Genomic DNA, 56,651 nt, shown 5'->3' with positions numbered 1-56,651 from the left:
TACCTCCAGCCTGATCACCCGCCTGAAGTAACGCGCGGATATGCTCCAGCAAACGGTCCGTGCGCTGCTCTGGGTCATTGGTGCCATTTCGCTGGCGCTGGGAGTCATCGGCATCTTCCTGCCGGTGATGCCGACGGCCCCGTTCGTGCTGCTGGCCGCCGCCTGCTGGGCCAAGGCCTCGCCGCGCCTGCACCGCATGCTGCTGGAGCACAGGCATACCGGGCCGATCCTCCGCGCCTGGGAAGAACGCGGCGCCATTCCGCGACTTGGCAAGTGGTTCGGCACCCTGGGCATGGCGGTGTCCTGCATTGGCGTGTCGATCACGCTGGCAAGCACGCCCCACTGGTATCTCGCGGCGATCATGACCGTGGTGTGCATCGTGATTGCGGTGTGGATGTGGAGCCGGCCGGACGCCTGAGGCGGCATGCAGCGGCTACGCACATCGGCCAGCCAGTCAGGCTTCGCCGATAATAGAACGCTTGTCGCCCCTGCGCGACCCCATCTGCTGCAATCCACCATGAGCTCCACCCCCATCACCCGCTTCCTCACCGGCATCACTACTACCGGCACGCCACACTTGGGCAACTACGTCGGCGCGATTCGCCCGGCCGTGCAGTCCAGCCTGCGTGCCGATGTGAAAAGCTACTATTTCCTGGCCGACTACCATTCGCTCATCAAGTGCGACGACCCGGCCCGCATCCAGCGCTCCACGCTGGAAATCGCCGCCACCTGGCTGGCCGCCGGCCTCGATCCGGAGCGCGTCACCTTCTACCGCCAGAGCGACATCCCCGAGATTCCCGAGCTGACCTGGCTGCTCACCTGCGTGACCGGCAAGGGCCTGCTGAACCGCGCCCATGCGTACAAGGCCTCGGTCGACAAGAACCTGGAAGCGGGTCAGGAGCCGGACGATGGCGTGACCGCCGGCCTGTTCATGTATCCGGTGCTGATGGCGGCGGACATTCTGATGTTCAAGGCGCAGAAGGTGCCGGTGGGGCGCGACCAGATCCAGCACATCGAGATGGCGCGCGACATGGCCAGCAGCTTCAACCACCTGTACGGCAAGGATTTGCTGGTGCTGCCCGAAGCGCAGGTGGACGAGCAGGTGGCGCTGCTGCCCGGCCTGGACGGCCGCAAGATGAGCAAAAGCTACGACAACACCATCCCGCTGTTCGTGCCCCAGGCCGAGATGAAAAAGCGCATCCTGTCCATCGTGACCGACTCGCGCGCGCCGGGCGAGCCCAAGGACACGGAAGGCTCTGCCCTGTTCCAGATCTACCAGGCCTTTGCCACGCCGGAAGAAACCGCCAGCTTTGCCCGGGCCTTTGCCGAGGGTATCGCCTGGGGCGAAGCCAAGCAGCAGCTGTTCGAGCGCATCGACCGCGAGATTGCGCCCATGCGCGCGCGCTATGCCGAGCTGATGGCGAATCCGGCCGAGGTGGAGCGCATCCTGCTGGCCGGTGCCGAGAAGGCGCGTGCCGAGGCGGCGCCATATACGCGCGAATTGCGTGCGGCGGTGGGCCTGCGCAGCCTGGCTGGCTCCGAGCATCAAACGAGCGCAGCCGGCACTGGCTCCTCAAGTGGCGAGGCCACTGCCTCTGCCACCGCCAAGCCCCCCGTTTTCAAGCAATACCGCGAAAAGGACGGCCGCTTCTACTTCAAGATGACTGCCGCCAACGGCGAGCTCTTGCTGCAGAGCAAGGGTTACGACAACCCGCGCGACGCCGCCGCCGCCATCGCCGCGCTCAAGGCGCAGGGCCCCGCGGCGCTGGACGCCATGCGCCCGCAACTGGAAGACCACCCTTCCAGCATGCTGGACGCCATCCGCAATGCGCTGGATGTGCTGCTGACGCTGCAGGAATAAACCGCGTCGGTACACAATGCAGAAGGGCATGTCCGCGCAGGCGGTACATGCCCTTTTTGTTCATGCGGCTGCCTCGGCAAGCCTGGCTGCCCGGCGCAGGCCGGGCCATGCACTCAGTACAGCTGCCCGCTACGCCGCTTCTCCGCAAAGTCGCGCGTCTCGGCCACGACCACGCCCGTCAGCATCAGCAGCGCAATCAGGTTCGGAATCGCCATCAGGCCGTTGAACACGTCCGAAGCGGCCCAGACCAGATCCAGACTGACCACCGTACCCAGGAACACCGACGCCACGTAGATCAGGCGGTAGATCAGCACGAAACCATCGCCCAGCAGGTAGGCTGCGCACTTTTCGCCGTAGTAGCACCAGCCCAGGATGGTGGAGTAGGCAAAGAACACCAGGCCGAAGGTCACGATCCAGCCGCCCGCGCCCGGCAGCAGTTGCGCAAAGGTGTGGGTAGTCAGTGCGGCGCCGGTTTCACCGTTGGTGTACAAACCGCCCATCACCAGCACGATGCCGGTGATGCTGCAGACCACGATGGTGTCGAGGAAGGTGCCGGTCATGGAAACCAGGCCCTGGCGCACCGGGTGGTCGGTCTTGGCAGCAGCCGCGGCAATCGGGGCCGAGCCCATGCCTGCCTCGTTGGAGAACACACCGCGTGCCACACCGTAGCGGATTACCGTGCCGAGCGCACCGCCGGCAACCGCCTGACCGGTGAAGGCGTCGGTGAAGATCAGCTCCAGCACCGGGCCGAGCAGCTCCAGGTTGCTGAAGATCACCACCAGACCGCCCAGCACATAGCCGATGGCCATGACCGGCACGATGGCGGAAGAGACGCGCGAGATGCTCTTGATGCCGCCCAGGATCACCAGGGCCGTGAATACCGTCAGCACCACGCCGGTGATCCAGGAGTCGATCTGGAAGCTGGCCTGGATGGATTGCGCCACCGAGTTGGACTGCACCGAGCTGCCGATGCCGAAGGAGGCCAGCGTGCCGAACAGCGCGAACAGCAGCGCCATCCACTTCATGTTCAGGCCGCGCTCGATGTAGTACATGGGGCCGCCGGATTTCTCGCCGCGGCTGTTGGTGGTGCGGTACTTGACCGCCAGCACGCCTTCGGCGTACTTGGTGGCCATGCCGAAGATGGCGGTGATCCACATCCAGAACACGGCACCGGGGCCGCCCGCCACCACGGCAGTGGCCACGCCGGCGATGTTGCCGGTACCGATGGTGGCCGAGAGCGCCGTCATCAGGGCGCCGAAATGGGATACGTCGCCGTCGTGGTCGCTGCCGTCGGCCTTCTTGCCATGCGGCGTGAAGGCCTGCTTGAGCGCAAACACCAGCATCGAGAATTGCAGGAAGCGCAGGCGCAGCGTAAGGTAAACGCCGGTACCGACCAGAAGGGCCAGCATGGGAACACCCCACACCCATCCTCCCACCATGTCAAAGAACTGCTTGAGTGTCTCCATCCGTTTTGTCTCCGAACTTGCAAAAGGAAAAAATCATAGCAGTCGGAGGTGATTCAAACGGTCGTGCAAAAAATCTCAAAAAAGGGGCAGCCTAGGCTGCCCCAAATCGCGCTCTCGCTGTGGTCAATCGCTGGCCTTGCCTCTCATACAAAGCCCATGCCGCGGTTTTCGCGCACTTCGGGCTTGATGCGATGCTCGGCCTCCAGTTGTTCGATGAACTCTTCCGGAAAAAGTTCCTCGCCCAGGATGTCGATCTGCCGGCGCACCGCGGCGAAGTCGCCGGGGCAGAGCTGGTCCAGCCGCGCCAGGCGCTGGCGCAGCTCGGGAGTGAGCCGTTCGGCATCGCCTTGCAGCGCCTCGGTCACGAACATGCGCTCGCGCTGCTCGCCGGTGAGCGGCTTGAAGCGAATCTTGAAACTGAAGCGGCGCAGCGCAGCCTGGTCCAGCCGGTCCATCAGGTTGGTGGTGCAGATGAAGATGCCCTGGAAGCGCTCCATGCCCTGCAGCATCTCATTCACCTCGGTGATTTCGTAGTTGCGCTGCGCACCGCGCCGGTCCATCAGGAAGCTGTCGGCCTCGTCCAGCAGCAGCACGGCCTCGTCGCGTTCGGCATCGGCAAACATGCGCGCCATGTTCTGCTCGGTGTCGCCCACGTACTTGCTGACCAGATCGCTGGCCTGCTTCACCATGAGCGGCTTGCCAAGCTGGCCGGCGATGTACTCGGCCAAGGCGGTCTTGCCGGTGCCCGGGGTGCCGTAAAAGCACAGCGTACCGTGGCCGCGCGCGTGCAGCGCCTCGACCACGCGGGCAATGGGATAACGCGTTTCCACGTTGAGCATGTCCAGGTCGTACTGCGTTACGCTGCGGCGCTGGCGCGTGCCCTGCGGGCGGTGGCCCAGCGCCAGATCGGCATGCTGCAATTGGCGTTCCATCCATCCTTCGACTTCGCCGGCTTCTTCGGCCTGCACCAGATGGGCAAAGCGCAGCGCGTTGGCAATCTGAGCCGGTGTGAGATTCTCGCGCGCGGTCAGGCGGCTGACGAAGGCATCGCTCACCGGCACCTCGGCCAGCAGCTTGCGCACCAGCCGCTCGCGCGCGCCGGGCGGTGGGCTGGACAATTCCAGATGGTAGGTAAAGCGGCGCCGGAAAGCCGGATCGATCTGCTCGATGCGGTTCGTCACCCACAGCACCGGCACCGGGTTGTTCTCGAGGATCTGGTTCACCCAAGCCTTGCCGTTGACCGAGCCGCCACCATGCGCCAGTTGCTCCTGGCGCGCCAGCAGATCGGCAGTCTGGCCCTTCACCGGCGGAAACACATCTTCCACTTCATCAAACAGCAGCGCGGCGCGTGGCGACTCCTTGAGGAAGGCCTGGGCGATCTGCAGCGAACGGTAGCGATCACGCCCGCTCAGGGCGTTGCCGTCGCGGTCGGCATATTCCACCTCGAAGCAGTCCAGCCCGGCGGACTGCACCGCCACCTTGGCCAGCTCGGTCTTGCCGGTGCCGGGCGGGCCGTAGAGCAGGATGTTGATGCCGGCCTCACGCCGCTCGCGCGCGGCCTGCAGCAGCCGCGTCACGGCCTGCAGGTCCTGCGCGACGTGGGCGAAGTCCTCGGCCTGCAGCGTGGTCGGTACCGCCAGCCGCGTGAATTCGGCCATCAGTTCCTGCTCGCTGCGGTATTCGCGCATCAGCATCGAGGGCAACTGGTCGCTCACCTTCATCAGGTCGGACAGGTCGGTGATGGCGTGCTCGCCCACCAGGTTGTCGACCATGCCGATACGCTCCAGCCGCGAGCCGCGGCCCAGGGCATCGGCCACCTCACGGGCGCTGACACCAGCCACGTCGGCCATCATGGCGTAGGCCTCGGCCGCGCTGTTGACCTTGAATTCGACCAGCAGCCCGCGCAGTTCACGCTGATAACGCGCCAGGGCGCCGTAGAGCAGCAGTGCGCGCTCGGCCGGATTGAGCTGCAGCAGCGTGCCCAGGCTGTCGATGTTCTTCTGCATCTCCACCGGACTCTTGCGCAGGCGCTGCTGCACCCAGTCGCCGGTGGTGGCCAGCAGGGTGAGCATGTCCTTGGCAGAATCCTTGACGAATTCGTCCAGGTAATAGAACAGAGAGCCTTCCTCGTAGGCACCGCGCCAGACGCCATGCCGCTCCAGAAATTCGGAAGGGCTCAGCTGCTCGTGGCCGGTCCAGAAGCCGTTGTCACGGCAGCGCAGCGCCAGAAAGCCGCGCAGCTTGAGCAGCACATGCTCGGGCCAGACCAGATGCCGGCCGGCCAGCGCCATCAGCGCATTGACATCACGGCGCCAGTTGAAGCGGCTGCCATGGCGCCCCGTGAGCGTGAGCACGAACTGCGTGCACAGCAAATCCATGGCGGGCGCCTGTTCCAGCCCCGGAGACAGGTGGACCCGCAATTGCCCGGAAATGTCTGCCATGTGGCCCCTCCCACACGTCGTGCCAGAGCGAGGCGGCCCCATGCCGCCTCAACGCCGATTGGACCACTTCTGCATGAAAACGTTGCGAGCTGTGCGCTTGTCGCAGTGAAATAATCCCGCTTTCCGTCCATCCGGTGGCTTTGACCCTGGCATGCACGCCACGGGCAAGACGCCTTGCATCAACGCTTGCTGCTGCGCCCCAGCCGCTTGGCGTTGCTCACGGCACGGCTGTGCACCGGAAACAGGCCCTTGCCCATCACATCCAGCATGCTGCGCTGCATCTGGCTATTGAGCGCCTTGTTGTTCCAGGGCTGCCACCACATCATGGGGTTCATGAACATCTTCATCCACATTTGCTGCTGCGCCTGCATGGCCTGCAGCCCCATGGCCTGCCAAGATTCATAGAAGGCGGCGACCTTTTCCGCGCCCATCATGGTGAACTCCTTGCGGTCGGCCCTGGAAGGATTCAGGCCCGCCGTGGCCATGCGCGAGACGCGATGGGCGATAACCTGCGGGGCAGCAAAGGAAAGTTCGGCGGTCTTGCGTGCGAGCTGGCTCGCCTTGTGGTTGTTGGAGGTCATCGGGGGAGTCGGTGAAAAAGCGCGTCAAGGCACGAAACTGCATAAAAAACATGCAACCTTGCGATGCATCCTACACGGAAGTGCCGAAAACAGTGTGAACAGCTGTTATTACATCTATAAAAGTCATGAATCCTGCACGGATAAGCCATTTAATCCGGAGCAAAGGATGTAATACAGTATGTGTCATGCCACACAGTGGCTTTTTGTCTGCACAACGCACAAGGAAACGACCCATGCAAACTGTCCGCACCCAGGTTCACCAGCTGCAGGTGGCCACCCCCCTGTTCGACTTCATCAACAGCCAGGTTCTGCCCGACGTCGGCGTGAACCAGGAGGCTTTCTGGCAGGGCTTCAGCCAGATCGTCACCGACCTGGCCCCGAAGAACGCCGCCCTGCTGGCCGAGCGCGACCGCCTGCAGGCCGAGTTGGACACCTGGCACAAGGCCAACCCCGGCCCGGTGACGGACATGGCGGCCTACCGCAAGTTCCTGGAGCAGATCGGCTATCTGGTGCCGGTGCCCGCCGGCGCCAAGGCCACCACCACCAATGTCGATGACGAACTGGCCACGCAGGCCGGCCCGCAGCTGGTGGTGCCGATCCTCAATGCCCGCTACGCCCTCAACGCCGCCAACGCGCGCTGGGGCAGCCTGTACGACGCCCTGTACGGCACCGACGCCATCCCCGAAACCGATGGTGCCGAAAAAGGCAAGGGCTACAACCCCAAGCGCGGCGAAAAGGTCATCGCCTTCGCACGCGATTTCCTCGACCAGGCCGCGCCGCTGGAAGGCTATTCGCACAAGGATGCCGTCGTCTATTACGTGAAGGACGGCGAACTGCTGGTGAACGTGGTGGGCGGCCAGATCGCCAAACTGAAGAACCCGGCCCAGTTCGTTGGCTACCAGGGCGACGTGCGCGGCCCGTCCAGCATCCTGCTGGAAAACAACGGCCTGCACATCGACATCCAGATCGACCGCAGCAAGCCGATCGGCCAGGCTGACGTGGCCGGCGTGGCCGACGTGGTGGTGGAAGCCGCACTGTCCACCATCCTGGACCTGGAAGACTCCGTGGCCGCCGTCGATGCCGAGGACAAGATCCTGGGCTACAGCAACTGGCTGGGCATTCTGCGCGGCACGCTGACCGAGAGCTTCGAAAAAGGCGGCAAGATGATGACGCGCGGCCTGAACCCGGACCGCATCTACACCGCCCCCAATGGCAACGGCGAAGTGCGCCTGCACGGCCGCTCGCTGATGTTCGTGCGCAACGTGGGCCACCTGATGACCAACCCGGCCATCCTGTGGGGCGCCGAAGGCAAGGAAATCCCCGAAGGGATCATGGATGCGGTCATCACCACCGCCATTTCCATGCACGACCTGCAGGGCAAGGGCCAGAACGGTGTGCGCAACTCGCGCAAGGGCAGCGTCTACATCGTCAAGCCCAAGATGCACGGCCCGGCCGAAGTGGCTTTTGCCAACGAGCTGTTCGGCCGCGTGGAGCAACTGCTCGGTTTGCCCGACAGCACCGTCAAGCTCGGCATCATGGATGAGGAGCGCCGTACCAGCGTCAACCTGCAGGCCTGCATCGATGCGGCCAAGAGCCGCATCGCCTTCATCAACACCGGCTTCCTGGACCGCACCGGCGACGAGATGCACACCGCCATGCAGGCCGGCCCGATGATCCGCAAGGGCGACATGAAATCGAGCGCCTGGATTCAGGCCTACGAGAAGAACAACGTGCTGGTCGGCCTGGCCTGCGGCCTGCGCGGCAAGGCACAGATCGGCAAGGGCATGTGGGCCATGCCCGACCTGATGGCCGAGATGCTCAAGCAGAAGATCGCCCATCCCAAGGCCGGCGCCAACACCGCCTGGGTGCCCAGCCCCACTGGCGCCACGCTGCATGCGCTGCACTACCACCAGGTCAAGGTGTCCGACATCCAGCAGGAACTGGAAAAGACCGACGTGGCCGCCGAGCGCGACAACCTGCTCACCGGCCTGCTGACGGTGCCGGTGTCCAGCAACCCGAACTGGAGCGATGAAGAGATCCAGCAGGAACTGGACAACAACTGCCAGGGCATTCTGGGCTATGTGGTGCGCTGGGTGGACCAGGGCGTGGGCTGCTCCAAGGTGCCGGACATCAACCACATCGGCCTGATGGAAGACCGCGCCACGCTGCGCATCTCCAGCCAGCACATGGCCAACTGGCTGCTGCACGGCATCGTCGCCGAAGGCCGCGTGCGTGCCACCTTCGAACGCATGGCCGCGCTGGTGGATCAGCAAAACAGCGGCGATCCGCTGTACCAGCCGATGCACGGCAATGCGGCTACCAGCTATGGCTACCGGGCTGCGCTGGATCTGGTGTTCAAGGGGGTGGAGCAGCCGAGTGGCTACACCGAGCCGCTGCTGCACGCCTGGCGCCAGAAGGCCAAGGCCGGCGCCTGATCGCCGGGTGATGCGTGCCTGACAGGGGCCGGCGCTTGCCGGCCCTTTTTCGTGGGCACATCGGCGTAAGATAGGCGCACTTTCCCTGCCCTTCTGCGCGACTCCCATGCCAAATTCCTTCGCCCCTCCCCGCTACAGCACCCCCGTCATCGCCATGCACTGGCTCACCGTCCTGCTGGTGATCGCCGTCTACTGCCTGATGGAGTTCAAGGGCATCTACCCCAAGGACAGCCCGGAGCGCGAGGCGATGAAAATGTGGCATTTCACGCTGGGCATGACGGTATTCGCCCTGACCTGGCTGCGCCTGCTGCTGCGCGCCCGCAGCAAGACGCCGCCCATCACGCCGCCGATTCCGCAATGGCAACGCACCCTGAGCATGCTCACGCACGGCCTGCTGCTGGCCATGCTGATGTTCCTGCCGCTCACCGGCTGGATGATGGTGAACGCTTTCGGCAACAACGTGCCCTTCTGGGGCATGGAACTGCCCCCGCTGGCCGTGGCCGACCGCGCGGCCGGTCTGCGCATGAAGGAGCTGCACGAAACCATTGCCTCACTGGGTTACCTGCTTATCGGCCTGCATGCCATCGCAGCGTTGTACCATCACCATGTGATGAAGGATGACACGCTGCAACGCATGCGGCCACGCTGAGCCGGCGGGTGTGGCCGCTTGCAGTGGCCGCATCGCCACGGTGCTGTATCCGCTTGTATGCAGCCGAGGCATCCCGAAACACCTGCTTGCGGTCTTCATGGACACTTAAGGTAGCAGGAATATAAAGGAGATGTGCAAGCAATCCGCTTTTTCCTTTCCCTCACAAGGAGTGCATCATGAAAAAATCCGTGCGTATCCTGTCTGCCCTCGGTGCTGCTGCCCTGCTCGCCGGCATGAGCCTGCCCGCTTCGGCCCAGACGCGCGCCTCGTTCGCCACCTTCGACCGTGACGGCAACGGCGTGATCACGCAGCAGGAACTCGACCGCGTACGCGCGCAGCGCCCCGGCATGGGCCGCAATGCGCTGAGCTTCGCGCAGATGGATGCCAACAAGGACGGCGTCATCAGCCGCAATGAGTTTGCCAATGCCCATCAGAACCGTATGCGCCCGGGCCAGCGCAAGGGTGCCATGCAGGGCCAGGGGCAAGGCCGTGGCATGGGCCGCGGCATGAACCGTCCGGACTTTGCCGATTTCGACACCAACCGCGATGGCGCCATCAGCCAGGAAGAGCTGAACCAGTACCGTTCCGACAAGTTGCAGCAGCGCTCCCAGGAAGGCCGCCTGATGCGCAACGCGGCGCAGGCCCAGTCCTTTGCCGACATGGACACCAACAAGGACGGCAAGATCGACGCCACCGAGTTCTCCAACCACCAGATGCAGCAGCCGCGTGGCCGCAACCGTTGATCGCTGATCAGCAGGCATGAACAAGGCGCCCGAGGGCGCCTTGTTGTCTTGCAGGGGGAGATTTCAGTGCGCAGGCCGCAGCGGCTGCAGGCGCACCAGCAGGCCCTGCAGGGCGTGCCGCACCGTCGCGGCACGAATGGCCGCCCGGTCACCCGGAAACACGCGCATCTCGGCCACCCCCAGATTGCCCAGCTGCCAGCCGAACCAGACCAGGCCCACCGGCTTCTCGACCGAACCGCCTCCCGGCCCGGCCACGCCCGTCACCGCCAGCGCAACCTGCGCCCCGGAGCGCGCACAGGCCCCCAGCGCCATGGCCCGCGCTACCGGCTCGCTCACCGCGCCGTGCTGCGCTATCAGTTCCGCCGGCACGTCCAGCAGCTCGGTCTTGGCCAAATTGGAATAGCTCACCATGCCGCGCTCGAACCACTGGCTCGATCCTGCCAGCGAGGTGCAGGCAGCGGCGATCAGGCCGCCGGTGCAACTCTCGGCCGTGGCCATCATCCAGCCCCGGCTGCCCAGGCAATCCGCCAGGCGGCGGCAGATGGCAAAGGTATCCTCCTCCAGAAACAGCAGGCCGGCGTCACTCCCGCCCTGCGGAACCGGGTGCAGGGGATTGCGCTCCATGGACATGAAGGAGAGGCCGCTTACATGCGTGCGTTCGGCACCGCTGCGGTCTCGCGCTCCCAGCGCGACTTGCAGGTGACACAGTGCTGCGTCTGCGGCTCGATCTGCAGGCGCGCAAACGGGATGTCGCAGCCGCACTCGTCGCACTCGCCGTAGGTGCCGTTATCGATGCGCTCCAGCGCCGCATTTACGCGCGCCAAGTCGACCGCACCCATGTCGCTCAGGGCCAGATCCACTTCGCGGTCGGAGCTGTGCTGGCGCTCGACGCTGCCGCGCGTTTCGATGATGTCACGGGCATGGTCCACACGGCTCTGACCGTCGCGCACCTCGTGAATACGACCTTCGATCTCGGCCTTGCGCTGTTCGAGCAGGGATTTGAGTTCAGCCAGTTGTGCGGCAGAGAGGTGCTTGCCCATGTTGTTCTCCTGATACGGGATACTCCTGACCCAAGTGTACGGCGAAACATCCCTGTCACAAAGGGCGTGCCGCAGAGCCCGCTCAGGCGGTGATGATGCCCCCGCCCAGGCAGACTTCGCCGTCATACAGCACAGCACTCTGCCCCGGCGTGACCGCCCATTGCGGCTCGGGGAAATCCAGCTGCAGCGAACCATCAGCCAGCAGCGAAGGCGTGCACGGCGCATCGGCCTGGCGGTAGCGCGTCTTGGCCGCAAATCCGCTGGCGGACTGTGCCGCCGCTGGCGGCTTGCCGGCGCACCAGCTCAGATCCACCGCCTTGAGCGTCTGCGACAGCAGCCAGGGATGGTCATGCCCCTGCACCGCATACAGCGTGTTGGTTGCCATGTCCTTCTTCGCCACGAACCATGGCGCATGGTCGCCGCCGCCGCGCGGAGCGCCCTTGGCCTTGACGCCACCGATGCCCAGCCCCTGCCGCTGCCCCAGCGTGTAGAAGCTCAGCCCCATGTGCTCGCCGATGGTGCGACCCTTCTCGTCCTTGATCGGACCCGGCTGGCTTTGCAGGTAGCGGTTGAGAAACTCGCGGAACGGCCGCTCGCCAATGAAACAGATGCCGGTCGAGTCCTTCTTCTTCGCGTTCGGCAGGCCGATTTCCTCGGCAATGCGGCGCACCTCGGTCTTGTGCAGTTCACCGACCGGGAACAACGTCTTCTGCAACTGGGTCTGATTCAGCCGGTGCAGGAAATAGCTCTGGTCCTTGGAGGGATCAAGCCCCTTGAGCAGCTGCACCTCGTCCGTGTCGAGCCGCCGCACGCGCGCATAGTGGCCGGTGGCGATCTTCTCGGCGCCCAGACGCATGGCGTGGTCGAGAAAGGCCTTGAACTTGATCTCGGCATTGCACAGCACATCCGGATTGGGCGTGCGGCCGGCCTGATACTCGCGCAGGAACTCGGCAAACACGCGGTCCTTGTATTCGGCCGCGAAGTTGACGTGTTCGATCTCGATGCCGATCACGTCGGCCACGCTGGCGGCATCGACGAAATCGATGTTGGACGAGCAGTACTCCGAGTCGTCGTCATCCTCCCAGTTCTTCATGAAGATGCCGACCACCTCGTGCCCCTGTTTTTTCAGCAGGTAGGCGCTGACGGCAGAATCCACGCCGCCGCTCAGGCCCACCACGATGCGGTGTTTGGTCATCCTGCAATTATCGCCGGCCGCCGCCCGGCGGGGATGACCTGGCCTGTATTCCCCCGCCGTCGCCGGTGCGGCTTGGGCATGCACTGTGGCGTTTGCCGCAACAGCCGGCGCCAACTTCTACGCCCATGTTGCATGAGTCCGCCCGATCACGCCAATGCTTGACCCACAACAAGCGAAGGAAAAGCCTTCTTTGCTAGCCTCGACGGGTTACCACTTTGTCCAGCCGGATCGCTTCATGTCTCCCACTGCAGTTCCTCTTCCCACCTTCCCCTCCCTCGCCGAGGCCAGCGCGCTGGTCGAACAGTTGCGCGAGAAGGCCACCGCTTCCGGCCTGAAACTGTGGTCGCTGGCCGGCAAGACGCTGATTCCGGTCGTGCAGGGCGGCATGGGCGTGGGCATCTCTGCCGGCGGCCTGGCCGGCACCGTGGCACGCATGGGCGCCGTCGGCACCATCTCGTCCGTGGACCTGCGCCGCCTGCACCCCGACCTGATGGAAAAGACCCGTCCGCTGGAAAAATCGCGTGACGTGGCCCATGCCAAGGGCGTGATCGACGCCGCCAACAACGAGGCGCTGCGCCGCGAGATCGCCCGCGCGCGCGACATCTCGCAGGGCCTGGGCCTGATCGCGGTGAACGTGATGAAGGCCATCAGCGCCTATGCGCAGAACGTGCGCACCGCGCTCGAGGCCGGCATCGATGCCGTGGTGGTGGGCGCCGGCCTGCCGCTGGACCTGCCCGAACTGGCCAAGGACCATCCCAAGGCGGCGCTGATCCCGATCCTGAGCGACGCGCGCGGCGTGCAGCTGATCGTGAAGAAATGGGAGAAGAAGGGCCGTCTGCCCGATGCCATCGTGATCGAGCACCCGCGCCTGGCCGGCGGCCACCTGGGCGCTGCCAAGATCATGGATCTGAACGACCCGCGTTTCGAGTTCGAGAACGTGCTGCCGGCCGTGCGCGAGTTCCTGCGCAGTGCGGGCTACGAGCGCCACATTCCGCTGATTGCCGCCGGCGGCGTCAGCCGCCACGAGGACATCCTGCGCCTGCAAGGGCTGGGGGCCGACGCGGTGCAGATGGGCACGGCTTTCGCAGTGACGCAAGAGAGCGATGCCGCGCCCGCCTTCAAGCAGGTATTGGCCAATGCCAAACCCGAGGATGTCGTCGAGTTCACCAGCGTGGCCGGGCTGCCGGCACGCGGTGTGCGCACGCCCTGGCTCGACAAATACCTGCGCATCGAGCCCAAGCTACAGGCCGTGGCACACGAGAAGCGCTGCAACATGGCGTTCGACTGCCTGCAGCACTGCGGCCTGCGTGACGGCAAGAGCGATATCGGCCAGTTCTGCATCGACAAGCATCTGGCCCACGCGCAGGAAGGCGACACGCAGAAGGGCCTGTTCTTCCGCGGCGCCGGCAAGCTGCCCTTCGGCTCGGAAATCCGTCCCGTTCAGGATCTGCTGCAATGGCTGCTTGGCGGCCGTGGTGCCGCCGCCCATCCGTAAAAATACCAATTCCGGCCGCAAGCCCGGTGCAGACTGGGTTTGCGGCTTTTTGTCAGTTTGCTGAAAGCCCCCTGCAAGAAATCCGGCTGGCAAAACCGCTAAACTGGCTGCCGGACGACCTGCCCACTTTGCCGCAAGGGACTCGCACAAAAGCCCGCCAGAGGCCCCATAATCCCCTCCCTTGCGCGCTGGCGCCTGCCGCGTCGCTCCCCCGATTTTTTCTGCACTCCCACCCTGAATACCGTCCATGGACATCGCTGAACGCACTCCTTCCGCCACCACCATGCAACTGCCCGAACAACTCATCTCCCTCGACGTCCTGATCGAAAAGTACTGCAAGGAAGGCGAAAACAGCGCCGATGCGATCTACGCCCGCGTGGCGCGCGCCCTGGCCGGCGCCGAAAAGCCCGAGTTGCGCGCGGAGTGGGAACAGAAGTTCCTGACCAACCTCAAGGCCGGCGCCATTGGCGCAGGCCGCATCATGAGCGCCGCCGGCACCGAGATCCAGGCCACGCTGATCAACTGCTTTGTGCAGCCCGTGGGCGACTGCATCCAGGGCGTGGATGACGAGGGCTTCCCCGGCATCTACGAGGCGCTGCGCGAAGCGGCCGAAACCATGCGCCGCGGTGGCGGCGTGGGCTACGACTTCTCCCGCATCCGTCCCAAGGGCGCCGAGGTGAAGGGCACGCATTCCATCGCCAGCGGCCCGTGCAGCTACATCAACGTGTTCGACCAGAGCTGCTCCACGGTCGAATCCGCCGGTGCCCGCCGCGGTGCGCAGATGGGCGTGCTGCGCATCGACCATCCGGACGTGCTCGAATTCATCACCGCCAAGCGCACTCCCGGCCGCTGGAACAATTTCAACGTGTCCGTCGGCGTGAGCGATGCCTTCATGCAGGCCGTGCAGGACGACAAGGACTGGGAACTGGTGCACAAGGCCCGTCCCGGCAAGAAAGTGCTCGACAAGGGCGGCTACCAGCGCGACGACGGCAAGTGGGTCTACCGCAAGGTGCCGGCGCGCCAGCTGTGGGACACCATCATGCAGTCGGCCTACGATTTTGCCGAGCCGGGCATTCTGTTCCTGGACCAGATCGGCCGCGACAACAACCTGAACTACTGCGAAACCATCGCCGCCACCAACCCCTGCGGCGAGCAACCCCTGCCCAGCTATGGCTGCTGCGACCTGGGCCCGATCATCCTGACGCGCTTCGTGCGCAACCCGTTCGGCGTGGACGGCACGCCCGAGTTCGACTTCGAGGCCTTTGAGCAGTCCGTGGCGGTGCAGGTGCGCGCGCTCGACAACGTGCTGGACGTGACCTGGTGGCCGCTGCCGCAGCAGCATGCCGAATCGCAATCCAAGCGCCGCATCGGCGTGGGCTTTACCGGCCTGGGCAACACCCTGTCCATGCTGTGCCTGCGCTACGACCGCGACGAAGGCCGCCAGATGGCCGCGCAGATCGGCGAGCGCATGCGCAACGCCGCCTACCGTGCCTCGGTCGAGCTGGCCAAGGAAAAAGGCGCCTTCCCCAAATTCGATGCCAAGGCCTACCTGGGCAACGGCACCTTTGCCAGCCGCCTGCCGGCCGACATCAAGGCCGAGATCAAGAAATACGGCATCCGCAACAGCCACCTGCTCTCCATCGCCCCCACCGGCACCGTGAGCCTGGCCTTTGCCGACAACGCTTCCAACGGCATCGAGCCAGCCTTCTCCTGGAGCTACAAGCGCAAGAAGCGCGAGGCCGACGGCACCACCAGCGAATACACGGTGGAAGACCACGCTGCCCGCGTGTACCACACGCTCAAGGGCGCCGATGCGCCGCTGCCCGAGTACTTCGTCTCCGCGCTGGAAATGAGCGCAGCCGACCACGTCGGCATGATGCAGGCGGTGCAGCCCTACATCGACACCTCCATCTCCAAGACGGTCAACATCCCCGAAGACTATCCCTACGACGACTTCAAGGACCTGTACCGCCAGGCCTGGACGGCCGGCCTGAAGGGCCTGGCCACCTACCGTCCCAACAACATCCTGGGTGCCGTGCTGGAAGCCACGCCCAAGGCGGAAGAGAAGAAGCCCGAGCCCGTGGGGGAAGCTGCTCCGGTCACCTTTGACCCGATGCGCACCGTGATCGAGAGCCGTCCCAAGGGCAGCCTCAACGCGGTGGCCGAGAAGATCGAATACTGGACGCAGGAAGGCAAGAAGCGCCTGTACCTGATCGTCTCCTTCATGCCGGTGGCCACGCCCGACGGCCGCACCATCGAGCGCGCCATCGAATTCTTCATGCCGGTGGGCCAGAGCGGCGAATCGCAGCAGTGGATCACCGCCACCATGCGCTCCCTGTCGCTGGCTGCTCGCGGCGGCTTCCTGGACCGTGCGCTGGAAGACCTGCGCAAGGTCAGCTGGGACCGCGGCCCGGTGCGCCTGGGCACCTACGAGAAGGCAGACGGCACGCTGGTGCCCATGTGGCACGACAGCGAAGTGGCTGCCATCGCCTACGCGCTGCAGAACCTGATCGGCGAACGCAGCCAGATGGAACTGCCGCTGAAGGACCTGGACGCACCCTCGCCCAACCACACGCCGGTGGGCGTGCAGCAGTCGCTGCCGGTGATGGCCGGCAAGAAGTGCCCCGAGTGCGGTGCGCATGCCATGATCCGCAAGGATGGTTGCGACTATTGCACGCAGTGCGGTTACGTGGGGAGCTGCGGCTAAGCCAGCCCTGTCATGCCCACCCGCACCGAACTGCTGAGCGAACAGTACCTTCGGCGAGAGGGGCATGACCCGAAGCGCTTCCGCTATTTCTGGCCGGATGGCCGGCGCTACACCAGCAAGGCCGGTATCGCCCGTATCGCGAAGCTGGCGGTACCGCCTGCCTATGAGGACGTTTTTGTCTCGCCGGATGCTGACGCCGAGTTGCAGGCCTTCGGCCGCGATGCCGCCGGCCGCCTGCAATACCGCTATCACCCCGACTTTGTCCAGGCCGGCGCATTGCGCAAATGGCAGCGCATGGTGCGCTTCGCCGAGGTGCTTGATACGCTCAAGCAGGCCACCACCAGGGATCTGCGCCTGAGCGGCCTGCCCCCGCGCAAGGTACTGGCGCTGATGACGCGGCTGCTGCATGTGGCACGTTTCCGCGTCGGCAACGACACCTATGCCCGCCGGCACAAGACCTACGGACTGAGCACGCTGCGGCAGCGCCATGTGGCGATCGAGGGCAGCACCGTCATCTTCCATTTCAAGGGCAAGCACGGCATCGAGCAGCACCGTGCCACCACCGACCGAACCCTGGCCGGCAACATCGCCCGCCTGCTGGAACTGCCCGGTCCGTGGCTGTTCCAGAGCGTGGACGACAACGGAGCCCGGCGGCGCATGCGTGCGGCAGAACTGAACACCTACCTGCGCGAGATGATCGGCCCCTTCACGGCCAAGGATTTCCGCACCTGGGGCGGCACCCTGCTGGCGGCCGAGTTCCTGGCGCAACAGGGCGTGGCCGAGGATGAACGGACGGCGCGCAAGGTGCTGGTGGAATGCGTGCGCCAGGTTGCGGCCGACCTTGGCAATACCCCTGCCGTCACGCGCAGCAGCTACATCTGTCCGCTGATTTTCGATCGCTACCTCGAAGGCAAGGTGCTGGACGACTACGAGCCACGCGAAGGCCGCGGCGACACGGCACTGGAGAATCTGAGCCGCTCGGAGGCTGCGCTGCAACGCATGCTCACCAGTGAACGCAGCCTGCGGGCGCGGCGCTCCCGCCGCCCCGCCTGACTCCGGCGCACCGCTGCAACAGCGTGCCTTGTCGGCACAGCCATCAGGGTGTTGACCCCAGCTCCGCGAGTCAATAAGATGATAATAATTCTCATTATTAGAATCAATCGATCATGCCAGGGCCGCCGGCGTTTCATGCCTTCTTCCGAGCCGATTCCAGGAGTATCTCCATGCACCAAATTCCTTGCATCCCCGTCCCGCCGCAGAACGAGTTTTGCGTGCTGCTGCGCCACTGCGCCGGTGTGCAGGCACGCTGCAGCGAACACATCGCGGCGCAGCAGGCGCACATCGCCCGGTTGCAGGCCGATGGCATGCGCCTGCGGGCGGCGGTCATTGTGCGCGACACCACGATCCAGGGCCTGCAGCAGGAGCTGGCGCAACTCCGGGCCGCCCACCCCGGTCTGCCTCGCCGCAGGATGCTGGTCGCCCAGATCGATGCGCTGCTGCAGCGCGTGCAAGGTCTCATGCGGGAAAAGCTGCGTTGGCAGCATGCGCAGCAGCGTCAGCAGGCACTCCCGCCCGGACCGGCAACGGAGCCCGCGTTGCCGCAGATAGATGCCGCCGCACTTTCGGGCAGCGACAGCGATGCCCTCTCCAGCCATCTTTCCGAAGCGGATCTGGTGATCTGCCAGGCTGGCTGCGTCAGTCACAACGACTACTGGCGCTTGCATAACCATTGCCGGCGCACCGGCAAGCAGTGCATCCTGATCGACCAACCCGATGCCTTGCGCATCGTGCGCGTGCAGGCCCTTTGCGATGACGCCCCCGCCGATGTTGCTACGCCAGAATCAGCACCAGTCGATCCAGCCGTCCAGAAGGAATTGTCGCTGTTTCCTGGTGCCACCGATTGACCCGCAGAATCGTTTTGCCGGTTGTGCTGCACAATAGGCCAAGGATGCGCAAGCGATGGCCGCCCTCGTGCAGTGCATTGCCCATTCACCTCCCTACCGTTGCGCCCATGATCATCGAAAGCCTCCTCGACACCGACCTCTACAAGTTCACCATGATGCAGGCGGTGCTGCACCAGTTTCCGGGCGCCCAGGTCGAATACAAGTTCAAGTGCCGCACCCCGGGCGTGCAACTGGTGCCCTACATGGAGGAGATCCGCGAGGAAATTCGCCACCTTTGCTCGCTGCGCTTTACCGAGGACGAGCTGGCCTACATGGCGAGCCTGCGCTTCATCAAGAGCGATTTCGTCGATTTCCTCGGCCTGTTCCAGCTCAACGAGAAGGCCGTCACCATCACCCCGCTCGACAAGGGCGAGCTCGACATCCGCATCCGCGGCCCCTGGCTGCATACCATTCTGTTCGAGATCCCGATCCTCTCCATCGTGGCCGAGGTCTACTTCCGCAACACCGCGCCCCAGGTGGACTATGACGAAGGCCGGCGCCGCCTCGATGCCAAGATCGCGCTGATGCAGCAACCCGGCCTGGAAGACCTGCGCATTGCCGACTATGGCTCGCGCCGCCGTTTTTCGCGCGACTGGCACCACGAGGTGCTCACCCTCCTCAAACAACGCCTCGGCACGGAACCGGGCAGCCAGTTCACCGGCACCAGCAACGTCATGTATGCGCACCAGCTCGGCCTCAAGCCCATGGGTACCATGGCGCACGAGTACCTGCAGGCCTGCCAGGCACTCGGCCCGCGCCTGCGCGACACGCAGGTGTTCGCCTTCGAGAAATGGGCGCAGGAATACCGCGGCGATCTTGGCATCGCGCTGTCGGACGTGTACGGCATGAATGCCTTCCTGCGCGATTTCGACATGTACTTCTGCAAGCTGTTCGACGGCGCCCGCCACGACAGCGGCGACCCGTTCAGTTGGAGCGAGCGCATGATCGCGCATTACACCGCCAACCGCTGCGATCCGCGCACCAAGCTGCTGATCTTCAGCGACGGCCTGACCGTGCCGCGCAGCATCGAGATTTTCCAGCGCTTCCACGGCCGCATCCAGACCGCCTTCGGCATCGGCACCAACCTGACCAACGACCTCGGCCCCGAGCCGCTGTCCATCGTGCTGAAGATGATCGAGTGCAACGGCCAGCCGGTGGCCAAGATTTCCGACTCGCCAGGCAAGACCATGGTGGAAGACGAAGGCTATCTGAAGTATCTGCGCAAGGTGTTCGAGATTCCGGAGCCGGAACAGGCACCATAAACCCGACATTTGCCCCCTAAAATCCAGGCTGGGTTAACCCCAGCTCAACCATTTTGCAGGAGGCATGAGGTGTCCGGTTTTCAGAAAGTCAGTCAATTCATCCAGAAGACGTTTGCACTCTGGGTGCTGCTCGCAGCGGCTGCTGCATTCATGTGGCCGGCAGGCTTCAAGTGGATCGTGCCATGGATCACCTGGCTGCTCGGCATCGTCATGTTCGGCATGGGGATCACGCTGTCCACAGCGGATTTCCGGGAGGTGGCCCGCCATCCCAAGGCCGTGCTGATCGGCGTGGTCGCGCAGTTCTTGGTGATGCCTGGGCTGGCCTACCTGCTGTCCAAGGGCCTCAACCTGCCGCCGGAAATCGCCATCGGCGTGATTCTGGTGGGCAGCTGCCCTGGCGGTACTGCGTCCAACGTGATGACCTACCTGGCCCGCGGCAACACGGCGCTGTCCGTAGCATGCACGGCCGCATCCACGCTGCTGGCTCCCCTGCTTACCCCGGCGATCTTCTATCTGCTGGCGCGTGAGTGGATCGACATCGACGCAGGCAGCATGTTCATCTCCGTGCTGAAGGTCGTTCTGTTCCCGATTGCACTTGGCCTGATCGCCCAGGCTCTGCTGGGCGCACGCGTCAAGGCAGTGGCAGAGTTCACGCCGCTGGTATCGGTGTTCGCCATCGTCGCCATCGTGGCAGCCGTGGTCGCTGCCAGTCAGGCCCGCATCGCCGAAACCGGCCTGCTCATCTTCACCGTGGTGATGCTGCACAACGGCCTCGGTTACCTGATCGGCTACTGGGGGGCTCGCCTGCTCGGCCTGAGCCATGCGGACAACAAGGCCATCGCCATCGAAGTCGGCATGCAGAACTCCGGCCTGGGGGCCGCGCTGGCCGCCGTTCATTTCAAGGCCAACCCGGTGGCGGCCGTCCCCAGCGCCATCTTCAGCTTCTGGCACAACATTTCCGGGCCATTGCTGGCGACCTACTGGGCACGCAAGGAAGAACGCCGCGCCCAGGGCTGATCGGGGGCGCGTCCCATGTTCCGGGACAGGTTGCCTATCAGACTGGACCGACAAGCCCCGCAGTCTTTGCCCGACACCCAGGGAAGGCAGGCAGCGGCACACTGACTCCATAGACAAGACCCTCTCCGCGCCGCGCACATCGGGTGTGCGGCAGCGGACCGGTCACAGTACAAGGAGCAGCGCCATGCCCGTCCAGGAACCCCTCAAGGAAACCCCCATCGCCCAACCCTCGCAGGATCCCAATCCCCTGCATCAGGAAGGCATGACACCCGGTGAGGCAAGCAAGGAGGCCGGCAGCGTCGCCATGGGCGGCGGCATGGTGGCCGGCGCCGCAGGGGGCGCCGTGGTCGGCACCGCGATCGGCGGGCCGGTCGGCACCTTTGTCGGCGCCACCGTCGGTGCCGTGCTGGGCGCGCTGGGCGGCTATGCGGCCGTTGAGGCCACCGATCCCGAGAACACCTACTGGGGCGAAAACTACCGCACCCAGCCCGGTTACGTGGCCGACTATACCTATGACGACTACGCCCCCGCCTACCGCCTGGGTTACCAGGGTCGCGAACGCTACGCCGGCCGCAGCTGGGACGACAGCGAGACTGAACTGGAACGCGACTGGCAGGAACTCAAAGGCGATTCGCGCCTGAGCTGGGAGCAGGCCAAGAGCGCCGGTCGCGCCGCCTGGGACCGCGTGGAACGTGCCTTGCCGGGTGATGCCGACGGCGACGGCCGCTGAGAGCCGGGAGCAGCCATGCAAAGCGACACCCAGCCCAGTTCGCCGCTGCCCTCCGGGGACAGCCTGGAAAAGGACGACCGCGATGTCGACGTCTCCCGCGAAGCCAAGGATCAGGCCAAGCTGCCGCACGAACGCGACCAGTCGCCGGATGCACTGGAGCCCAACGATGACCCGGTAGACCGTGAAAAGGCAGACGACGCTGTCGACGACCGCCGCCAGGGACGCAAGGACACCAGCCTGAAACCGGTGGTCGACCGCATCACCGAACGTCAGGAACGGGATTCCGACCTGAATTGATGCCCCCGCCAAACGCCCCGCACTTTACTGTGGGGCGTTTGCGTCGCCAGCCACGAAAAAGACCTGCTGCAAGCACATCCGCTGCCATTTCGCTAGCATTTGCCCATGCCAAGTCTTTCCCCGTTCAGCTGGTTCGAACGCCGCCTTCCCCCCTACCCCGCCGCAGAGCCCGTGCTTCCCCCCACGGGCTTTCTGCCTTTTGTCTGGCGCATGACGGCCGGTGCGCGCGGCTATCTGGCCGGCATGGCCGTCCTGTCGGCCCTGATCGCCGCCTACGAAGTGTTCCTGTTCGCCACGCTCGGCCGCGTGGTGGACCGGCTGAGCGAGGTGCGCCCGGCCGAGCTGCTCGCCACCCACGGCACCGCGCTGGGCTGGCTCGCCGGCATCATGCTGGCTTCCATCGCGCTGGTCGCGCTGCAGACCATCGTCAAGCACCAGGCGCTGGCCATCAACTTCCCGATGCGCATGCGCTGGACTTTCCATCGCCTGATGTTGGGCCAGAGCATGGCCTTCTATGCCGAGGAATTTGCCGGCCGCATCACCACCAAGATCATGCAGACCGCGCTCGCCGTGCGCGACGCACTGTTCACTACCACCGACGTGGTGATCGGCATGGGCACCTACATGCTCACCATCCTGCTGCTCACCGCCGGCTTTGACCTGCGCCTGATGCTGCCCTTCCTGCTGTGGGCCATCGCCTATGCGCTGGCCTGCTGGTATTTCGTGCCGCGCCTGGGCATGGTCAGCAAGGCACAGGCCAACGCCCGCGCCGCCATGACCGGCCGCATCACGGACGCCTACACCAATATCGCCACCGTCAAGCTGTTCTCGCACACGCAGCGCGAGGCCGGCTTTGCACGCGCCGCCATGGACGAGTTCCGCGCCACCGGCTATGCGCAGATGCGCCTGGTAAGCCTGTTCGAGATCGCCAACCAGGTGCTGATGGTGGCCCTGATCCTGGCAGCCGGCGGACTCTCGCTGTGGCTGTGGATGCAGGGCCAGGTCGGCATCGGCGCGGTGGCGGCCGTGAGCGCCATGGCGCTGCGCCTGAACGGCATGAGCCACTGGGTGATGTGGGAAATGACCAGCCTGTTCGAGAGTGTGGGCACCATCCAGGACGGCATCAACACCTTGTCGCGCCCGCGCGCCGTGGTGGATGCGCCGGATGCGCAACGGCTGGAAGTGACGCGCGGCGAAGTACGTTTCGAGGATGTGCGCTTTGCCTACCGCAGCGATGCCGCCCCGGTGATCGAGCAGCTCAATCTCACCATCCGCCCCGGCGAGAAAGTCGGCCTGATTGGCCGATCGGGCGCCGGCAAATCGACCCTGGTGAACCTGCTGCTGCGCTTCCAGGATGTGCAGGCAGGCCGCATCCTGATCGACGGCCAGGACGTGCGCAGTGTGACGCAGGACAGCCTGCGCCAGCATATCGGCATGGTCACGCAGGACACCTCGCTGCTGCACCGCGCCATGCGCGACAACATCCTCTACGGCCGCCCGGATGCCAGCGATGCCGAGATGATCGCCGCCGCCGAACGCGCCGAAGCGCACGACTTTATCCTGCAACTGTCCGACCGCGAAGGCCGCACCGGCTACGAGGCGCAGGTGGGCGAGCGCGGCGTGAAACTGTCCGGCGGCCAGCGCCAGCGCGTGGCCATTGCCCGCGTCATGCTCAAGGACGCCCCGATCCTGGTGCTGGACGAAGCCACCAGCGCGCTCGACTCGGAAGTGGAGGCCGCCATCCAGCGCAGCCTGCACACGCTGATGGAAGGCAAGACGGTGATCGCAATTGCGCACCGCCTGTCCACCATCGCCGCGCTGGACCGCCTGATCGTGCTCGACAAGGGCCAGATCGTGGAACAGGGCACGCACCAGCAGCTGCTGGCGCGCGGCGGCCTGTATGCGCGCCTGTGGCAGCACCAGAGCGGCGGTTTTCTGGGCGAGCAGGACAACGAGATCCCGGAGGAAGAACTGGCGATTCCGGGAACCGCCTGAGCTCCCTCCCGATTCAGGAGGCCGAGGCCGCCGCCGGACGCAGCGGCACGGGCGGCGCCACCGCCCGGCGCGGCGCCAGCGCCTGCTCGAACTGGCGCGTGGCTGCCGGCCAGTTGAACTGCTCGGCATGGCGGCGCACGGCGTCGCGCGGCTTGTCCAGCGCCGCCAGGCAGGCGGCGCGCAGATCGGCGCTGAGCACGCCGCCATCCGACTCCATGCCAACCACGTCGATCGGCCCCGGCACCGGATAGGCCGCCACCGGCGTGCCGCAGGCCATGGATTCGACCATCACCAGCCCGAAGGTATCGGTCACGCTGGGAAACACCATCACGTCGGCCGAGCGGTAGATCGTGGCCAGATCCTCGCCGCTGAGCACGCCGAACCAGCGCGCCTCGGGAAAGCGCGCCTTCAATCTGTCTTCGGCCGGACCGGTGCCGGCCACCCACTTCTCGCCGGGCAGGTCCAGTTCGAGGAACTTGTGCACCTGCTTCTCCACCGCCAGCCGGCCCACATACAGGAATACCGGCACCTCGGGCGTGCGCGGCAGCCTCTCGCCCTCGGGCCTGAACGCCTCCAGATTCACGCCGCGCGACCACAGGCGCGCCTGGTTGAAGCCGCGCGCCTTCAGATCCTCCACAATCGCCGGCGTCGGCGCCAGCGTGGCGCGGCCGGCATTGTGGAAACGGCGCAGCGCCGCATAGCTGATGCGCGTCGGCAGCTTGAAGCGCGCATGCACATACTCCGGAAAACGGCTGTGATAGGCCGTGGTGAACGGCCAGCCATGCCGCAGCGCCACGCCGCGCGCCAGCCAGCCAAGCGGTCCTTCGGTGGCGATGTGCAGGCAGTCCGGATCGATGTCGACGATGCGCCGCTCCACCTTCTGCCGCGTCGTCAGCGCCAGCGAAATCTCCGGATAGGTCGGACACGGCATGGAGCGGAAATCCAGCGGCGAAAGAATGGCCACCTCGTGGCCCATCTCCTGCAGATGGCGTGTGGTCATCTTCAGCGTGCGCACCACGCCGTTCACCTGCGGCTCCCAGGCATCGGTAACGATCAGAATTTTCATGGAGGAGACAGTCCTTGTAGTACGGCAGACAGCGCCCCTGCGCCCGCATCCATGACGATTCAAGTGCATTTTCGTGGCTTGCTGATGACGGATTGTTGTCATTCCTGTCATATGCGGGTTTCGCGCCGTCCTGCCAGCAACACGCTCGGCCTTGCCGCGTCAGCGATTGCCCCTACCTTCCGGCATGCAAACAGATGACATAAATATGACATCCGACACAGCCACAATATGAGGCAAGATGGCCTATTTCACGGCCTGTTCCCCGCCTCATCCTGGAGCGCCATGTCATCTCCCGCCTCATCTCCCCGCAGCAGCGCCGCGCAACGCCGCAAGGACATCGAAACCGCCCGCCAGCAGATGCTGGAGCTGCGCGAGGAGATGGTCGCCATTCCCGATTCGCTGCAGTCACTGCTCGACGCCGCCCATCCCAACTTCCGCGAGAGTGCGCGCAACCTGGTGCACTATCTGCACATGCGCCAGCAGGATCTGCGCCCCTTGCAAATGCGTCTGTCGGCCCTGGGCCTGTCCTCGCTGGGCCGCGCCGAATCGCACGTGCTGGCCACCATCGACGCCGTTCTGGAAGTCCTGCACGAGCTCGGCGGTCAACGCTGGGAACCGGGCGAGCACCTGCCCACGGTCTATGACTTTGCCCACGGCCAGCACCTGCTCGAACAGCACGCCAACGCCCTGCTCGGCCCGGCCGAACCGGGCCGCCACGTGCGCATCATGGTCACCATGCCGAGCGAGGCGGCCGACGATCCGCGCCTGATCCACGACCTGCTGGCGCAGGGCATGGACTGCATGCGCATCAACTGCGCGCACGATGATGCCGCCACCTGGGCGCGCATGATCAAGCACCTGCGCCGTGCCGAACGCGCGCTGGGCAATACCTGCAAGGTGGTGATGGACCTGGGCGGCCCCAAGCTGCGCACCGGCCCGCTGGAGCCGGGCCCGGCCGTGCTGCGCCTGCGCGCCCGCCGCGATGCCCTCGGCCAGCCCTGCCAGCCGGCACGCATCTGGCTGCATGCCGAAGACGCTGCGCCGGCAGCGCCGCCCGAAGACGCCGACGGCTGCGTGCCGGTGCCAGCCGTCTGGCTGGGCTCGCTGCGCTCCGGCGACCGCATCCGCCTGACCGATGCGCGCGGCAAGCGCCGCAGCATGGAGGTGGTGCAGACCGGCAAGACCGGCTGCTGGGCCGAGGCGGAACGCACCCTCTACGTGGCGCCTGGCACCCTGCTGCGCCGCATTCCGGCCACCGGCAAGAGCACGCCCGACGGCCCTCCGCACGATGCCGCCGTGGGCGCCCTGCCAGCCACGCCAAGCGCCCTGCTGCTGCGTGCCGGCGACCTGCTGCGCGTCACGCGCGACCAGCAGCCCGGCCAACCCGCCACGCTGGATGCAAATGGCAAGGTGCTCTCCCCGGCCAGCATCGGCTGCACCCTGCCCGAAGTCTTCGACGATGTGCGCGCCGGCGAACCGATCTGGTTCGACGATGGCAAGATCGGCGGCGTGGTCGAGCAGATGGAGAGCGACCACGCCCTGGTACGCATCACGCGCGCCGGCCTGGATGGCGAAAAGCTGCGCGCCGACAAGGGCATCAACCTGCCCGACAGCGACCTGCATATCCCGGCCCTCACAGCGCAGGATTTGATCGATCTGGAGTTCATCGCCGCCAATGCCGACGTGGTGGAGCTCTCGTTTGCCAACACCGCCGACGATGTGGAACAGCTCGAAGCCGAGCTGCGCCGCCTGGGCCGGCCGGACCTGGCCATCGTGCTCAAGATCGAGACGCGGCGCGGTTTCGAGAACCTGCCGCAGATGCTGCTCAGCGCCATGCAGGGCCCCTGCTGCGGCATCATGATCGCACGCGGCGACCTGGCGGTCGAAAGCGGTTTCGAACGCCTGGCCGAACTGCAGGAAGAAATCCTGTGGATCTGCGAAGCGGCGCATGTGCCGGTGATCTGGGCCACGCAGGTGCTGGAAAGCCTGGCCAAGGAAGGCCTGCCCTCACGCGCCGAAGTCACCGATGCCGCCATGGGCCACCGTGCCGAATGCGTGATGCTGAACAAGGGCCCGCACGTGCTCGAAGCCGTGCGCGTGCTGGACGACATCCTGTGCCGCATGCGCTCGCACCAGACCAAGAAACGCACCCTGCTGCGCGAACTGCGACTGGCACATGGCCTCTACGACATTGCGCCATCCGAAGGCAAGCAGGGCAAGCACGGCAAGAAGTCGGGCAAGCACAAGAAGCACTGAGCGGGCAAGGCGGCCCCGGGCCGTCGTGCTCCCGCTCGCGCGACAGCACTGTGCTGCCCTGGAGCGCAAGCGGCACCGGTACGGCAGCCGCCGCGCCTCAAGCGCCTGCGGGCAGCATCCACTGCACCGTCGCAGCGGCAAGCACCATGCCGACCAGTGCCGTACTGACGCGCAGACCATAGCGCGGACCGCCACTGACAAAGCCCAGCACCGACTTGGCCAGTCCGCTGGTCGTCAGGATGCCGATCAGGCCCCACTGGGCGTAGCTGGTCGGCATGCTGCCGGAGGTGTTCATCTGCGCGATACTCACCGCCGCGGCCTGCAGTTCCGTCAAAGCTGCCAGCATGGCGGCCGCAATCGCCGCCGTGTCGCCAAAGGTATGGCGCACCCAGGCCGCAACCAGGGACACGCCGCCGATGATGGCGGCAATCAGCACCGCATGCGAGAGCTTGAAGGCGTTGTGGCCTCCTTCGTCCTCCACCTCGGCCTGGCCGCTGGCACTGCGCAGTCCGAAGGCTGCATTCACCACCAGCACCAGTACCGCTGCCCCCATGGGCCAGGCCAGCGAGAGCAGCAGTTCGGGAGATGCCGCCCATACCACGGCGAGCAGTAGCAGCAGCGAGGCCAGGTTCGCCAGGATGGCTGCCGAGCTGGCCGCCATCAGCACCTTGGAATCGGCCTTGACGCGTGCGCCGAAGCTGGCCGTCGCCGCAGTGGACGAGGCAAAGCCGGCAAAGAAACCCGCCACGGCCAGCCCCCAGCGCGCTCCCACCATGCGCAGAGCCACGTGGCCCAGCATGCCGGTGCCCATCACCAGCACGACGATTTTCCAGATCGTGCGCGGACGCAGCACGCCCCAGGGATCGAGCGCCTCGGTGGGCAGCAGCGGCATCACCACCAGCGCCGCGGCCAGCAGCAGCAGGCCATCCTTGATTTCCTGCTCGGTGATGATATTGCGGCTCAGGTTCTTGAGCTGGCGCTTGGCCTGCAGCAGCGCTGCCGCCGTCACGCCCAGCGCGGTTGCCAGCACCTGGTCGGTATAGGCCAGGCCGGCCAGCGACACGTTCACCAGCAGGGCCACCTCACCCGTCAGGCCCAAATCATCCGGATCGTTGCGCATGTAGCCGGCCACGGCCAGCGCCCCCACGGCCAGCACTGCCGCAATATAGGCCCCCATGCCCAGCTGCATGCTCACCACGCCCACGATGGCCACCAGCGCATGGGTGCGCAAGCCCGCCATGGGCTCCGCGCTGAGGCGCTCGCGAATGGCGCCGATGAGCAGGCCGATACCCAGTGCCGTCATGACACCCTTGGTGCTGTCCCAATCCATCGCGCATTCCTTTCTGTTCTTCTGCAACTCCGAGTGTAGACCCGGGCACCTGCCTGCGCACAGGGCCTCGGGCGCACAAGTCTGAGCCAGGGCAGCAAACCGGCCGCTTCGTGGCGCGGCGTCGCGCTGTCAGGCCTGCGTGGTGCGCATGAAGAACAGCACGCTCATCACCACACCGGTACCGATCACGATGGCGCGCACCCAGGCCAGCGGCAGGCGCCGCGCCATGCCGGCCCCGGCAAAACCGCCCACGGTGGCCGCCACCATCATCGGCAGCGCATGCTGCCAGACAATCGCGCCAGCCCAGGCAAACGCCGCCACCGACACGATCGACAGCACCAGCGAATCGAGGTTCTTGAGCGCGTTAACGGTATGCAGACGCGTTTCGCCCACCAGCAGGTACATGGCCATCAGCAGAATGCCCAGCCCGCCATTGAAATAGCCGCCATAAACGGCCACCAGCAACAGCGCGGGCAGGCGCCAGCGCTGGCCGGCACTGCCCTCGGCATGGTGCGTTCCCACCCAGCGCCCGATGCGCGGACCAAGAGCAAACAGTACGGTGGCAAACAGCAGCAGCCAGGGCACGATGCCGGCAAACACCTTCGCCGGCGTCACCAGCAGCAACAGCGCCCCCGCCACACCGCCAATTGCCGACACCAGGGCATCGTTACGCAGCGTGCGGCGCGGCAGCTCACCCAGCTCCTGCCGGAAGCCCAAGGTGCTGCCCAGATAGCCGGGCGCCACCACGATGGCGCTGGTGGCGTTGGCCGGGATCGGTGGAATGCCGGCCCAGACCAGCGCCGGGAAGGTCAGGAAGCTGCCGCCACCGGCAATGGCATTGAGCACGCCGGCGCCAAAGGCGGCCAGCAGCAGCACGCCCAGGGTAGTCAGATCAATGCCGCCCAGCATGCCGCGTCAGCGCGTCTCGAACGCGGCCGGATCGAACACGCTCTCGTGCGCGTAGATGGTGTCCAGCGGGAAACGGTGGCCATCGAGATAGTCTTCGAGCGAGCGCAGCACCATGGGGCTGCGATGGCGTGACGTGCTGGCCCGGATTTCCTCGGGGGTGAGCCACAGGGTGCGCTCGATCGGGGTGTCCAGCACGCGATCGGGGTGGAAATCGCCCAGTGTGCCGCAGAAGGTGAAGCGCAGAAAGGTCAAATCGCGGTCGCGGCCACGGACCGGATCATGGCCCTGGTAGCGCGACAGGTAGACGCCGACCAGCGAGGTGGGCGTGAAGTCGTGCGCGGTTTCTTCCAGCACCTCGCGCACCACGGCCTGTGTCAGCGATTCACCGCAGTCCAGGTGGCCCGCTGCATTGTTCAGCACCAGGCCGCGCGTCTGGCGCTCTTCCACCAGCAGGAATTTGCCGTCGCGCTCCAGCACGGCGGCCACGGTGACTCGGGGGGTCCAGCGGGTTTCCATGGTCGGCTTGTCAAGATGGTTGACCGACAGCGAACCCCATGCCCGCTGCCGTGGATAACCATTCATTATCACTGGAATTGCCGCAGCTTGCCCCATGGCAGCGCGGCAATTGTCACGCCTTGAGGTACTCCGCCCGGCCACCCAGCCAGCGCTGCAGATGGCGTTCGGCCAACGCGGGATGCTGGCGCAGCATGCGCGGCGCCCAGTGGCGCGCCCAGTCCAGCAGCAGCGCATCCTGCTCCAGATCGGCAAAGCGCAGCAGCGGAGCGCCGCTCTGGCGCGCGCCCAGCAGTTCGCCGGGGCCACGGATTTCGAGGTCGCGCCGCGCAATCTCGAAGCCGTCGTTGGTCTCTGCCATGGCACGCAGCCGTTCGCGTGCCGTCTCGCTGACGCGGCCGGATTCGTTGGTGGCGTAGAGCAGCACGCATACGCTGGCCGCGGCACCGCGCCCGACGCGCCCGCGCAGCTGGTGCAGCTGGCTCAGGCCGAAGCGCTCGGCATGCTCGATCACCATCAGGCTGGCATTGGGCACATCCACTCCCACTTCGATCACGGTGGTGCTCACCAGTACGCCGGTGGCGCCACTCGAAAAGGCTTCCATGATGGCCTTCTTCTCCGCCGTGGGCAGGCGCGAGTGCAGCAAGGCCACCTGCACGCCAGGCAACGCCTGCTGCAGGTCTTCCCAGGTATGGGTGGCGTTCTGCAGGTCCAGCGCCTCGCTTTCCTCGATCAGCGGACAGACCCAGTACACCTGCCTGCCTTCGGCCAGCTGCTGGCCAATGCGCGCGATCACCTCGTCGCGACGCTGCTGGCTGATCAGTTTGGTCAGCACCGGTGTGCGGCCCGGCGGCAGCTCGTCGATGGTGCTCACATGCAGGTCGGCGTAATAGCTCATCGCCAGCGTGCGCGGAATGGGGGTGGCGCTCATCATCAGCAGATGGGGTTCCTGAACCACGGGATGCCCGGAAGATGCAGCCCCTGAGGAAGCATCGCCCGCGCTTACTGGCACGGCCGCACCCTGCATCTTCTGCCGCAAGGCCAGCCGCTGCTGCACGCCGAAGCGATGCTGCTCGTCGATGATGGCCAGCGCCAGCTTGTGAAACTGCACCTTGTCCTGGATCACCGCATGCGTGCCCACCACCAGCTGCGCCTCGCCACTGGCGATGCGCGCCAGCATCTCGCGCCGCTCCTTCGTCTTCTGGCTGCCCGTCAGCCAGGCCACGCCAACGTCGAGCGGCGTCAGCCAGTCCAGCAGCTTGCGGAAATGCTGCTCGGCCAGGATTTCGGTCGGCGCCATCAGCACGCATTGCCAACCCGCATCGATGCAGATCGCCGCCGCCAGCGCTGCCACCACCGTCTTGCCCGAACCGACATCGCCCTGCAGCAGGCGGTGCATGGGCAGGCCGCGCTGCAGATCGCGCGCGATCTCCTCGCCCACGCGGCGCTGCGCTTCGGTCAGGCTGAACGGCAAGGCCGCCAGCAGCTTCTCGTGCAGGCCACCGCGGCGCAGCGGCAGGGCCGGTGCCTGCAGGCGCTCGCGCTCCAGATGCGCCTGCGCCTGCGACAACTGCTGCGCCAGCAACTCCTCCGCCTTCAGCCGCAGCCAGGCCGGATGGCTGCGGTCCTCCAGCGCTGCCACGGACACATCGGGCGTCGGATGGTGCAGATAACGCAGCGCCGGCCCCAGCGCCCAGGGCGGCTGGTGCAACTGCCGCCCCAGGTCCTGCAGGGCTTCGGCCGGCACTGTCTCGCCGAGCAACCCCGCCGCCTGCGCGCGCTCCAGCCCGCCCTGCACGGCACGTCGCAAGTAGGCTTGCGGCAGATTGCCGGACGAGGGATAGACCGGCGTGAGCACGTCCGGCAGCTCGCCCCCGGCCGCGCGGAACGAGGGGTGCAGCATGGTGCAGCCCATGAAACCCGGCTTGACCTCGCCGCGCAGCAGCACGCGCTGCCCGTCGGCCAGGGCCTTCTGCTGGTTCGGATAGAAATTGAAGAAGCGCGCCGTGCACACGTCCGTGCCATCGTCCACCGTCACGATCAGCTGCCGCCTTGGCCGGAACGTCACCTCGCACGAGGTCACCACGCCTTCGATCTGCACCACCTCGCCCGGCCGCGCGTCGCGCAGACGCGTGATGCGCGTCTCGTCCTCGTAGCGCAGCGGCACGTGCAAGGCAAAATCCATCGGCCCCACCAGACCCAGCTTGCGCAGGGCCTTCTGCATGGCAGACAGCGGCTTGGGAGCCGAAACGGGCGCAGGGGACTCGGACATGGGACAATTCTGCCTGTTTTTCCCTGTCCGCCCCGCCATGCCCAGCGCTCCTTCCCGCTTCACCCTCAGCGATTTCGATTTTCACCTGCCGCCCGAACTGATCGCCCAGCACCCCGCTGCCGAGCGCACCGGCTCGCGTCTGCTCGACGGCACCGGCCCGGCCCCGCAGGACCGCCAGTTCCGCGAGCTGCCCGCCCTGCTGCGCGCCGGTGACCTGATGGTGTTCAACGACACGCAGGTGGTGAAAGCCCGCCTGTTCGGCCACAAACCCAGCGGCGGCCGGCTGGAACTGCTGGTCGAGCGCGTGCTGCACGAGCCGGACCTGCCCCATACCGTGGCCGCCCACATGAAGGTGAGCAAGAAGCCGCAGCCCGGCACCGTGTTGCAGATGGACGGCGGCTTTACCGCCACCCTGCTCGGCCGCTGGCCCAACGCAGACGGCCCGATCTTCCGCTTCCAGTTCAGCGAAGATCCCTACACCCTGATGGCGCAGCACGGCCATGTGCCGCTGCCACCCTACATCACCCACGCCGACAGTGCCGAGGACGAGCGCCGCTACCAGACCGTGTTCGCCCGCAGTCCCGGCGCCGTCGCCGCCCCGACCGCCGCGCTGCACTTCGACGAAGCCATGCTCGCCACGCTCGACGCAGCCGGCGTGCAGCGCGCCAGCGTCACCCTGCACGTGGGTGCCGGCACCTTCCAGCCGGTCAAGACCGAGAACATCGCCGAGCACGTGATGCACTTCGAGCGCTACGAGGTGCCGCAGGCCACGGCCGATGCCATCGCTGCCTGCCGCGCCCGCGGCGGCCGCGTGCTGGCCGTGGGCACCACCAGCGTGCGCGCCCTGGAAAGCTGGGCCACCTGCGGCCAAGCCCAGGGCGATACCGACATCTTCATCACCCCCGGCTACCAGTTCCGTACCGTGGACATGCTGCTTACCAATTTCCACCTGCCCAAGAGCACGCTGATGATGCTGGTCAGCGCCTTTGCCGGCTACGGGCAGATCATGGCGCTCTACCAGCATGCGATTGCACAGCGCTACCGTTTCTTCAGCTATGGTGACGCCATGCTGCTGCAGCGCAAGGCAGACGCTGCCTGAGCCCGCCTTGCCTGACTTAATCCTGACTGTTTTGCACGGGATCTTGTTGCATCGCAGCAACTCGGATCATCCTCACGAAGCACATCCAAGTTACGGTATTTCTTCACAGTTTTACAAGCTCCGGCGAACATTGCCTACACCAGGCGCTTCAGCTTGATGCACAATGGATGCGTTCACAAGAAGGATTCTGCAATGTTCTCTCTGCTTGGCCGCCTCGCCGTGTCGCTGGTATTTCTGATGGGTTTCAGCGTGTTCGCCGCCTGGGCCTGGGACCGTTCCGACAAGGCGCAAACCGGTGCTGACGTGCGTGGCACGCAGCAGGCGGTGCAATCCATCGCCACCGAAGGCACACAGCAGCAGTAAGTCCCGCCAGCGCCGGCACGCTGGCCGCAGTTGCCCCCACGCCACCCCTTCGCGGGTGGCTTTGTCGTTTCTGCGCGTACGCCGGCAGCGCGCGCCTACAATTCCACGCATGCTGCAATTCGATCTCCTCTCCACCCATGGCCCCGAAGGCAAGGCGCGCCGCGGCCGCATGACCCTCAACCACGGCGTGGTCGAAACCCCCATCTTCATGCCCGTCGGCACCTATGGCACCGTCAAGGGCGTGATGCCGCGCAGCCTGCACGACATGGGCGCGCAGATCATCCTGGGCAACACCTTCCACCTCTGGATGCGCCCCGGCCTGGACATCATGCAGAGCTTCGGCGGCCTGCACCAGTTCGAGAACTGGCACAAGCCCATCCTCACCGACAGCGGCGGCTTCCAGGTCTGGAGCCTGGGCGAGATGCGCAAGATCACCGAGGAAGGCGTGAAATTCGCCAGCCCCGTCAATGGCGACAAGCTGTTCCTCACGCCCGAGATCAGCATGCAGATCCAGACCATGCTGAATAGCGACATCGTGATGCAGTTCGACGAGTGCACGCCCTACGAAACCAAGGGCCACCTCACCACCGAACGCGAGGCGCGCGCCTCCATGGAGCTGAGCCTGCGCTGGGCGCAGCGCTGCCGCGCCGAATTCGCGCGCCTGCAAAACCCCAACGCCCTGTTCGGCATCGTGCAGGGCGGCATGTACGAGCACCTGCGCCAGGAATCGCTGGAGCAGCTGGTCGAGATGGACTTCCCCGGCTATGCCGTGGGCGGCGTCAGCGTGGGAGAGCCGAAGGAGGACATGCTGCGCCTCACGGCCTACACGCCGCACCGCCTGCCCGCACACAAGCCGCGCTACCTGATGGGCGTGGGCACGCCCGAAGACCTGGTGTACGGCGTGCAGCACGGCGTAGACATGTTCGACTGCGTGATGCCCACGCGCAACGCGCGCAACAGCCACGTGTTCACGCGCTTCGGCGACCTGAAGATCCGCAACGCGCGCCACAAGACCGACCCGCGCCCGCTGGATGAAACCTGCACCTGCTATGCCTGCGCCGGCGAAAGCGGCATCCCCTATGCCGAAGGCGGCCGTGGCGGCTTCTCGCGTGCCTATCTTCACCATCTGGACCGCTGCGGCGAGATGCTCGGCCCCATGCTCACCACCATCCACAACCTGCACTACTACCTGAACCTGATGCAGGAGATGCGTGATGCCATGGATGCCAACCGCTTCGATGTCTTCGTGACGCAGTTCCACGCCGACCGCGCCCGCGGGGTGTAAAACGCTGTTGCACATGCATCGTCCCGCTCACTTGATTGCTGGACGAGTCGCTCTATTTATTTATAAACTATCGGATTGCGCGGACAAGGTTCCGTGCGCCCAACGTACCTGCAAATGAATGGAGCGCCATGAACTGGCTGGAACAACTGCGTGCCGACATGGCGCGCAACAAGATGGCCGATGTGCCCGCTGACAGCGTGATCGTCGATGTACGCAGCCCCGGAGAATTCCAGATGGGCCATGTGCAGGGCGCGCTGCTGCTGCCATTGAGCGACCTGATGAGTGGCTGCCCCGTGCCCGTGGAGGACAAGGACCAGCCGATAGTGGTGTACTGCGCCAGCGGTGGCCGCTCCAGCATGGCGCAGGCCCTGCTCGCGCAGATGGGCTACAGCCGCGTCACCAACGGCGGCAGCCCGCAGGAAGTGGCTGCCGTGTTCGGCAAGCCGCTGGTCGCAGGCTGATCCTGCCTGATGCCTCTAACGGGCCTGCGCGCCCGGCCACACCGCCCTGCCCGCCTCGCCGGCAGGGCGTCATTTCTCCACCCGTCAAGGTCTAGCGATATTGCGCCAGATAGCGCCGCTCGAAGCCACGCTTGGCCCAGTGGAACACGCGCGTGGAGGGCAGCAGCACGTTGCGCTGCTCGGTGCGGTACACCAGCGAGCCCTGGTCGATCGCATCGATGATGCACACCAGCTCCACCTTGAAACCACGCCGCGCCGGCTTGCCCGCCAACTCGGCCAGCAGGTTGGCGGCCGCGGCTTCGGCTTGCAGATCGGCCATGTGCGCCTGCTTGGGCATCCAGTCCGGCCCCGGAAAGCTGCCGCTGTCGCCCACCACATAGACCTTGTCGAAGCCGGCCACCTTGCAGTGCGCATCGGCCTGCACCATGCCGCCCGGCGAGCGCGGCAACGGGCTCTGGTCCAGCCAGGCTGGGCCGGTCAGGCCGGGCATGAACAGGATCAGGTCGGCGGCAAATTCACCGCCTTCGGTCACCACCTTGTCGGCCTCGAAGCGCACCATCTTGTGGCCCAGGTGCGTGCGGATGTTGCGCCGCTGCATTTCGCCGAGCAGATGGTCCACCGCCTTGTCGCCCAGGCGGTTGCCCGGGCGCGGCGAGGGGTTGAAGAACACCAGCTGGAACTTGTCGCGCCGCCCTTCGCGCCGCAGCTGCTCGTCGATGCCGAACAGGAATTCGAACATCGGCCCGCCGCGCACTGCGCTCTGCTCGTTCGGATTGGCGCCGAAGCCGACGGCAATGGTGCCGCCCTGCATGGCGCGCAGGCGGTCGCGGATCTGCTCGGCCGCGGCGATGCCCTCGCAGGGCGTGATCGCATGCTCGATGCCGGGCAGCTTGCGGATGAAGCGCCCGCCCGAGGCCACGATCAGGGCATCGGTCTGCACCATGCCGCTGCTGGTCTGCACAGTGCGCGCATCGTCCGACAGGCCGGTCACCTGCGCGGCCACATGCTCCACCTGCATGCGGCGGAAGAAGTTGTCCAGCGGCACCACCAGCTGCTCGCGCGTGCGCAGGCCGCTGGGAATCCAGATGGTGCCGGGCAGGTAGTGCAGTTCGGCCCGCGGCGCTACCACGGTGATGCGGCCCCTGAAGCCCTGCTTGCGCAGCATGCGCACGCTGGACAGGCCACCGAAGCCGGCGCCGAGGATGGTGATGTGGGTGTTGGGCATGGCAGGTTCCAGGCGATCAGAAAGTGATGCGCGGGCCCAGCATCAGACGGTCGACCACACGGCGCAGGCTGATGTACAGCGTCTTGCAGGCCTTGCGCACCTCGCTGTTGCGGGTCTGGGCGGCCAGCAGCATCGGATCCTGCAGGGCCACATGGGTATGGCCGGGCGCCACGGCGACCACGTAGGCACCCAGCGGCAGCAGCGCGCCCAGTTGCGGCTCGGCATGCATGGCTTCGCCCAGCGGCGCGGCCCAGAGGCCGAGCAACTGCTGCGGGGGCGCCTCCGGCATCGGGCCGGCCTGCAGGTCGAGGGCGTGCAGAATCTGCAGGCCTTCGGCTTCCAGCGCCTGGCGCAGGTCTGCCAACGCCGCCGCAAACGGGCGCTGCAGTTCGACGGTCAGGGCATAGCTGGGAAGCGACATGGCGGCAGTCCGATCCGGGCCAGCCAGTGGCCCTTGGTGAGTCCTACAGTTTACACAAACTTTAATTGTTGTGCAGCACGGGTCGGTCGGGATATGCGCCGCCGGCCCGTGCGCCCATTGTCTGCCAATCCGGCCACCCTGTCACAGCAGTTTCAGCGCCACTGCGCCCAGCAGGGCCAGCAGACAGGCCCAGCCGGACAGCAGCCAGCGCCACAGCCAGAAGCGCGGCACATAGCCAACCCCGTGCACGATGCCCGCCGCCATGGACCAGCACAGCAGCAGCGCCATGCCATGGTCGGCGCTGCCATCGGCATGCGTGATGCCGAGCGGATAGAGCGTGATGCCCAGCATGATGCCGATGCCGGCGAGCAGGCTGGGCCAGCGCAGGCCGCGGCTGCCTGTCGCCTCGCTCATGCGCCGTCCTTGCGCTGCGCGGCCTCGGCGCGGGCCTCCTCGTTCTCGCCCCACATGGCGTTCAGGATGGCCAGCAGCACGGCAAAGCCGACGCCCAGGACCCAGGCAAAATACCACATGCGTTTTCTCCTTGTTGCTTGGCGTTGGCCTCAGTAGGCCGAATGGTCATTGGCGCGGATTTGCTCCACCGTGATCTTGCCGCGCATCACGCGGTAGGCCCAGCCGGTGTAGAAGATGATCAGCGGCATGAAGATCAGCGTGGCCCAGAACATCACTCCCAGGGTCAGGTGGCTGGAGACGCTGTCCCACACTGTCAGACTGGCATCCGGATGGGAGGACGAGGGCATCAGGAACGGGAACATGGCCGCCCCTGCCGTGCCGATCACGCCCACGATGGCGAGCGAGGACAGCACGAAGGCCGTCAGCGTGCGCCCTGCCCTGGTCAGCAGCGCGGCCAACAGGGCCCCGGCGATGCCCAGCAAGGGCAGCAGCCACAGCAGCGGCTGCCGCGCGTAGTTGATCCACCAGCCATCGGCGCTGCGTTCCACCGTCTTGCCCAGCGGGTTGGGCAGCGCGGCCGGATCCACCACGGACGTGATGGCATAGCCCTGGATGCCGCCATAGCGCAGCCACAGGCCGGCGCCCACGAAAGCCAGTACCATCAGCACGGCCGACCACAGCGCTGCCGTTGCGGAACGGCGCTGGATCGCACCCTCGGTGCGGTGCGCCAGATAGACTGCGCCCTGCAGCGTGATCATGGCGCTGGAGACGATGCCGGCCAGCAGTGCAAACGGATTGAGCAGTTGCCAGAAGCTGCCGGTGTAGTTCACCATCAGCAGCTCGTTGAACTGGAACGGCACACCCTGCAGCAGGTTGCCGAAAGCCACGCCGAAGATCACCGGGGGCACGAAGCCGCCGACGAACAGGCCCCAGTCCCAGCTGCGGCGCCACTGCGCGTCCTTGAGCAGGCTGCGGTACTTGAAGCCGACCGGCCGGAAGAACAGCGCCCACAGCGCGGCCATCATGGCCCAGTAGAAGCCGCTGAAGGCCGTGGCGTAGATCAGCGGCCAGGCGGCAAAGATGGCGCCGCCGCCGGTGATGAACCAGACCTGGTTGCCCTCCCAGTGCATGCCCACCGAGTTGATGACCACGCGGCGCTCGTCGTCGGTCTTGCCGACGAAGGGCAGCAGCGTGCCCACGCCCATGTCATGCCCGTCCATGATGGCAAAGCCAATCAGCAGCACGCCCACCAGCAGCCACCAGATGATTTTCAGGGTTGGATAGTCCAGCATGGTGTGTCCTCCTCAGGCCTGCGTGCGCGGCTGCTGTGCCACGTCGTTGTCATAGCGTCCGGTGCCAAGGCTGCCCGGCCCCTTGCGGGCGAACTTGATCATCAGGTACATCTCGATGATCAGCAACAGCGTGTAGAAACCGACGAAGCCCGCCAGCGAGCCATACAGGCTCTCCACGCTGAGCGTGGACACCGACAGGTGCGTCGGCAGCACGCCGTAGATGGTCCAGGGCTGGCGGCCGTACTCGGCCACGAACCAGCCCAGTTCGGCGGCGATCCAGGGCGCGGGCAGCATCCACAGCGCCCAGCGCAGCAGCCAGCGCTTCTCGCTGAATCGACCCTTGAGCGTTTCCCAGAACGCCAGCGTGAACAGCGCCAGCATCAGAAAGCCCAGCCCCACCATGATGCGGAAGCTCCAGAACATGGGCGTCACGCGCGGCACCGTGCTGTCCACCGCCTTCTGGATCATTTCGGGCGTGGCCTGGCGCACATCGGTGGTGTATTTCTTCAGCAGCAGACCGAAGCCCAGATCGTTCTGGTGTTCCTTGAACACGCGCAGCGCCTCGGCATCGTTGCGGTCCTTGCGCAGGGCCTCCAGCGCCACCACGGCCGGAATGCCGCGCTCGATGCGCTCGCGGTTCTTCTGCTTGATATCGTGGATGCCGGGAATCTGCCGGTCGAGCGAGCGCGTACCGATGATGCCCATCACCCACGGAATCTCGATCTCCCAGTCGTTCTTTTGCTCGGCCTCGTTGATGCCGGCCACCAGCTTGAGCCCGGCCGGCGCCGGCTCGGTTTCCCACATCGCCTCGAGCGAGGCCATCTTGGTCTGCTGCGCCTCGCCCACGGTATAGCCGGATTCATCTCCCAGCACGATCACCGACAGGATGGACGCCAGGCCAAAGGCAGCCGCCACGCGGAAACTGCGCTTGGCAAACTCCACGTTGCGCCCCTTGAGCAGGTACCAGGCCGAGATGGACAGCACGAACATGGCACCCGTCACGTAGCCGGCCGACACGGTGTGCACGAACTTGGCCTGCGCATCCGGGTTGAACACGATGGCCATGAAGTCGGTCATCTCCATGCGCATGGTTTCGAAGTTGAACTCGGCGCCCACCGGGGCCTGCATCCAGCCGTTGGCAATCAGGATCCACAGCGCCGACAGATTGGTGCCGATGGCCATCAGCGTGGTCACCAGCAAATGCTGCGGCTTGCTCAGACGGTCCCAGCCGAAGAAGAACAGGCCGATCATGGTCGATTCGAGGAAGAAGGCCATCAGCCCCTCGATCGCCAGCGGCGCGCCGAAAATGTCGCCCACATAGTGTGAGTAATAGGCCCAGTTGGTGCCGAACTGGAATTCCAGCGTGATGCCGGTGGTCACGCCCAGGGCGAAGTTGATGCCGAACAGCTTGCCCCAGAAGCGCGTCATGTCCTTCCAGATGACCTTGCCGGTCATCACGTAAACGCTTTCCATGATCACCAGCAGCCAGACCATGCCGAGCGTGAGCGGCACGAAGAGGAAGTGGTACATGGCCGTGGCGGCAAACTGCAGCCGCGACAAGTCAACCAGTTGTTCGGATATCACTGCGAAGCTCCTGACGATGAGGGGGAGACGAGAACGTGCGCTGCCGTGCTGCCCGCGTCGGCTTGCACCCGCTCGCTGCGGAAGAACGCCCACCAGATGGCCGTGAGCAGGACCAGCTTGACCAGCACCACCCAGACCAGGTGGCGCACGAGTGCGGAATCAGACCATTGCATGCGCATGCCTCCATCCATACAAGAATCGTGCCAACTTGCAAATACGGCAGAAAACAAGGGCTTGCAAACGGCTGCTGTTCGCCAAAGTCTTGACCCGTGTCAATGCCACTGTCATTCTGACAGCATTTCTGCCAGAATGACAGGCATGTCACCCGTCCCCACCGACACGCTGCCGCATGAAATGCTGTCCTACCTCGACAGCCTGCCCGAGCCGCACATCGTCTGCGACAGCGCCTACCGCATCCGCGCTGCCAATGCCGCCTACCAGCGCATCTATGGCCACAGCGCCGCCATCATCGGCCAGCGCTGCCACGAAGCCTCGCACCGCTCCGATGTACCCTGCGACCAGGCCGGTGAAACCTGCCCGCTGGCGCAGGCGCTGCAATCCGGCCAGCGCGAGCGCGTGCTGCACCTGCACCATACGCCGCAGGGCGAGGAATACGTGCAGATCGAACTGGCGCCCATCCGCAATGCCCGCGGCGAGCTGCGCTACTTCATCGAGAAGATGGAGCCGCTGCGCATGCATGCACCCGAGGGCGGCCCCCGGCTAACCGGCACCTCGCCGGCCTTCCGCCGCATGCTGGAAATGGTGTCGCGCGTGGCGCCCTCCGAGGCCAGCGTGCTGCTGCACGGCGAATCCGGCACCGGCAAGGAACTGGTGGCGCATGCGCTGCACGATAGCAGCAACCGGCGCAGCCATGCCTTCGTGGTGGTGGAGTGCGCCAGCCTGGCCGAGACCCTGTTCGAATCGGAACTGTTCGGCCACGAGAAAGGCGCTTTTACCGGTGCCTCGCAAAGCAAGCCCGGTCTGGTCGAGGCTGCCAGCGGGGGCACCCTGTTCCTGGACGAGGTGGGCGACATACCACTGTCCATGCAGGTCAAGCTGCTGCGCCTGCTCGAAACCGGCACCTACCGCCGCGTCGGCAGCACCGAGCTGCGCCATGTGGATGTGCGGCTGATCTCGGCCTCGCACCGCAGCCTGCCCGACATGGTGGCTGCCGGCAAGTTCCGCCAGGACCTGTACTACCGCCTGTCCACCTTTCCGATCCGGCTGCCGCCGCTGCGCGAGCGGGTGCAGGACATTCCCGCGCTGGCCGCGCACCTGCTGCAACGCCTGGCACCGGGGCGCGACATGCGGCTCAGTGCCGCTGCGCTGCATTGCCTGCAGACCTGGCCCTTCCCCGGCAACGTGCGCGAGCTGCGCAATGTGCTGGAGCGCGCCTGCCTGCTGGCCGATGGCGAGGTGCTGGATGCGGCACTGATGGCGCAGGCACTGCAGCCCGAGGCAACGGCCTGGCAAGCTGCTGCGGCCCTGCCCGGTGCGTACAGTCTGCCCGCCTCCGCGGCCTCCCCTGGCCACGGCACCACCGCCCTTGCCGACGCTGGCAGCGCTTTCCGTGCGGCGCCTGTCGCAACCCTGCAGCAACTCGAGCGTCAGGCCCTGCTGCAGGCACTGCAGCGCCATGCGGGCAATCGCGCAGAGCTGGCGCGCGCGCTCGGCATCAGCGAGCGCACGCTGTACCGCCGCCTGCGCCAGTTGCAGCAGGAAACCGGCCACTCCGCCTGAGCCACAAAAAAGCCGGTGGGGCATATGCCGCTCCGGCTGGCTTCAAGGGGCGCTGCCAGCGCCCCGTCGGAGGAGACTCAGGCCTTGCGTTCGCCGGCGCCAGGAAGCTCTTCCCACCCCGTGATCATGGCCTTGAGCTGCGAACCCACGGTATGGCCGGTGGTGATCAGGTACAGGTGCATGATCAGGAAGACCAGGATCATGAAGGCGCCAGCGGTATGGGCCACGGCCACCCAGTACAGGCTGAGCACGCTTTCCAGGCCCAGCGCCGGCCAGTAGGCGCGGAACATGTAGAGCAGGCCACTGATCCACACCAGGGGCAGCACCACCACCAGCAGGCCGAGGTAGGTCATGCGCTGCAGCGGGTTGTGCTTCTTGGCGGCGGTGATTTCGTAGGGATGCTCTTCGCCACGGAAGATGCCCGAGGCGTAGAACTTCATCATCGCACCGATCTTGGTCGTGGTGGGCGAGTACTGGCGCCATTCGCCGGTCGTCACGTGCCAGAACAGCGTGAACAGCCACAGCACGATCAGGATCCAGGCGGCCAGCGTGTGCAGGCGCACCGCAGCATCGAAGCCCAGCAACTGGTAGGTGCCGTGGATTTCGAAGCCGGTGACCAGCATCAGGCTGATCAGGATGGCCTGCATCCAGTGCCACAGGCGTTCATAGCCCTTGAAGATGTAGATGCGGGTTGCTTGCCCGGCCTGGGCCGGGGCCACGGTATGGAGTTTCGGTTCAGCCATGATCACACTCCCGAAGTTTTCTTGTTACGCGACAGCAGGCGCAGCGTGGCGTGCAGCAGCACTCCGAGCACCGCCAGACCGGCGGCGATCCAGCCGATGCGTTCCAGCCAGGGGAACTGCACCTGACCAGGCACGTACAGTCCGGGCACATCCTTGAGGCGGCCGTTGGGGCTGTGGCATTCGATGCAGGCCACGGCCTTGTCCTTGGGCGCCACCATGTGCGTGATGGGCCAGATCATTTCGGTTTTCACGAAGTCGTACTTGCCGCTGAAGTTGGTATCGGTGGCCTTGGCACCCACGTCGAGGGCCTTGTTCCAGTCGAAGGTGTTCCAGTAGGCGGCATCTGCAGGGGCACCGGTCACGTGGGGCACCAGCAGCACGTTGTTGACGGTGTCGTAGGGCTGGTTGCCGATGAAGCGCTTGACCGGCCAGACGCGGGCATTCGGGTCATCCGGGCTGCCCAGGAAGCTGTTGATCTTCACCAGTTCCTTGGGATTGATCTTCTCGCCCTGCAGGGTGTAGCTGACCTTGCCGTTGAACCAGATGTAGTCGGGCACCACGTTTTCGCCGAAGGTGAAGGAACCCTTCTTGCTGTCATAGACCACGTTGCCTTTTTCGTCCTTCTTCATGAAGGGCTTGCCATCCTTGAGCTGGCCGGCCTTCTGCCAGTCCCAGGTCATCTTGGTGGCGATGCCGCCGCGGGCCATGGCCGGCACGTGGCAGGTCTGGCAGGCGAGCTTGTTGCTGTGGTTGTTCAGGCGCTGTGCGTCGAGCAGGCTTTCCTTGTGCGGCTTGTCGCCGTGGCAGGACTGGCAGGTGGCAGCGTTGCGGCCGCTCATGCCGTCACCGCGGATGCGGGCGCCGTGCGGGTCGGAGGCCGTCATGTTGATGCGGCTGCCGGCAATCGCGTGCGAGTCGGCCTGGTGGCAGGTGGCGCACTGGAAGCCCTGGCCGCCCTTGGCCTTGCTGGCCATGTGCACATCGAGCGCCTTGTCGGCCTTGTTCAGCGAAGTGTCCAGATCACCGTGCTTGACGCCGTCACCACCGCCGCCCAGGAAGTGGCAGCTGCCGCAGGTGCGGTTGCTGGTCTTGCCCACATGCTGGGCCACCAGGGCCAGGTCCACCGGTTCGATGAACTTGCCGGAGCCGGGCGGGTTTTCGGTGCGCACCACCGGCACTTCACCACCGGTGCCGGGCATCTTCTTGTAGCCGCCCAGGGTGTTGTGGCAGACCAGGCAGTCGACCTTGCTCTGGTCCTTGAAGTCGAAATTCTTGTCCTTCCAGCCATAGCCGATGTGGCACCCCTGGCACAGCGGCTCGTTGGAGCGGTTGCCGATGCAGAAACCGTTGAGCATGGTCTTCTTGCCCAGCACCTGGCCGGTATCGGGGTTGGTGTAGTCCCAGGTCCAGTGGCGCGTGCCCATGACCTGCGTGGCGGCCTCGGTGTGGCAGCTCAGGCAGACCTTGGTTACTTCGGAACCGCTGGCGAAGGGGCCCTGCAGCTCCTTGAACTTGGTGTGGTCAGCCGTGCCCTTGGTGGGCATCTTGATGTTGGGGGCAGCCTTCCAGGTGCCTGAAGCGGCAGAGGCCGGCGCAACCGCAGCCGATGCCGGCGTGGCCGCGACGGAGGCCGGCTGGCTGGCAGGTGCGACCTTGGGCGCAGCGCTGGCAGCGGCGCTGGCGGGCTGCTGTGCCTGCAGGCCCGGTGCGGCCACCAGGGCAAACAGCAGTCCCAGCAGCGGCAGGCTGCGCTTGGGCTGCAGGAAGCGGGAAACCGGCTGGCCGGGCCCCTCCTGGCGGAGTGCCCGGCTGCTGCGCGCTGCCGAGGCGCGCCAGGCCGAGAGAGTGGCTGAAAGTCTGGATGGCATATGGCACCTGTTCCTTTACTGAACCGCTTTCCGCATCCACGGAAAGCCGAACCTCATCAGAAGTTGGAACGCCTGCACATGCATCCGGCACCCAGTGATCTGTCGCACACACTACTGCAGGTGTACCGCTTTCACAGGTTCCAGTATGCCAGCCGGAAGCAACCTTTTGGGTGTAACCCACGGTTTACCAAAAAATATTTTTACATTTTATAAACCATTTGCTTACAAAGGGTATTCCCGGCGTTGTGTTTTGTGCGCAAACGGGCAGAAAGCCCGCGCTGTGCCATGCTTTCCCCACTAATTCAGTGCGGAATCAAGCGACCCGAGGCTTGCCATGGGGCAAAGACCGGGCCGTCAAGAGACTTTCATTCCCTTGTCACAAGGATGCATTCTTTTGTATATCAGGTATTAACGGCACGTTCCAGTGCATCGATGAACAGCGCCGCCACGTTGCACTGCATCTGGTCGTTGATTTCCTGGAAGCAGGTGGGGCTGGTCACGTTGATCTCGGTGACTCTGGTGCCGATGATGTCCAACCCGATCAGCAGCAGGCCGCGCGGTGCCAGTTCCCGCCCGATGGCGCGTGCCGTAGCCATGTCGGCCTCGGTCACCGGCTCGGCCACGCCCTTGCCGCCGGCGGCCAGGTTGCCGCGCACTTCGCCCCCTTGCGGAATGCGCGCCAGGCAGAACGGCACCGGCTCGCCATCGATGATCAGCACGCGCTTGTCGCCCTCGGCGATCTCGGGCAGGAATTTCTGCACCATCAGCGTACGCGTGCCGCCCTGATTCAGGGTATCGATGATGCTGCCGAGGTTCAGGCCGTCGGCACCCACGCGGAAGATGCCCATGCCGCCCATGCCGTCCAGCGGCTTGAGGATGATGTCCCTGTGCTCGGCATGGAAGGCGCGCACGTCCGCCTCGCGCCGCGTGACCAGCGTCGGTGCAATGAATTGCTCGAACTCGAGAATGGCCAGCTTCTCGGAGTGTTCGCGCAGTGCCTGCGGCTTGTTGAATACGCGCGCGCCCTCGCGCTCGGCCTGGCTCAGCAGGTGCGTGCAGTAGAAGAATTCGCTGTCGAAGGGCGGATCCTTGCGCATCAGCACCGCGTCGAAGTCGCGCAGCGCCGCCCGGCGCCGCTCGCTGCCCGACTGCACGGAACGGAACCACTGTGGCCGCTCTCCGGTCAGGATGATGTCGCGCACCGCGCCCGTGACCAGGCCGGCCGACCTGGCCGAGTGCGCGCTCCAGTGCAGGTCGCGCGGCTCGCACACGCTGATGCGGTGCCCGCGCGCCTGCGCCTCGCGCATCATGGCAAAAGTGGTGTCCTTGTAGATGACGAAGGACTCGATGGGATCGACAACGAAAAGCAGGTTCATGCCTGCAGTTTACGCGGAGCTTTGCCCTGCAGGCAGACAAGGGGTTTCCCTTTTTGCTGCAAGCGTTCGGTACCCGGCAATGATTTCCATGTGACAAAGTTTGATTTCGATCAATACCACATCTAGTGTTTGATATCTATCATCCACCACACATATAGTGTTCAGGTGGAAATCATGGAGATCACAACCCCGACCACACTGCCCGCGGCAGTGATTCAGCGCAACGGCCAGAGCGCTGTTTTTGATGCCGCTCGCATCCGCTCGGCGCTGCAGCGCGCCGGCACTGCCAGCGGCGAATACGGCGCGGACGAAGCCGCCCTGCTGGCCGCCCAGGCCGTCAAGGTACTGGCGCACCGCTTTGCCGGCCAGAGCCCGCAGATCGAGCAGATCCAGGATGTGGTGGAGCAAACCCTGATTGCCGCCAACCAACTCGCCACCGCCCGCGCCTACATGACCTACCGCCAGCAGCACGCCACCCTGCGCGCCGACCGCGAAACCCTGGTGCATGTGGAAAGCTCCATCAACGAATACCTCACGCGGGCCGACTGGCGCGTCAACGCCAATGCCAACCAGGGCTACTCGCTGGGCGGGCTGATCCTCAACGTGTCGGGCAAGGTCACGGCCAATTACTGGCTGTCGCACGTCTATCCGCCCGAGATCGGCCAGGCGCACCGCGATGGCGACTTCCACATCCACGATCTGGACATGCTCAGCGGCTACTGCGCCGGCTGGTCGCTGCGCACGCTGCTGCACGAAGGCCTGAACGGCGTGCCGGGCAAGGTGGAGTCGGCGCCGCCGCGACACATGTCTTCGGCGGTGGGGCAGATCGTCAACTTCCTCGGCACGTTGCAGAACGAATGGGCGGGCGCGCAGGCGTTTTCCTCCTTCGACACGTACATGGCACCCTTCATCCGCAAGGACGCCATGTCGTACGCCGAGGTACGGCAGTGCCTGCAGGAGCTGATCTACAACCTCAACGTGCCCTCGCGCTGGGGCACGCAGACGCCATTCACCAACCTCACCTTCGACTGGACCTGCCCGGAAGACCTGCGCGGGCAGATCCCCGTGATCGGCGGCGAAGAGATGCCCTTCAGCTATGGCGAGCTGCAGGTCGAGATGGACATGATCAACCGGGCCTACATGGACGTGATGATGACCGGCGACGCCAAGGGCCGCGCCTTCACCTTCCCGATCCCGACCTACAACATCACGCCGGACTTCCCGTGGGAAAGCGAGAACGCCGGGCGCCTGTTCGAGATGACGGCCAAGTACGGCCTGCCCTACTTCCAGAACTTCATCAACTCCGAACTTTCGCCCAACATGGTGCGCTCCATGTGCTGCCGCCTGCAGCTGGACCTGCGCGAGCTGCTCAAGCGCGGCAACGGTCTGTTCGGCAGCGCGGAGCAGACCGGCAGCATCGGCGTGGTCACCGTCAACTGTGCACGCCTGGGCCTGCTGCACGCGGGCGACGAGCCGGCCTTGCTGGCCGCGCTGGACCGCCTGCTGGAGCTGGGCTGCCAGAGCCTGGAAATCAAGCGCAAGCTGATCCAGCGCCTGATGGACCAGGGTTTGTTCCCCTACAGCAAGCGCTACCTGGGCACGCTGCGCAACGACTTCTCCACGCTGGGCGTGAACGGCATCAACGAGATGGTGCGCAACTTCACGCAGGATGCGCACGACATCACCAGCCCCTGGGGCCACGACTTCGCCCTGCGCCTGCTCGACCATGTGCGTGCGCGCATCGTCAGCTTCCAGGAGCGAACCGGCCATCTCTACAACCTCGAGGCCACACCAGCCGAAGGCACCACTTACCGCTTTGCGCGCGAGGACCGCAAGCGCTGGCCCCAGATCCTGCAGGCCGGCACGCCCGAGCAGCCGTACTACACCAACTCCTCGCAACTGCCGGTCGGCTTTACCGACGATCCGTTCGAGGCGCTGTCCCGGCAGGAGGCGCTGCAGTCGCGCTACACCGGCGGCACCGTGCTGCATCTGTACATGGGCGAGCGCCTGTCCAGCGGCGAGGCTTGCCGCGAACTGGTGCGCCGCGCCCTCACGCGCTTTCGCCTGCCCTACATCACCGTCACGCCTACCTTCTCTATCTGCCCGGTGCATGGCTATCTGGCCGGCGAACATGCATTCTGTCCGAAGTGCGATGCCGAGCGGCTGGCGGAGAAACGCAAGCGTCTACAGGAAACGGAAGCACTGCCTGATGCCTGATGCCTGATGCCTGATGCCTGATGCCTGATGCCTCAGGCCGACTACCGGCTGCGGGTTTCAGCTGTAGACCCGTTGCCTTGCATACCGCCCTCTTTTATCCACCCCCAAAGAAAGGACCTCCCATGTCTCACACCTCCACCTTGTCCGCCCCAACCGTCCAGCTGGAAGACCACGAGCGCCAGCCCTGCGAGGTCTGGACCCGCGTGATGGGCTACCACCGTCCCGTGGCCAGCTTCAACATCGGCAAGCAGGGGGAGCATGGCGAGCGCCGCTTCTTTGCCGAAGCCACTGCCCGTAGCTCCACGCATGCGGATTGAGCTGCACATACCGGCTTGCCCGGGCACGGTTCCGGCAACGGCGCTGCGTCTGGGCGGCCTCACGCCGCTGACCACGATCGACTTTCCGGGCCGGCTGGCCGCGGTGCTGTACTGCCAGGGCTGCCCCTGGCGCTGCAGCTATTGCCACAACCCGGAACTGCTCCCTGCCGACACGCCGGCGCAGCTATCCTGGAGCGATGCCCTCGGCTTTCTGCAGCAACGCCTGGGCCTGCTCGACGGTGTCGTGTTTTCGGGCGGCGAGCCGACGCTGCAGGCAGCCCTGCCCGCGGCGCTGCAAGCCTGCCGAGAGCTCGGCCTGCAGACCGGGCTGCATACTGGCGGCATGTATCTGCCGCGGCTGGTCACTGCCTTGCCCCTGCTGGACTGGGTGGGCCTGGACATCAAGGCGCTGCCCGCGCGCTACGCTTTCCTCACCGCCACGCCCGCCAGCGGCAGCAAACCCTGGGAAGCGCTGGACTGGCTGCTGGCCAGCGGCATCGACCATGAGGTGCGCACCACCTGGCATGCCGGCCTGTTTGATGTGGAAGAGCTGCTGCAACTGGCCCGCGCCCTCTCGGACCGTGGCGTGCAGCAATGGGCGCTGCAGGAGTGCCGCAGTGCCGACGCACCCCTCTGGACCTTGCAGGACGAGCAGCTGGCCGAGCTCAACACCCTGTTCGCGCGTTTTACGCTACGGCGTTAAGTGCGCATGGGAGACAGTCTGGCCAGCAAGCAAGGTCAGACCCGGCGCCGCGGCGCGTAATCCTGGATCAGCAGCGCCACCACCCCGGCCACCACACCCCAGAAGGCCGAACCCACACCCAGCAGCTCCACGCCGCTCAGCGTGACCAGAAAGGTGATCACAGCCACCTCGCGATGGCTCTGCTGGTCCAGCGCCAGCATCAGGCTGGTGCCAATGGTCGAGAGCAGCGCCAGGCCGGCAATCGCCTGCACCAGTTGCTCCGGAAACGCCACCAGCAGCCCCGTCACCGCCACGCCGAAAATCCCGATCACCAGCATCCACAGCCCCCACACGACAGCGGCCATGTAGCGCTTGGCCGGATCCGGATGCGCCTCCGGCCCCATGCAGATCGAGGCGGTGATGGCGCTCAGGTTGAGCGCATAGCCGCCCAGCGGCGCCAGAATCAGCGAAGCGAAGCCGGTCATGGTGATCAGTGGCGACACCGGCATGTCGTAGCCGGCCGCACGGATCGCCGCCACGCCCGGCAGGTTCTGCGAGGCCATGGTGACAATGAACAGCGGCAGCGCCAGGCTGACGATGGCCTGCAGGCCGAACTGCGGATAGGTGAATACCGGCTGCGCCAGTCCGATGTGCACCGAGGACCAGTCCAGCATGCCGCGCAATGCCGCATACGCCACACCCGCCAGCAGCGTCCAGACCACCGCATAGCGCGGGCTGAAGCGCTTGCCCGCCAGATACACCAGCAGCATGGTCACCACCAGCCCTCGCTCGGTGCCGGCCGCGCTGAAGGCCTGCATGGAAAAGCGCGCCAGCACCCCGGCCAGCAGCGCCGCCGCCACCGCCAGCGGAATGCGGTGCATGATGCGCTCGAACCAGCCGCTCACGCCGGACAGCGTGATCAGCAGCGAACTGACGATGAAGGCGCCCACCGCATCGGCGATATGGAACTGGCCCCCGGCCGCCGCCGTGGCCAGCACCACCGCACCGGGGGTGGACCAGGCAATCATCACCGGCTTGCGCATCCACAGCGAGGGCAGCAGGCTGGTCAGGCCGCAGCCAATGCACAGCGCCCAGATCCAGGACGAAATCTCACCCTGCGTGGCGCCGAAGCCGCGCGCCGCGCTGAAGACGATGGCGATCGAACTGGTGAAGCCCACCAGCGTCGCGACAAAGCCCGCCGTAAAGGCGGTCACGGAAAGATCAGCCCACCACTGGCGTGGCGAGAGGTTGCTGGCCCATTGCATAAGGAGTCGATTCTGCGTGCGCCGGCGGAACCTTCCGCCGGGTAAACGTGCATTGTGACAGAACGTAGCCCGCAGGCGAATCTGTCCTTTTACTTAGCCCAGTTTCTGCTTGAGCAGCTGGTTCACCTGCCCCGGATTGGCCTTGCCCTTGCTCGCCTTCATCACCTGGCCGACCAGCGCGTTGAAGGCCTTATCCTTGCCGGCCTTGTACTGTTCGACGTTGCCCGGGTTGGCGGCAATCACCTCGTCAATGATCTTCTCCAGCGCACCGGTGTCGTTCATCTGCTTGAGGCCCTTGGCCTCAATGGTGGCATCCACGTCGGCGGATTCACCGGTCCACAGCGCCTCGAACACCTGCCGGCCGGCGGCGTTGCTGATGGTGCCATCGGCAATGCGCTGGATCAGCTTGGCCAGCTGCTCGCTGCCGACCGGGCTCTGCGTCACGTCCTTCTCGTCCGCATTCAGGCGGCGCGAGAGTTCGCCCATGACCCAGTTGCTGCTCAGCTTGGGCTGGCCGCTGGCCTTGGCGGTGTCTTCGAAGTAGGCGGCCACCTCGCGGCTCAGCGTGAGCTGGCTGGCGTCGTATTCGGGCAGGCCGTAGTCGGCCACGAAGCGCGTCGCCATGGCGCGCGGCAACTCGGGCATTTCGCCCTTCACCTGCTCCACCCAGTCGCGCGCGATCAGCAGCGGCGGCAGGTCGGGGTCGGGGAAGTAGCGGTAGTCGGCTGCGTCTTCCTTGGTGCGCATGGCGCGCGTTTCGCCAGTATCCGGATCGAACAGCACGGTGGCCTGCTGGATCGCGTGGCCGTCCTCGATCTGCTCGATCTGCCAGCGGATCTCGTAGTCGATCGCCTGCTGCATGAACTTGAAGCTGTTCAGGTTCTTGATCTCGCGGCGCGTGCCCAGCGGCGCGCCCGGCTTGCGCACGCTGACGTTGGCGTCGCAGCGGAACGAGCCTTCCTGCATGTTGCCGTCGCAGATGCCGATCCAGGTCACGATCTTGTGCAGCTCCCTGGCATAGGCCACAGCCTCTTCGGTGCTGCGCATGTCGGGCTCGGTCACGATCTCGAGCAGCGGCGTGCCGGCGCGGTTCAGATCGATGCCGCTCTGCCCATGGAAGTCCTCGTGCAGCGACTTTCCTGCGTCCTCTTCCAGGTGCGCGCGCACCAGGCGCACGGTGTGCGGCTCGTCGCCCACGTAGAAGCGGACTTCCCCGCCCTGCACCACCGGAATCTCGAACTGGCTGATCTGGTAGCCCTTGGGCAGATCGGGGTAGAAGTAGTTCTTGCGCGCAAAGATGCTGCGCGGCGCGATGTGCGAGCCCACGGCCAGGCCGAAGCGGATGGCGCGATCGACCGCGGCGCGGTTCATCACCGGCAGCGTGCCGGGCAGCGCCATGTCCACGGCGCAGGCCTGGGTGTTGGGTTCGGCGCCGAAGGCGGTACTGGCGCGGCTGAAGATCTTGCTCTGGGTGGAGAGCTGGGCATGCGTCTCGAAGCCGATCACGACTTCGTAGCCCTGCACCAGCAGCGACTTGGATTGTTGGGTCATGGTGTCAGACTCCCTCGGGCGTGCGGCTGTGCCAGTCGGTGGCTTGCTGGAAACGGTGGGCGGCGTTGAGCAGACGGCTTTCCTGCAGGTAGTTGCCGATCAGCTGCAGGCCGACCGGCATGCCGCCATTGCCGAAACCGACCGGATGGCTCATGCCCGGCAGGCCGGCCAGCGAGGCCGGCAGGGTGAAGATGTCGGCCAGGTAATCGTCCAGCGGATCCTTGTCGGCGCCGATCCTCCAGGCCACGCTGGGCGCGGCCGGGCCGGCGATCAGGTCACAGTGCGCGAAGGCCTGCTGGAATTCGTTGGCGATCAGGCGGCGGATCTGCTGCGCCTTCAGGTAGTAGGCGTCGTAGTAGCCGTGGCTCAGCACGTAGGTGCCGGTCAGGATGCGGCGCTTGACCTCGTCGCCGAAGCCCTCATCACGCGTGTTCTCGTACATGCTGGCGAGGTCGGTGAAATCCCTGGCGCGATGGCCGAACTTGACGCCATCGAAACGGCTCAGGTTGCTGCTGGCCTCGGCCGGGGCGATGATGTAGTACACCGGAATGGAGACTGGCGCGGTGGGCAGGCTGATTTCGCAGATCTTGGCGCCAAGCTGCTCGTACTGCTTGAGCGCGACCTCGATGGCTGCGCGCACGTCGTCATCCAGGCCTTCGCCGAAGAATTCCTTCGGCACGCCGATGCGCAGGCCCTCGATGCTGTCGTTCAGCTTGAGGCTGAAGTCTTCTGCCGGCACATCGAGCGAGGTGGAGTCGCGGTCGGCATCCACGCCGCACATGGCGCTCAGCAGCAGCGCGCAGTCTTCGGCGGTCTGCGCCATCGGGCCGGCCTGGTCCAGGCTGGAGGCGTAGGCCACCATGCCGTAGCGGCTGGCGCGACCGTAGGTGGGCTTGATGCCGGTGATGCCGCAGAAGGCCGCGGGCTGGCGGATCGATCCGCCTGTATCGGTGCCGGTGGCGGCCGGGGCCAGGCGCGCGGCGATGGCGGCCGAACTTCCGCCGGAAGAGCCGCCCGGCACGCGCGCCACGTCCCAGGGGTTGTGCGCCTTGGCATAGGCCGAGTTCTCGTTGCCCGAGCCCATGGCAAATTCGTCGCAGTTGAGCTTGCCCAGCGTGACCATGCCGGCGCCATCGTCCTGGCCGCCCTGGTCGCGGTTGCCGAAGCCCAGGCGCGCCACCACGGTGGCATCGAACGGGCTGCGGTAGTTTTCGAGCATTTTGCTGCCGGCGGTGGTCGGCCAGTCGCGCGTGACGAAGATGTCCTTGTGCGCGATCGGCACGCCGGTGAGGGGCGTGGCCTGGCCGTTGGCGCGGCGCTCGTCGGCCAGCTTCGCCTGGGCCAGCGTGGCTTCGGCGTCAATGCTCAGATAGGCGCCCAGATCGGCGCGGGCCTGGCTGCGCGCCAGGAAATGCTGTGCCAGCTCGGTGGCGCTGGCCTGCTTGTCGGCCAGCAACCGGCTCAAGCCGGTCACGGTGTGCGTGTGGAAGTCGCTCATGCTGTGTGCTTTGTGTGGAGGGCTCGACGCTCGGGGGGAGACTCGAACCCGTAAACCATTATTCGATGACCTTGGGCACCAGGAACAGGCCGTTTTCCACGGCCGGGGCGCTGCGCTGGTTCAGCTCGCGCTGATTGGGCTCGCTGGCCACGTCCTCGCGCAGGCGCAGCGCCACTTCGCGCATGGCCTCGGTCGGGTGCGCCATGGGCTGCAGACCGGTGGTATCCACCTCCTGCATCGGGGCCACCACGGTGTCGAAGAACTGGTTCAGGTGATTGACCATGCCGGTGGTTTCATCCGGGGTCAGGGCCAGGCGCGAGAGCCTGGCGATGAAGGCGATATTTTCGGGAGTCAGCGGCATGCGATCCATCCATTTCGGGTCTGCCATCGGGCCTGGAACGGCCTGCCCGGCGGCGCATGTTGCAATGCAGCATCCACCCCGCGGCAAGCGCGACAAAATGTCGGAAACACCCTGTCGGCCCAAACGGTATTGCGGTATTATCCTAGGTTTCAGAGGGCGCGGTTCGAACTGCTGTCCTCGTTGTGCGTTGCTGTGCCGCTTGCGGGAGTGATGCGCGCCACCTCCCCCGAATTTTTCCACAAGCTGCGGCAGGCACCGCGACCTGCTCCTGCCGGGCTGGCAAAGGATTTCTACATGTTCGCTGGTTTCCGCCGGTATTTCTCCACCGACCTGGCCATTGACCTGGGCACCGCCAACACCCTCATCTGCACCCGCGACAAGGGTATCGTCCTCGATGAACCCTCCGTGGTCGCCATCCGCCACGAAGGCGGTCCCAACGGCCGCAAGGTGATCCAGGCCGTCGGCCGCGAGGCCAAGGCCATGCTGGGCAAGGTGCCCGGCAACATCGACGCCATCCGCCCGATGAAGGACGGCGTGATCGCCGATTTCGTCGTCACCGAGCAGATGATCAAGCAGTTCATCAAGATGGTGCATCCGCGCTCGCTGCTCAAGCCGAGCCCGCGCATCATCGTCTGCGTGCCCTGCGGCTCCACCCAGGTCGAAAAACGCGCCATCCGTGATGCGGCACTGGGCGCCGGCGCCAGCGACGTATTCCTGATCGAGGAACCCATGGCCGCCGCCATCGGGGCCGGCCTGCCGGTGAGCGAGGCCAGCGGTTCCATGGTGGTCGACATCGGCGGCGGCACCACCGAAGTCGGCGTGATCAGCCTGGGCGGCATGGTCTACAAGGGCAGCGTGCGCGTGGGCGGCGACAAGTTCGACGAGTCCATCATCAACTACATCCGCCGCAACTACGGCATGCTGATCGGCGAGCAGACCGCCGAGGCGATCAAGAAGGAAATCGGCTCCGCCTTCCCCGGCTCCGAGGTGAAGGAGATGGAAGTCAAGGGCCGCAACCTGAGCGAAGGCGTGCCGCGTTCGTTCACCATCAGCAGCAACGAGATCCTCGAGGCGCTGAACGACCCGCTGAACCAGATCGTCAGCGCCGTCAAGAACGCGCTGGAACAGACGCCGCCCGAGCTGGGTGCCGACATTGCCGACCGCGGCATGATGCTGACCGGCGGCGGCGCGCTGCTGCGCGACCTGGACCGCCTGCTGGCCGAGGAAACCGGCCTGCCGGTGCTGGTGGCCGAAGAGCCCCTGTCCTGCGTGGTGCGCGGCTGCGGCATCGCGCTGGAGCGCATGGACCGCCTGGGCAGCATCTTCACCAGCGAGTAAGGCCCGCCCGTGGCTGCCGCGCTGCACGCCCGCTGAATCATGCCGCTGGATACCTTCGAGCGCAGCACGCCCCGCCTGTTCAACCGCGGCCCCACGCCGCTGGTGCGGCTGCTGCTCGCCACGACGCTTGGCATTTTCCTGATGGTGGCCGACAGCCGGTTCGGCATCGGCAGCACCGCGCGTTCCGTCACGGCCACGGTGCTGGCGCCCTTGCAATGGCTGGGCGCGCAGCCGGTCAAGACCGTCAACCTGCTCGGCACCTATGTCACCACGGTGGAAACCGCCAAGCAGACGCAGGAGCAGGCCGCCACGCTGATGGCGCAGCAGGCCCTGAAGGCGCAACGTGCCGACCTGCTGATGCGCGAGAACCAGTCGCTGCGCGAACTGCTCAGTCTGGAGCAGGCGCTGCCGATCCAGGCCCGTGCGGCCGAGGTGGTCTACATCGCCCCCGATCCGTTCACGCGCCGCGTGGTGATCAACAAGGGCAGCAGCGCCGGCATCGTCGAGGGGGCGCCGGTCATCGATGCCTCCGGCCTGCTGGGCCAGGTGCTGCGCGTCTATCCGCTCTCCAGCGAAGTCACGCTGATCGACAACCCCGAGCACGCCACCCCCATCATCAACAGCCGCACCGGCGAGCGCGGCCTGGCCTATGGCGACAGCCAGTCGCCGCAGGCCAGCGCGCTGGAAGTGCGCTTCATGGCCAGCAATGCCGATTTCAGGGTCGGCGATGTGCTGACGACGAGTGGTCTGGGCGGTGTCTATCCGGCCGGCCTGCCGGTGGGCACGGTCTCGCTGGTGGATCGCCGCAGCAACACCTCGTTCACGCGCGTGCAGGCCACGCCGGCCGCCAAGCCACTGGCACTGGGCTATGTGCTGGTGCTGGAGCCGCAGGAACAGGTCAAGAGTGAAGCCGTGGCAGCTGCAGCCAGCGCGGCCAGAACGCCGCAACGCAAGAGCCCGGCGGGCAAGGAGCGTCCGGGCCAGGGAGCGAAACGATGATGCTGGAAAAGGGCCAACGCCTGCTGCTGCCGGTCAACCCCTGGTTCATCTGGGGCAGCCTGCTGGTGGCATTGCTGATCAACCTGATGCCGTTCGGGCGCACCCCCTGGGTGCCGGACGTGCTGCTGCTGACCGTGCTGTTCTGGTGCCTGCACCAGCCGGCCTTTCTGGGTGTGGGCATGGCCTTCGTGTTCGGACTGGTAATGGACGTGCACCACACCACCCTGCTGGGCATGCATGCCGTGGGCTATGCGCTGGCCGCCTACCTGATCACGCTGGCACAGCGCCGCATGCTGTGGTTTTCGCCCTGGCTGCAGACGCCCCAGATTTTCGGCATCGCGCTGCTCAC

General features: G+C 65.7%; 52 protein-coding genes (2 of these 52 only partly in view). 27 read left to right on the top strand and 25 right to left on the bottom strand.

The genetic code is table 11. The annotated features are described in order from the left end of the window. The 3 genes from ACX36O_RS00865 to ACX36O_RS00855 form a co-directional block, all read left to right on the top strand. On the top strand, positions 1-31 hold the 3' end of the coding sequence (locus ACX36O_RS00865) for an NAD(P)-dependent oxidoreductase (RefSeq protein WP_213362385.1). The gene continues 872 nt to the left of window position 1, outside the view; the window shows 31 of its 903 coding nt (coding positions 873-903); its start codon lies off the left edge, out of view; it ends in the stop codon at positions 29-31. A 9-nt stretch (positions 32-40) separates the two neighbouring features. Continuing rightward, positions 41-418, top strand: a complete 378-nt coding sequence (locus ACX36O_RS00860) for a YbaN family protein (protein ID WP_213362384.1) — start codon at positions 41-43, stop codon at positions 416-418. A 99-nt stretch (positions 419-517) separates the two neighbouring features. Then, positions 518-1,861, top strand: a complete 1,344-nt coding sequence (locus ACX36O_RS00855) for a tryptophan--tRNA ligase (RefSeq protein WP_213362383.1) — start codon at positions 518-520, stop codon at positions 1,859-1,861. Between the two features lie 113 nt (positions 1,862-1,974). Here the strand turns inward: ACX36O_RS00855 and ACX36O_RS00850 are convergent, their stop codons facing one another. The 3 genes from ACX36O_RS00850 to ACX36O_RS00840 all read right to left on the bottom strand — a co-directional run bounded on the left by ACX36O_RS00850 (position 1,975) and on the right by ACX36O_RS00840 (position 6,349). Beyond that, a complete protein-coding gene (locus ACX36O_RS00850) occupies positions 1,975-3,327 on the bottom strand; it encodes an alanine/glycine:cation symporter family protein (RefSeq protein WP_213362382.1) in 1,353 nt (450 codons plus the stop codon). Positions 3,328-3,470: 143 nt separating this feature from the next. Next, complete coding sequence (locus tag ACX36O_RS00845) at positions 3,471-5,768, bottom strand: ATP-binding protein (protein ID WP_213362381.1); 2,298 nt, start codon at positions 5,766-5,768, stop codon at positions 3,471-3,473. Positions 5,769-5,947: 179 nt separating this feature from the next. After that, the gene (locus ACX36O_RS00840; protein WP_213362379.1) at positions 5,948-6,349 is read right to left on the bottom strand and encodes a polyhydroxyalkanoate granule-associated phasin; all 402 of its coding nucleotides are present in this window, start codon (positions 6,347-6,349) and stop codon (positions 5,948-5,950) included. 233 nt (positions 6,350-6,582) lie between these two features. Between ACX36O_RS00840 and ACX36O_RS00835 the strand changes: the two genes are divergently transcribed. The 3 genes from ACX36O_RS00835 (at position 6,583) to ACX36O_RS00825 (ending at position 10,176) form a co-directional block, all read left to right on the top strand. After that, positions 6,583-8,784 (top strand): malate synthase G, encoded by a 2,202-nt coding sequence (locus ACX36O_RS00835; RefSeq protein WP_213362378.1) that lies wholly within the window; start codon positions 6,583-6,585, stop codon positions 8,782-8,784. Positions 8,785-8,890: 106 nt separating this feature from the next. Further along, complete coding sequence (locus tag ACX36O_RS00830; RefSeq protein ID WP_213362377.1) at positions 8,891-9,433, top strand: cytochrome b; 543 nt, start codon at positions 8,891-8,893, stop codon at positions 9,431-9,433. A gap of 176 nt (positions 9,434-9,609) precedes the next feature. Next, positions 9,610-10,176 carry an EF-hand domain-containing protein gene (locus tag ACX36O_RS00825; protein WP_213362376.1) on the top strand — a complete coding sequence of 189 codons (567 nt, stop codon included), beginning with the start codon at positions 9,610-9,612 and terminating at the stop codon, positions 10,174-10,176. A gap of 63 nt (positions 10,177-10,239) precedes the next feature. On the opposite strand, the gene ACX36O_RS00820 is transcribed toward ACX36O_RS00825, so the two are convergent. The 3 genes from ACX36O_RS00820 to mnmA all read right to left on the bottom strand — a co-directional run bounded on the left by ACX36O_RS00820 (position 10,240) and on the right by mnmA (position 12,411). Then, positions 10,240-10,800 carry a CinA family protein gene (locus ACX36O_RS00820; protein ID WP_213362375.1) on the bottom strand — a complete coding sequence of 187 codons (561 nt, stop codon included), beginning with the start codon at positions 10,798-10,800 and terminating at the stop codon, positions 10,240-10,242. Positions 10,801-10,820: 20 nt separating this feature from the next. After that, positions 10,821-11,216, bottom strand: a complete 396-nt coding sequence (locus tag ACX36O_RS00815) for a TraR/DksA family transcriptional regulator (RefSeq protein WP_213362374.1) — start codon at positions 11,214-11,216, stop codon at positions 10,821-10,823. An 82-nt stretch (positions 11,217-11,298) separates the two neighbouring features. Next, positions 11,299-12,411, bottom strand: coding sequence for a tRNA 2-thiouridine(34) synthase MnmA (mnmA, locus tag ACX36O_RS00810; protein ID WP_371686460.1), 1,113 nt, complete (start codon positions 12,409-12,411; stop codon positions 11,299-11,301). A gap of 235 nt (positions 12,412-12,646) precedes the next feature. Here mnmA and ACX36O_RS00805 point away from each other — a divergent pair, with 235 nt between their 5' ends. The 9 genes from ACX36O_RS00805 (at position 12,647) to ACX36O_RS00765 (ending at position 23,857) form a co-directional block, all read left to right on the top strand. Continuing rightward, positions 12,647-13,906: an NAD(P)H-dependent flavin oxidoreductase gene (locus ACX36O_RS00805; protein ID WP_488359912.1), complete on the top strand. Its 1,260-nt coding sequence runs from the start codon at positions 12,647-12,649 to the stop codon at positions 13,904-13,906. Positions 13,907-14,153: 247 nt separating this feature from the next. Then, positions 14,154-16,613, top strand: a complete 2,460-nt coding sequence (locus ACX36O_RS00800; protein WP_488359911.1) for an adenosylcobalamin-dependent ribonucleoside-diphosphate reductase — start codon at positions 14,154-14,156, stop codon at positions 16,611-16,613. Positions 16,614-16,625: 12 nt separating this feature from the next. After that, the gene (locus tag ACX36O_RS00795; RefSeq protein WP_488359910.1) at positions 16,626-17,666 is read left to right on the top strand and encodes a DNA topoisomerase IB; all 1,041 of its coding nucleotides are present in this window, start codon (positions 16,626-16,628) and stop codon (positions 17,664-17,666) included. 170 nt (positions 17,667-17,836) lie between these two features. Continuing rightward, complete coding sequence (locus tag ACX36O_RS00790; RefSeq protein WP_488359909.1) at positions 17,837-18,517, top strand: DUF2325 domain-containing protein; 681 nt, start codon at positions 17,837-17,839, stop codon at positions 18,515-18,517. A 107-nt stretch (positions 18,518-18,624) separates the two neighbouring features. After that, positions 18,625-19,818 carry a nicotinate phosphoribosyltransferase gene (pncB, locus tag ACX36O_RS00785; protein WP_371686433.1) on the top strand — a complete coding sequence of 398 codons (1,194 nt, stop codon included), beginning with the start codon at positions 18,625-18,627 and terminating at the stop codon, positions 19,816-19,818. 69 nt (positions 19,819-19,887) lie between these two features. Then, entirely contained in the window at positions 19,888-20,835 is a 948-nt protein-coding gene (locus ACX36O_RS00780) for a bile acid:sodium symporter family protein (RefSeq protein ID WP_371686432.1), read from the top strand. 184 nt (positions 20,836-21,019) lie between these two features. Further along, the gene (locus ACX36O_RS00775) at positions 21,020-21,565 is read left to right on the top strand and encodes a hypothetical protein (protein ID WP_371686431.1); all 546 of its coding nucleotides are present in this window, start codon (positions 21,020-21,022) and stop codon (positions 21,563-21,565) included. 15 nt (positions 21,566-21,580) lie between these two features. Further along, a complete protein-coding gene (locus ACX36O_RS00770; protein WP_371686430.1) occupies positions 21,581-21,862 on the top strand; it encodes a hypothetical protein in 282 nt (93 codons plus the stop codon). Between the two features lie 105 nt (positions 21,863-21,967). Further along, a complete protein-coding gene (locus tag ACX36O_RS00765; protein ID WP_371686429.1) occupies positions 21,968-23,857 on the top strand; it encodes an ABC transporter ATP-binding protein in 1,890 nt (629 codons plus the stop codon). A 13-nt stretch (positions 23,858-23,870) separates the two neighbouring features. Here ACX36O_RS00765 and ACX36O_RS00760 read toward each other — a convergent pair whose 3' ends face one another. Beyond that, positions 23,871-24,923, bottom strand: a complete 1,053-nt coding sequence (locus ACX36O_RS00760; protein WP_371686428.1) for a glycosyltransferase family 4 protein — start codon at positions 24,921-24,923, stop codon at positions 23,871-23,873. A gap of 282 nt (positions 24,924-25,205) precedes the next feature. On the opposite strand from ACX36O_RS00760, the gene ACX36O_RS00755 reads away from it, so the two are divergent. After that, the gene (locus ACX36O_RS00755; protein ID WP_371686427.1) at positions 25,206-27,179 is read left to right on the top strand and encodes a pyruvate kinase; all 1,974 of its coding nucleotides are present in this window, start codon (positions 25,206-25,208) and stop codon (positions 27,177-27,179) included. A 97-nt stretch (positions 27,180-27,276) separates the two neighbouring features. Here ACX36O_RS00755 and ACX36O_RS00750 read toward each other — a convergent pair whose 3' ends face one another. From ACX36O_RS00750 to recG, 4 genes are all read right to left on the bottom strand, one after another. Further along, the gene (locus tag ACX36O_RS00750) at positions 27,277-28,509 is read right to left on the bottom strand and encodes an MgtC/SapB family protein (protein WP_371686426.1); all 1,233 of its coding nucleotides are present in this window, start codon (positions 28,507-28,509) and stop codon (positions 27,277-27,279) included. A gap of 129 nt (positions 28,510-28,638) precedes the next feature. Beyond that, the gene (locus ACX36O_RS00745) at positions 28,639-29,418 is read right to left on the bottom strand and encodes a sulfite exporter TauE/SafE family protein (RefSeq protein WP_488359908.1); all 780 of its coding nucleotides are present in this window, start codon (positions 29,416-29,418) and stop codon (positions 28,639-28,641) included. 6 nt (positions 29,419-29,424) lie between these two features. Further along, positions 29,425-29,934: an NUDIX hydrolase gene (locus ACX36O_RS00740; RefSeq protein ID WP_213362804.1), complete on the bottom strand. Its 510-nt coding sequence runs from the start codon at positions 29,932-29,934 to the stop codon at positions 29,425-29,427. A 112-nt stretch (positions 29,935-30,046) separates the two neighbouring features. Then, positions 30,047-32,203, bottom strand: coding sequence for an ATP-dependent DNA helicase RecG (recG, locus tag ACX36O_RS00735; protein WP_371686425.1), 2,157 nt, complete (start codon positions 32,201-32,203; stop codon positions 30,047-30,049). Between recG and queA the strand changes: the two genes are divergently transcribed. From queA to ACX36O_RS00715, 4 genes are all read left to right on the top strand, one after another. Beyond that, positions 32,202-33,302, top strand: a complete 1,101-nt coding sequence (gene queA / locus ACX36O_RS00730) for a tRNA preQ1(34) S-adenosylmethionine ribosyltransferase-isomerase QueA (RefSeq protein ID WP_488359907.1) — start codon at positions 32,202-32,204, stop codon at positions 33,300-33,302. The two genes, recG and queA, sit on opposite strands and share 2 nt — an antisense overlap. A 192-nt stretch (positions 33,303-33,494) precedes the next feature. After that, a complete protein-coding gene (locus ACX36O_RS00725) occupies positions 33,495-33,665 on the top strand; it encodes a hypothetical protein (protein ID WP_213362360.1) in 171 nt (56 codons plus the stop codon). Between the two features lie 109 nt (positions 33,666-33,774). After that, positions 33,775-34,950 (top strand): tRNA guanosine(34) transglycosylase Tgt, encoded by a 1,176-nt coding sequence (tgt, locus tag ACX36O_RS00720; protein WP_488359906.1) that lies wholly within the window; start codon positions 33,775-33,777, stop codon positions 34,948-34,950. A gap of 128 nt (positions 34,951-35,078) precedes the next feature. Beyond that, the gene (locus ACX36O_RS00715) at positions 35,079-35,411 is read left to right on the top strand and encodes a rhodanese-like domain-containing protein (protein ID WP_250131081.1); all 333 of its coding nucleotides are present in this window, start codon (positions 35,079-35,081) and stop codon (positions 35,409-35,411) included. 91 nt (positions 35,412-35,502) lie between these two features. Here the strand turns inward: ACX36O_RS00715 and ACX36O_RS00710 are convergent, their stop codons facing one another. The 7 genes from ACX36O_RS00710 to cydP all read right to left on the bottom strand — a co-directional run bounded on the left by ACX36O_RS00710 (position 35,503) and on the right by cydP (position 40,520). Then, positions 35,503-36,636 carry an NAD(P)/FAD-dependent oxidoreductase gene (locus ACX36O_RS00710; protein WP_488359905.1) on the bottom strand — a complete coding sequence of 378 codons (1,134 nt, stop codon included), beginning with the start codon at positions 36,634-36,636 and terminating at the stop codon, positions 35,503-35,505. A gap of 16 nt (positions 36,637-36,652) precedes the next feature. Beyond that, positions 36,653-37,057, bottom strand: coding sequence for a DUF302 domain-containing protein (locus ACX36O_RS00705; protein ID WP_488359904.1), 405 nt, complete (start codon positions 37,055-37,057; stop codon positions 36,653-36,655). 141 nt (positions 37,058-37,198) lie between these two features. Beyond that, on the bottom strand, positions 37,199-37,471 hold the full coding sequence (locus tag ACX36O_RS00700) for a cyd operon YbgE family protein (protein ID WP_213362356.1): 273 nt from the start codon (positions 37,469-37,471) through the stop codon (positions 37,199-37,201). Further along, positions 37,468-37,590 (bottom strand): cytochrome bd-I oxidase subunit CydX, encoded by a 123-nt coding sequence (gene cydX / locus ACX36O_RS00695; protein WP_213362355.1) that lies wholly within the window; start codon positions 37,588-37,590, stop codon positions 37,468-37,470. Before cydX ends, ACX36O_RS00700 begins: the two co-directional genes overlap by 4 nt. 30 nt (positions 37,591-37,620) lie before the next feature. Continuing rightward, positions 37,621-38,763, bottom strand: coding sequence for a cytochrome d ubiquinol oxidase subunit II (gene cydB, locus ACX36O_RS00690; RefSeq protein ID WP_371699276.1), 1,143 nt, complete (start codon positions 38,761-38,763; stop codon positions 37,621-37,623). Between the two features lie 12 nt (positions 38,764-38,775). Further along, positions 38,776-40,347, bottom strand: a complete 1,572-nt coding sequence (locus tag ACX36O_RS00685) for a cytochrome ubiquinol oxidase subunit I (RefSeq protein WP_488359903.1) — start codon at positions 40,345-40,347, stop codon at positions 38,776-38,778. After that, positions 40,344-40,520, bottom strand: coding sequence for a cytochrome oxidase putative small subunit CydP (cydP, locus tag ACX36O_RS00680; RefSeq protein ID WP_213362351.1), 177 nt, complete (start codon positions 40,518-40,520; stop codon positions 40,344-40,346). The genes ACX36O_RS00685 and cydP overlap by 4 nt, the downstream gene beginning before the upstream one ends. Before the next feature lie 145 nt (positions 40,521-40,665). Between cydP and ACX36O_RS00675 the strand changes: the two genes are divergently transcribed. Continuing rightward, positions 40,666-42,087 (top strand): sigma-54 interaction domain-containing protein, encoded by a 1,422-nt coding sequence (locus tag ACX36O_RS00675; protein WP_488359902.1) that lies wholly within the window; start codon positions 40,666-40,668, stop codon positions 42,085-42,087. A 77-nt stretch (positions 42,088-42,164) separates the two neighbouring features. On the opposite strand, the gene ACX36O_RS00670 is transcribed toward ACX36O_RS00675, so the two are convergent. The 3 genes from ACX36O_RS00670 to gshB form a co-directional block, all read right to left on the bottom strand. Then, on the bottom strand, positions 42,165-42,830 hold the full coding sequence (locus ACX36O_RS00670) for a cytochrome b/b6 domain-containing protein (RefSeq protein ID WP_488359901.1): 666 nt from the start codon (positions 42,828-42,830) through the stop codon (positions 42,165-42,167). A 2-nt stretch (positions 42,831-42,832) separates the two neighbouring features. Then, positions 42,833-44,698, bottom strand: a complete 1,866-nt coding sequence (locus ACX36O_RS00665) for a tetrathionate reductase family octaheme c-type cytochrome (protein ID WP_371698419.1) — start codon at positions 44,696-44,698, stop codon at positions 42,833-42,835. 401 nt (positions 44,699-45,099) lie between these two features. Next, complete coding sequence (gene gshB, locus ACX36O_RS00660) at positions 45,100-46,074, bottom strand: glutathione synthase (protein ID WP_488359900.1); 975 nt, start codon at positions 46,072-46,074, stop codon at positions 45,100-45,102. Between the two features lie 174 nt (positions 46,075-46,248). Between gshB and ACX36O_RS00655 the strand changes: the two genes are divergently transcribed. The 3 genes from ACX36O_RS00655 (at position 46,249) to ACX36O_RS00645 (ending at position 49,311) form a co-directional block, all read left to right on the top strand. Continuing rightward, positions 46,249-48,291: a ribonucleoside triphosphate reductase gene (locus tag ACX36O_RS00655; RefSeq protein WP_488359899.1), complete on the top strand. Its 2,043-nt coding sequence runs from the start codon at positions 46,249-46,251 to the stop codon at positions 48,289-48,291. A gap of 122 nt (positions 48,292-48,413) precedes the next feature. Further along, on the top strand, positions 48,414-48,608 hold the full coding sequence (gene nrdD, locus ACX36O_RS00650) for an anaerobic ribonucleoside-triphosphate reductase (protein WP_371686870.1): 195 nt from the start codon (positions 48,414-48,416) through the stop codon (positions 48,606-48,608). Next, positions 48,598-49,311, top strand: coding sequence for an anaerobic ribonucleoside-triphosphate reductase activating protein (locus ACX36O_RS00645; RefSeq protein WP_371686869.1), 714 nt, complete (start codon positions 48,598-48,600; stop codon positions 49,309-49,311). The genes nrdD and ACX36O_RS00645 overlap by 11 nt, the downstream gene beginning before the upstream one ends. Before the next feature lie 35 nt (positions 49,312-49,346). Here the strand turns inward: ACX36O_RS00645 and ACX36O_RS00640 are convergent, their stop codons facing one another. From ACX36O_RS00640 to gatC, 4 genes are all read right to left on the bottom strand, one after another. Further along, a complete protein-coding gene (locus ACX36O_RS00640) occupies positions 49,347-50,555 on the bottom strand; it encodes a benzoate/H(+) symporter BenE family transporter (RefSeq protein WP_371686868.1) in 1,209 nt (402 codons plus the stop codon). A 93-nt stretch (positions 50,556-50,648) separates the two neighbouring features. After that, positions 50,649-52,106: an Asp-tRNA(Asn)/Glu-tRNA(Gln) amidotransferase subunit GatB gene (gatB, locus tag ACX36O_RS00635; protein WP_371686867.1), complete on the bottom strand. Its 1,458-nt coding sequence runs from the start codon at positions 52,104-52,106 to the stop codon at positions 50,649-50,651. A gap of 4 nt (positions 52,107-52,110) precedes the next feature. Next, positions 52,111-53,604 (bottom strand): Asp-tRNA(Asn)/Glu-tRNA(Gln) amidotransferase subunit GatA, encoded by a 1,494-nt coding sequence (gatA, locus tag ACX36O_RS00630; protein ID WP_371686866.1) that lies wholly within the window; start codon positions 53,602-53,604, stop codon positions 52,111-52,113. A gap of 58 nt (positions 53,605-53,662) precedes the next feature. After that, the gene (gatC, locus tag ACX36O_RS00625; RefSeq protein WP_213362339.1) at positions 53,663-53,965 is read right to left on the bottom strand and encodes an Asp-tRNA(Asn)/Glu-tRNA(Gln) amidotransferase subunit GatC; all 303 of its coding nucleotides are present in this window, start codon (positions 53,963-53,965) and stop codon (positions 53,663-53,665) included. A 294-nt stretch (positions 53,966-54,259) separates the two neighbouring features. Here gatC and ACX36O_RS00620 point away from each other — a divergent pair, with 294 nt between their 5' ends. The 3 genes in view from ACX36O_RS00620 to mreD are tightly spaced (at most 39 nt apart) and all read left to right on the top strand, a layout consistent with a single transcriptional unit that may run on beyond the window. Next, positions 54,260-55,303: a rod shape-determining protein gene (locus ACX36O_RS00620; RefSeq protein WP_213362338.1), complete on the top strand. Its 1,044-nt coding sequence runs from the start codon at positions 54,260-54,262 to the stop codon at positions 55,301-55,303. A 39-nt stretch (positions 55,304-55,342) separates the two neighbouring features. After that, positions 55,343-56,302 carry a rod shape-determining protein MreC gene (gene mreC / locus ACX36O_RS00615; RefSeq protein WP_488359898.1) on the top strand — a complete coding sequence of 320 codons (960 nt, stop codon included), beginning with the start codon at positions 55,343-55,345 and terminating at the stop codon, positions 56,300-56,302. Next, positions 56,299-56,651: the 5' portion of a rod shape-determining protein MreD gene (mreD, locus tag ACX36O_RS00610; protein ID WP_213362335.1), read on the top strand. It continues 166 nt past the right edge of the window; 353 of the gene's 519 nt are visible here — the first part of the coding sequence; its start codon is at positions 56,299-56,301; its stop codon lies off the right edge, out of view. Before mreC ends, mreD begins: the two co-directional genes overlap by 4 nt.

Source organism: Brachymonas sp. KE5, assembly GCF_057773645.1.
The sequence above is the reverse complement of the archived record's forward strand: the minus strand, read 5'-3'. Positions and strand labels throughout refer to the sequence as shown.

Coding starts and splice junctions, on each gene's coding strand:
- ACX36O_RS00860 (WP_213362384.1), top strand. CDS start 41: ATGCTCCAGCAAACGGTCCGTGCGCTGCTCTGGGTCATTGGTGCCATT.
- ACX36O_RS00855 (WP_213362383.1), top strand. CDS start 518: ATGAGCTCCACCCCCATCACCCGCTTCCTCACCGGCATCACTACTACC.
- ACX36O_RS00850 (WP_213362382.1), bottom strand. CDS start 3,327: ATGGAGACACTCAAGCAGTTCTTTGACATGGTGGGAGGATGGGTGTGG.
- ACX36O_RS00845 (WP_213362381.1), bottom strand. CDS start 5,768: ATGGCAGACATTTCCGGGCAATTGCGGGTCCACCTGTCTCCGGGGCTG.
- ACX36O_RS00840 (WP_213362379.1), bottom strand. CDS start 6,349: ATGACCTCCAACAACCACAAGGCGAGCCAGCTCGCACGCAAGACCGCC.
- ACX36O_RS00835 (WP_213362378.1), top strand. CDS start 6,583: ATGCAAACTGTCCGCACCCAGGTTCACCAGCTGCAGGTGGCCACCCCC.
- ACX36O_RS00830 (WP_213362377.1), top strand. CDS start 8,891: ATGCCAAATTCCTTCGCCCCTCCCCGCTACAGCACCCCCGTCATCGCC.
- ACX36O_RS00825 (WP_213362376.1), top strand. CDS start 9,610: ATGAAAAAATCCGTGCGTATCCTGTCTGCCCTCGGTGCTGCTGCCCTG.
- ACX36O_RS00820 (WP_213362375.1), bottom strand. CDS start 10,800: ATGGAGCGCAATCCCCTGCACCCGGTTCCGCAGGGCGGGAGTGACGCC.
- ACX36O_RS00815 (WP_213362374.1), bottom strand. CDS start 11,216: ATGGGCAAGCACCTCTCTGCCGCACAACTGGCTGAACTCAAATCCCTG.
- mnmA (WP_371686460.1), bottom strand. CDS start 12,411: ATGACCAAACACCGCATCGTGGTGGGCCTGAGCGGCGGCGTGGATTCT.
- ACX36O_RS00805 (WP_488359912.1), top strand. CDS start 12,647: ATGTCTCCCACTGCAGTTCCTCTTCCCACCTTCCCCTCCCTCGCCGAG.
- ACX36O_RS00800 (WP_488359911.1), top strand. CDS start 14,154: ATGGACATCGCTGAACGCACTCCTTCCGCCACCACCATGCAACTGCCC.
- ACX36O_RS00795 (WP_488359910.1), top strand. CDS start 16,626: ATGCCCACCCGCACCGAACTGCTGAGCGAACAGTACCTTCGGCGAGAG.
- ACX36O_RS00790 (WP_488359909.1), top strand. CDS start 17,837: ATGCACCAAATTCCTTGCATCCCCGTCCCGCCGCAGAACGAGTTTTGC.
- pncB (WP_371686433.1), top strand. CDS start 18,625: ATGATCATCGAAAGCCTCCTCGACACCGACCTCTACAAGTTCACCATG.
- ACX36O_RS00775 (WP_371686431.1), top strand. CDS start 21,020: ATGCCCGTCCAGGAACCCCTCAAGGAAACCCCCATCGCCCAACCCTCG.
- ACX36O_RS00770 (WP_371686430.1), top strand. CDS start 21,581: ATGCAAAGCGACACCCAGCCCAGTTCGCCGCTGCCCTCCGGGGACAGC.
- ACX36O_RS00765 (WP_371686429.1), top strand. CDS start 21,968: ATGCCAAGTCTTTCCCCGTTCAGCTGGTTCGAACGCCGCCTTCCCCCC.
- ACX36O_RS00760 (WP_371686428.1), bottom strand. CDS start 24,923: ATGAAAATTCTGATCGTTACCGATGCCTGGGAGCCGCAGGTGAACGGC.
- ACX36O_RS00755 (WP_371686427.1), top strand. CDS start 25,206: ATGTCATCTCCCGCCTCATCTCCCCGCAGCAGCGCCGCGCAACGCCGC.
- ACX36O_RS00750 (WP_371686426.1), bottom strand. CDS start 28,509: ATGGATTGGGACAGCACCAAGGGTGTCATGACGGCACTGGGTATCGGC.
- ACX36O_RS00745 (WP_488359908.1), bottom strand. CDS start 29,418: ATGCTGGGCGGCATTGATCTGACTACCCTGGGCGTGCTGCTGCTGGCC.
- ACX36O_RS00740 (WP_213362804.1), bottom strand. CDS start 29,934: ATGGAAACCCGCTGGACCCCCCGAGTCACCGTGGCCGCCGTGCTGGAG.
- queA (WP_488359907.1), top strand. CDS start 32,202: ATGGGACAATTCTGCCTGTTTTTCCCTGTCCGCCCCGCCATGCCCAGC.
- recG (WP_371686425.1), bottom strand. CDS start 32,203: ATGTCCGAGTCCCCTGCGCCCGTTTCGGCTCCCAAGCCGCTGTCTGCC.
- ACX36O_RS00725 (WP_213362360.1), top strand. CDS start 33,495: ATGTTCTCTCTGCTTGGCCGCCTCGCCGTGTCGCTGGTATTTCTGATG.
- tgt (WP_488359906.1), top strand. CDS start 33,775: ATGCTGCAATTCGATCTCCTCTCCACCCATGGCCCCGAAGGCAAGGCG.
- ACX36O_RS00715 (WP_250131081.1), top strand. CDS start 35,079: ATGAACTGGCTGGAACAACTGCGTGCCGACATGGCGCGCAACAAGATG.
- ACX36O_RS00710 (WP_488359905.1), bottom strand. CDS start 36,636: ATGCCCAACACCCACATCACCATCCTCGGCGCCGGCTTCGGTGGCCTG.
- ACX36O_RS00705 (WP_488359904.1), bottom strand. CDS start 37,057: ATGTCGCTTCCCAGCTATGCCCTGACCGTCGAACTGCAGCGCCCGTTT.
- ACX36O_RS00700 (WP_213362356.1), bottom strand. CDS start 37,471: ATGAGCGAGGCGACAGGCAGCCGCGGCCTGCGCTGGCCCAGCCTGCTC.
- cydX (WP_213362355.1), bottom strand. CDS start 37,590: ATGTGGTATTTTGCCTGGGTCCTGGGCGTCGGCTTTGCCGTGCTGCTG.
- cydB (WP_371699276.1), bottom strand. CDS start 38,763: ATGCTGGACTATCCAACCCTGAAAATCATCTGGTGGCTGCTGGTGGGC.
- cydP (WP_213362351.1), bottom strand. CDS start 40,520: ATGCAATGGTCTGATTCCGCACTCGTGCGCCACCTGGTCTGGGTGGTG.
- ACX36O_RS00675 (WP_488359902.1), top strand. CDS start 40,666: ATGTCACCCGTCCCCACCGACACGCTGCCGCATGAAATGCTGTCCTAC.
- ACX36O_RS00670 (WP_488359901.1), bottom strand. CDS start 42,830: ATGGCTGAACCGAAACTCCATACCGTGGCCCCGGCCCAGGCCGGGCAA.
- ACX36O_RS00665 (WP_371698419.1), bottom strand. CDS start 44,698: ATGCCATCCAGACTTTCAGCCACTCTCTCGGCCTGGCGCGCCTCGGCA.
- gshB (WP_488359900.1), bottom strand. CDS start 46,074: ATGAACCTGCTTTTCGTTGTCGATCCCATCGAGTCCTTCGTCATCTAC.
- ACX36O_RS00655 (WP_488359899.1), top strand. CDS start 46,249: ATGGAGATCACAACCCCGACCACACTGCCCGCGGCAGTGATTCAGCGC.
- nrdD (WP_371686870.1), top strand. CDS start 48,414: ATGTCTCACACCTCCACCTTGTCCGCCCCAACCGTCCAGCTGGAAGAC.
- ACX36O_RS00645 (WP_371686869.1), top strand. CDS start 48,598: ATGCGGATTGAGCTGCACATACCGGCTTGCCCGGGCACGGTTCCGGCA.
- ACX36O_RS00640 (WP_371686868.1), bottom strand. CDS start 50,555: ATGCAATGGGCCAGCAACCTCTCGCCACGCCAGTGGTGGGCTGATCTT.
- gatB (WP_371686867.1), bottom strand. CDS start 52,106: ATGACCCAACAATCCAAGTCGCTGCTGGTGCAGGGCTACGAAGTCGTG.
- gatA (WP_371686866.1), bottom strand. CDS start 53,604: ATGAGCGACTTCCACACGCACACCGTGACCGGCTTGAGCCGGTTGCTG.
- gatC (WP_213362339.1), bottom strand. CDS start 53,965: ATGCCGCTGACTCCCGAAAATATCGCCTTCATCGCCAGGCTCTCGCGC.
- ACX36O_RS00620 (WP_213362338.1), top strand. CDS start 54,260: ATGTTCGCTGGTTTCCGCCGGTATTTCTCCACCGACCTGGCCATTGAC.
- mreC (WP_488359898.1), top strand. CDS start 55,343: ATGCCGCTGGATACCTTCGAGCGCAGCACGCCCCGCCTGTTCAACCGC.